The organism is bacterium (genome assembly GCA_041649255.1).
In the GTDB taxonomy this organism is placed as follows: domain Bacteria; phylum Hydrothermota; class UBA3073; order JACQXS01; family JAQTXJ01; genus JAQTXJ01.
On sequence record JBAZNK010000003.1, the window covers coordinates 1 to 57,671 of the forward strand.

Annotated in this window: 56 protein-coding genes (1 of these 56 running past the window's edge); 28 read left to right on the top strand and 28 right to left on the bottom strand. The window is 37.1% G+C overall.

The window, feature by feature from the left end; genetic code table 11:
- The 6 genes from WC614_02930 to WC614_02955 form a co-directional block, all read right to left on the bottom strand.
- Positions 1-940 (bottom strand): hypothetical protein (locus WC614_02930; GenBank protein ID MFA5031952.1); only part of this gene is annotated, 940 nt, incomplete at its 3' end.
- A 68-nt stretch (positions 941-1,008) separates the two neighbouring features.
- On the bottom strand, positions 1,009-1,161 hold the full coding sequence (locus WC614_02935; GenBank protein MFA5031953.1) for a hypothetical protein: 153 nt from the start codon (positions 1,159-1,161) through the stop codon (positions 1,009-1,011).
- 97 nt (positions 1,162-1,258) lie between these two features.
- Positions 1,259-2,947: a methyltransferase domain-containing protein gene (locus WC614_02940; GenBank protein ID MFA5031954.1), complete on the bottom strand. Its 1,689-nt coding sequence runs from the start codon at positions 2,945-2,947 to the stop codon at positions 1,259-1,261.
- Positions 2,948-2,965: 18 nt separating this feature from the next.
- On the bottom strand, positions 2,966-4,573 hold the full coding sequence (locus WC614_02945; GenBank protein ID MFA5031955.1) for a hypothetical protein: 1,608 nt from the start codon (positions 4,571-4,573) through the stop codon (positions 2,966-2,968).
- Entirely contained in the window at positions 4,574-5,089 is a 516-nt protein-coding gene (locus tag WC614_02950) for a DUF4416 family protein (protein MFA5031956.1), read from the bottom strand.
- 160 nt (positions 5,090-5,249) lie between these two features.
- Positions 5,250-6,176 (bottom strand): complex I subunit 1 family protein, encoded by a 927-nt coding sequence (locus WC614_02955; protein MFA5031957.1) that lies wholly within the window; start codon positions 6,174-6,176, stop codon positions 5,250-5,252.
- A 370-nt stretch (positions 6,177-6,546) separates the two neighbouring features.
- Here WC614_02955 and WC614_02960 point away from each other — a divergent pair, with 370 nt between their 5' ends.
- The 3 genes from WC614_02960 (at position 6,547) to WC614_02970 (ending at position 10,438) form a co-directional block, all read left to right on the top strand.
- Entirely contained in the window at positions 6,547-7,287 is a 741-nt protein-coding gene (locus tag WC614_02960) for a pseudouridine synthase (GenBank protein ID MFA5031958.1), read from the top strand.
- A gap of 11 nt (positions 7,288-7,298) precedes the next feature.
- Positions 7,299-8,831, top strand: coding sequence for a T9SS type A sorting domain-containing protein (locus WC614_02965; GenBank protein ID MFA5031959.1), 1,533 nt, complete (start codon positions 7,299-7,301; stop codon positions 8,829-8,831).
- A 110-nt stretch (positions 8,832-8,941) separates the two neighbouring features.
- Entirely contained in the window at positions 8,942-10,438 is a 1,497-nt protein-coding gene (locus WC614_02970) for a T9SS type A sorting domain-containing protein (protein ID MFA5031960.1), read from the top strand.
- Positions 10,439-10,457: 19 nt separating this feature from the next.
- On the opposite strand, the gene gcvPA is transcribed toward WC614_02970, so the two are convergent.
- Entirely contained in the window at positions 10,458-11,789 is a 1,332-nt protein-coding gene (gene gcvPA / locus WC614_02975; GenBank protein MFA5031961.1) for an aminomethyl-transferring glycine dehydrogenase subunit GcvPA, read from the bottom strand.
- A 141-nt stretch (positions 11,790-11,930) separates the two neighbouring features.
- On the opposite strand from gcvPA, the gene rplW reads away from it, so the two are divergent.
- From rplW to WC614_03000, 5 genes are all read left to right on the top strand, one after another.
- Entirely contained in the window at positions 11,931-12,224 is a 294-nt protein-coding gene (gene rplW, locus WC614_02980) for a 50S ribosomal protein L23 (protein MFA5031962.1), read from the top strand.
- A 6-nt stretch (positions 12,225-12,230) separates the two neighbouring features.
- The gene (rplB, locus tag WC614_02985) at positions 12,231-13,058 is read left to right on the top strand and encodes a 50S ribosomal protein L2 (protein ID MFA5031963.1); all 828 of its coding nucleotides are present in this window, start codon (positions 12,231-12,233) and stop codon (positions 13,056-13,058) included.
- A 1-nt stretch (position 13,059) separates the two neighbouring features.
- Positions 13,060-13,377: a 30S ribosomal protein S19 gene (gene rpsS, locus WC614_02990; protein ID MFA5031964.1), complete on the top strand. Its 318-nt coding sequence runs from the start codon at positions 13,060-13,062 to the stop codon at positions 13,375-13,377.
- 10 nt (positions 13,378-13,387) lie between these two features.
- A complete protein-coding gene (locus WC614_02995; protein ID MFA5031965.1) occupies positions 13,388-13,954 on the top strand; it encodes an uL22 family ribosomal protein in 567 nt (188 codons plus the stop codon).
- A 74-nt stretch (positions 13,955-14,028) separates the two neighbouring features.
- Complete coding sequence (locus WC614_03000) at positions 14,029-14,577, top strand: hypothetical protein (GenBank protein MFA5031966.1); 549 nt, start codon at positions 14,029-14,031, stop codon at positions 14,575-14,577.
- Positions 14,578-14,818: 241 nt separating this feature from the next.
- Here WC614_03000 and WC614_03005 read toward each other — a convergent pair whose 3' ends face one another.
- Positions 14,819-15,019: a cold-shock protein gene (locus WC614_03005; GenBank protein ID MFA5031967.1), complete on the bottom strand. Its 201-nt coding sequence runs from the start codon at positions 15,017-15,019 to the stop codon at positions 14,819-14,821.
- A 214-nt stretch (positions 15,020-15,233) separates the two neighbouring features.
- On the opposite strand from WC614_03005, the gene WC614_03010 reads away from it, so the two are divergent.
- From WC614_03010 to WC614_03020, 3 genes are read left to right on the top strand one after another with little or no spacing between them, the layout of a single operon-like run.
- Positions 15,234-16,340, top strand: coding sequence for a glycosyltransferase family 4 protein (locus WC614_03010; protein MFA5031968.1), 1,107 nt, complete (start codon positions 15,234-15,236; stop codon positions 16,338-16,340).
- Positions 16,341-16,377: 37 nt separating this feature from the next.
- Entirely contained in the window at positions 16,378-17,469 is a 1,092-nt protein-coding gene (locus tag WC614_03015) for a glycosyltransferase (GenBank protein ID MFA5031969.1), read from the top strand.
- 44 nt (positions 17,470-17,513) lie between these two features.
- Positions 17,514-19,835 carry a ComEC/Rec2 family competence protein gene (locus tag WC614_03020; protein MFA5031970.1) on the top strand — a complete coding sequence of 774 codons (2,322 nt, stop codon included), beginning with the start codon at positions 17,514-17,516 and terminating at the stop codon, positions 19,833-19,835.
- Position 19,836: 1 nt separating this feature from the next.
- On the opposite strand, the gene WC614_03025 is transcribed toward WC614_03020, so the two are convergent.
- The 5 genes from WC614_03025 to glyA all read right to left on the bottom strand — a co-directional run bounded on the left by WC614_03025 (position 19,837) and on the right by glyA (position 26,432).
- Positions 19,837-21,870 carry a hypothetical protein gene (locus WC614_03025; protein ID MFA5031971.1) on the bottom strand — a complete coding sequence of 678 codons (2,034 nt, stop codon included), beginning with the start codon at positions 21,868-21,870 and terminating at the stop codon, positions 19,837-19,839.
- Between the two features lie 63 nt (positions 21,871-21,933).
- A complete protein-coding gene (locus tag WC614_03030; GenBank protein MFA5031972.1) occupies positions 21,934-22,383 on the bottom strand; it encodes a cytidine/deoxycytidylate deaminase family protein in 450 nt (149 codons plus the stop codon).
- On the bottom strand, positions 22,383-24,404 hold the full coding sequence (locus WC614_03035) for a hypothetical protein (GenBank protein ID MFA5031973.1): 2,022 nt from the start codon (positions 24,402-24,404) through the stop codon (positions 22,383-22,385). Before WC614_03035 ends, WC614_03030 begins: the two co-directional genes overlap by 1 nt.
- Positions 24,394-25,110 carry a hypothetical protein gene (locus tag WC614_03040; protein MFA5031974.1) on the bottom strand — a complete coding sequence of 239 codons (717 nt, stop codon included), beginning with the start codon at positions 25,108-25,110 and terminating at the stop codon, positions 24,394-24,396. The genes WC614_03035 and WC614_03040 overlap by 11 nt, the downstream gene beginning before the upstream one ends.
- Positions 25,111-25,172: 62 nt before the next feature.
- The gene (glyA, locus tag WC614_03045) at positions 25,173-26,432 is read right to left on the bottom strand and encodes a serine hydroxymethyltransferase (GenBank protein MFA5031975.1); all 1,260 of its coding nucleotides are present in this window, start codon (positions 26,430-26,432) and stop codon (positions 25,173-25,175) included.
- Between the two features lie 216 nt (positions 26,433-26,648).
- Between glyA and WC614_03050 the strand changes: the two genes are divergently transcribed.
- The 4 genes from WC614_03050 (at position 26,649) to WC614_03065 (ending at position 30,895) form a co-directional block, all read left to right on the top strand.
- Positions 26,649-27,695: a T9SS type A sorting domain-containing protein gene (locus tag WC614_03050; protein MFA5031976.1), complete on the top strand. Its 1,047-nt coding sequence runs from the start codon at positions 26,649-26,651 to the stop codon at positions 27,693-27,695.
- Between the two features lie 229 nt (positions 27,696-27,924).
- Entirely contained in the window at positions 27,925-29,022 is a 1,098-nt protein-coding gene (locus WC614_03055; GenBank protein ID MFA5031977.1) for an ABC transporter substrate-binding protein, read from the top strand.
- Between the two features lie 57 nt (positions 29,023-29,079).
- On the top strand, positions 29,080-30,114 hold the full coding sequence (locus WC614_03060) for an iron ABC transporter permease (protein ID MFA5031978.1): 1,035 nt from the start codon (positions 29,080-29,082) through the stop codon (positions 30,112-30,114).
- A 1-nt stretch (position 30,115) separates the two neighbouring features.
- Entirely contained in the window at positions 30,116-30,895 is a 780-nt protein-coding gene (locus WC614_03065; protein MFA5031979.1) for an ABC transporter ATP-binding protein, read from the top strand.
- 174 nt (positions 30,896-31,069) lie between these two features.
- Here the strand turns inward: WC614_03065 and WC614_03070 are convergent, their stop codons facing one another.
- On the bottom strand, positions 31,070-33,781 hold the full coding sequence (locus WC614_03070; GenBank protein MFA5031980.1) for a kelch repeat-containing protein: 2,712 nt from the start codon (positions 33,779-33,781) through the stop codon (positions 31,070-31,072).
- 180 nt (positions 33,782-33,961) lie between these two features.
- On the opposite strand from WC614_03070, the gene WC614_03075 reads away from it, so the two are divergent.
- Positions 33,962-35,815 carry a FlgD immunoglobulin-like domain containing protein gene (locus WC614_03075; GenBank protein MFA5031981.1) on the top strand — a complete coding sequence of 618 codons (1,854 nt, stop codon included), beginning with the start codon at positions 33,962-33,964 and terminating at the stop codon, positions 35,813-35,815.
- 57 nt (positions 35,816-35,872) lie between these two features.
- Here the strand turns inward: WC614_03075 and WC614_03080 are convergent, their stop codons facing one another.
- Positions 35,873-36,934: a FlgD immunoglobulin-like domain containing protein gene (locus WC614_03080; GenBank protein ID MFA5031982.1), complete on the bottom strand. Its 1,062-nt coding sequence runs from the start codon at positions 36,932-36,934 to the stop codon at positions 35,873-35,875.
- Between the two features lie 177 nt (positions 36,935-37,111).
- Between WC614_03080 and WC614_03085 the strand changes: the two genes are divergently transcribed.
- Together WC614_03085 and WC614_03090 are read left to right on the top strand one after the other, a co-directional pair.
- Positions 37,112-37,819 (top strand): ABC transporter ATP-binding protein, encoded by a 708-nt coding sequence (locus tag WC614_03085; protein MFA5031983.1) that lies wholly within the window; start codon positions 37,112-37,114, stop codon positions 37,817-37,819.
- Positions 37,816-39,081, top strand: a complete 1,266-nt coding sequence (locus tag WC614_03090) for an ABC transporter permease (protein ID MFA5031984.1) — start codon at positions 37,816-37,818, stop codon at positions 39,079-39,081. Before WC614_03085 ends, WC614_03090 begins: the two co-directional genes overlap by 4 nt.
- A 239-nt stretch (positions 39,082-39,320) precedes the next feature.
- Here WC614_03090 and WC614_03095 read toward each other — a convergent pair whose 3' ends face one another.
- The 9 genes from WC614_03095 to WC614_03135 form a co-directional block, all read right to left on the bottom strand.
- Entirely contained in the window at positions 39,321-40,607 is a 1,287-nt protein-coding gene (locus WC614_03095) for an MFS transporter (protein ID MFA5031985.1), read from the bottom strand.
- A 97-nt stretch (positions 40,608-40,704) separates the two neighbouring features.
- Entirely contained in the window at positions 40,705-40,827 is a 123-nt protein-coding gene (locus tag WC614_03100) for a hypothetical protein (protein MFA5031986.1), read from the bottom strand.
- Positions 40,828-40,927: 100 nt separating this feature from the next.
- On the bottom strand, positions 40,928-41,326 hold the full coding sequence (locus WC614_03105) for a secondary thiamine-phosphate synthase enzyme YjbQ (GenBank protein MFA5031987.1): 399 nt from the start codon (positions 41,324-41,326) through the stop codon (positions 40,928-40,930).
- Between the two features lie 158 nt (positions 41,327-41,484).
- Positions 41,485-42,825 (bottom strand): capsule assembly Wzi family protein, encoded by a 1,341-nt coding sequence (locus tag WC614_03110; protein MFA5031988.1) that lies wholly within the window; start codon positions 42,823-42,825, stop codon positions 41,485-41,487.
- Between the two features lie 2 nt (positions 42,826-42,827).
- Positions 42,828-44,117 carry a UDP-glucose/GDP-mannose dehydrogenase family protein gene (locus WC614_03115; protein ID MFA5031989.1) on the bottom strand — a complete coding sequence of 430 codons (1,290 nt, stop codon included), beginning with the start codon at positions 44,115-44,117 and terminating at the stop codon, positions 42,828-42,830.
- A gap of 64 nt (positions 44,118-44,181) precedes the next feature.
- The gene (locus WC614_03120; protein MFA5031990.1) at positions 44,182-45,291 is read right to left on the bottom strand and encodes a putative sugar nucleotidyl transferase; all 1,110 of its coding nucleotides are present in this window, start codon (positions 45,289-45,291) and stop codon (positions 44,182-44,184) included.
- Between the two features lie 17 nt (positions 45,292-45,308).
- The gene (locus WC614_03125) at positions 45,309-45,827 is read right to left on the bottom strand and encodes a 4Fe-4S binding protein (protein ID MFA5031991.1); all 519 of its coding nucleotides are present in this window, start codon (positions 45,825-45,827) and stop codon (positions 45,309-45,311) included.
- A 264-nt stretch (positions 45,828-46,091) separates the two neighbouring features.
- Positions 46,092-48,107, bottom strand: a complete 2,016-nt coding sequence (topA, locus tag WC614_03130) for a type I DNA topoisomerase (protein ID MFA5031992.1) — start codon at positions 48,105-48,107, stop codon at positions 46,092-46,094.
- A gap of 120 nt (positions 48,108-48,227) precedes the next feature.
- A complete protein-coding gene (locus tag WC614_03135; protein MFA5031993.1) occupies positions 48,228-48,659 on the bottom strand; it encodes an MnhB domain-containing protein in 432 nt (143 codons plus the stop codon).
- A gap of 200 nt (positions 48,660-48,859) precedes the next feature.
- Here WC614_03135 and WC614_03140 point away from each other — a divergent pair, with 200 nt between their 5' ends.
- From WC614_03140 to WC614_03160, 5 genes are read left to right on the top strand one after another with little or no spacing between them, the layout of a single operon-like run.
- Positions 48,860-50,020, top strand: a complete 1,161-nt coding sequence (locus WC614_03140; GenBank protein MFA5031994.1) for a DUF6754 domain-containing protein — start codon at positions 48,860-48,862, stop codon at positions 50,018-50,020.
- Positions 50,021-50,080: 60 nt separating this feature from the next.
- Positions 50,081-50,713, top strand: coding sequence for a hypothetical protein (locus WC614_03145; protein ID MFA5031995.1), 633 nt, complete (start codon positions 50,081-50,083; stop codon positions 50,711-50,713).
- A gap of 3 nt (positions 50,714-50,716) precedes the next feature.
- Positions 50,717-51,550 (top strand): hypothetical protein, encoded by an 834-nt coding sequence (locus WC614_03150; protein MFA5031996.1) that lies wholly within the window; start codon positions 50,717-50,719, stop codon positions 51,548-51,550.
- 2 nt (positions 51,551-51,552) lie between these two features.
- Positions 51,553-52,557 carry a site-specific DNA-methyltransferase gene (locus WC614_03155; GenBank protein ID MFA5031997.1) on the top strand — a complete coding sequence of 335 codons (1,005 nt, stop codon included), beginning with the start codon at positions 51,553-51,555 and terminating at the stop codon, positions 52,555-52,557.
- A gap of 4 nt (positions 52,558-52,561) precedes the next feature.
- Positions 52,562-53,197, top strand: coding sequence for a hypothetical protein (locus WC614_03160; protein ID MFA5031998.1), 636 nt, complete (start codon positions 52,562-52,564; stop codon positions 53,195-53,197).
- Between the two features lie 185 nt (positions 53,198-53,382).
- On the opposite strand, the gene WC614_03165 is transcribed toward WC614_03160, so the two are convergent.
- The 4 genes from WC614_03165 to WC614_03180 are packed head-to-tail and all read right to left on the bottom strand — an operon-like array spanning position 53,383 to position 54,935.
- Entirely contained in the window at positions 53,383-53,934 is a 552-nt protein-coding gene (locus tag WC614_03165) for a T9SS type A sorting domain-containing protein (GenBank protein ID MFA5031999.1), read from the bottom strand.
- Between the two features lie 27 nt (positions 53,935-53,961).
- Positions 53,962-54,144: a hypothetical protein gene (locus WC614_03170; protein MFA5032000.1), complete on the bottom strand. Its 183-nt coding sequence runs from the start codon at positions 54,142-54,144 to the stop codon at positions 53,962-53,964.
- A gap of 26 nt (positions 54,145-54,170) precedes the next feature.
- Complete coding sequence (locus tag WC614_03175) at positions 54,171-54,725, bottom strand: T9SS type A sorting domain-containing protein (GenBank protein MFA5032001.1); 555 nt, start codon at positions 54,723-54,725, stop codon at positions 54,171-54,173.
- A 27-nt stretch (positions 54,726-54,752) separates the two neighbouring features.
- Positions 54,753-54,935: a redoxin family protein gene (locus WC614_03180; GenBank protein ID MFA5032002.1), complete on the bottom strand. Its 183-nt coding sequence runs from the start codon at positions 54,933-54,935 to the stop codon at positions 54,753-54,755.
- Between the two features lie 223 nt (positions 54,936-55,158).
- Between WC614_03180 and WC614_03185 the strand changes: the two genes are divergently transcribed.
- The 5 genes from WC614_03185 to WC614_03205 all read left to right on the top strand — a co-directional run.
- Positions 55,159-55,884, top strand: coding sequence for a hypothetical protein (locus WC614_03185; GenBank protein ID MFA5032003.1), 726 nt, complete (start codon positions 55,159-55,161; stop codon positions 55,882-55,884).
- A gap of 16 nt (positions 55,885-55,900) precedes the next feature.
- Positions 55,901-56,416, top strand: a complete 516-nt coding sequence (locus WC614_03190) for a ComEA family DNA-binding protein (GenBank protein MFA5032004.1) — start codon at positions 55,901-55,903, stop codon at positions 56,414-56,416.
- 1 nt (position 56,417) lies between these two features.
- A complete protein-coding gene (locus WC614_03195; GenBank protein ID MFA5032005.1) occupies positions 56,418-56,678 on the top strand; it encodes a (2Fe-2S)-binding protein in 261 nt (86 codons plus the stop codon).
- A 108-nt stretch (positions 56,679-56,786) separates the two neighbouring features.
- A complete protein-coding gene (locus WC614_03200) occupies positions 56,787-57,062 on the top strand; it encodes a hypothetical protein (GenBank protein MFA5032006.1) in 276 nt (91 codons plus the stop codon).
- 318 nt (positions 57,063-57,380) lie between these two features.
- On the top strand, positions 57,381-57,671 hold the beginning of the coding sequence (locus WC614_03205; protein ID MFA5032007.1) for a CocE/NonD family hydrolase. 1,584 nt of this gene lie beyond the right edge of the window; only the first 291 of its 1,875 coding nucleotides appear in the window; its start codon is at positions 57,381-57,383; its stop codon lies off the right edge, out of view.

Sequence of the window (57,671 nt, forward strand, 5' to 3'; positions counted from 1 at the left end):
CTTTAATGCAGGATATATTCGCAGGAAACTCATTCAAAACAATCGCCGTTCCGTCTAATTTTATTTTATATAATCTTTTCCCGGCAGCAACAAGCATATTTTTATCTTTGGCAATCCATTCTAATCCACGAATGGGAGCGCTAACCGACCATAGCTTTTCGACTTTATTGTCCTTGTATATGCAATAAACAGAACCTGCGCTGTCTTCCGTCGCTGCTACCAATAATAAAGTATCCAACGAAATAACTTCTTTGATTTCTTTTTCGTTCGCATCAAGTATGCATATTCCTTTGCCTTTTTTATCTACCTTAAATAGGTATCCGTTTTCTCCCGTGCCTGCATAAAAATAGTTGTTTACATAATTTAAAAAAGTAACGTTCTTTTCCGGTGTAATATAAAAAGTATCTATCTTTCCCGACCCGGATATTTTTAATATGTTTCCTGTTACGCCTGTTGCCGCATAAAAATTCCCGTCGTTGTCTAATACCATTTTCCATATATACTTTTCTTTAGTTTGGGAAAATATTTTGGATTTGCCCGTTTTGTCTAGTTGATAAATTATCCCATCCGGCGAAGTGCCTGCATAAATTATCCCCTTATTTTCAACAAGAGAAAACACTCCTGCCTGAGTCGTGTCCAATAAGGCTAATTCAGAGCCACTCTTGTTCGAAGTATTTATTTTATATACCTTGCCTTTTCCGCCTGTACCGACATATATGGTATTTCCCGATTTAATTATTGACCATATATAGAGTTCGGGATTTTTCCATAATTCCTTGATTGCAGGAGCAACTGATGGATTTCCGTTCTCATCAAGCATTATGTTGTTTAGCTTGCATTTTGCGAAGTCTTTTACTTCCCATAACTCGGTATTTACTGCAAGTGCATTTACTGTAAACAAAAAACACATGGCAATCCCAAATATTTTCAATACTTTCATTTGTCCTCCAGCGCTTCTAATCATTCTTCTTTTTTGAGTTGTCCTGCCTCCTGAGCAAGAGACTCCACTCAAAGTTTCTTTTTAAAATTACCCTGCCCTTTAGGACGGGGGTACGTAACTAAACCTAAAACACTCTCCCGGACTTTAGTCCTAAATAAACTATATGTCCGCATAAACTCATTATATCTTATTTTTGGGCTAAAGCCCATTATTTCTTTCATTTCTTCTCCCCGTGCTAAAGCACGGGGTAATTTAAATATCCCTGATACTAAAAATCTTTTATTTTGCAGAAGTCGGGACTATTTATATTACCGTCTTCTAATTTTTCACCAATTCTTTGTAATCCCTAACGTTTATTGCTGAAAACGCTTCTGCAAACCCTTTCTTCTCAAGCAAAGTATAACTGCGATAAAAGTTTAACGATTTACAAAAATGCACATAATCAAACACTTTCATTCCTGTCCGGTATTTCATTAGTAAGTTTTCTTTTTCTTCAAATTGTTTATCTATTACACAAAATACATTGGGCGGTAAAAGACTATAAACTTCATAACTTACTATCGTAATATTATCCGAATCTATTTCATCTAAAGCAGGTGCCAGTATTTTATTTGCAATTATATGATGGGGGTCTTTTTCGTTGATAAACGGGACAAATATAACTTTAGGATTAATCTTTTTCAAAAGACAACTTAATTCCGTTACGTTTTTTTGATTGAACTTAAAACAACAGGCGTCTTCTCCCCATAAAATCAATTCTTTTACTCCCAGTTTTTCTGCAACTATTTTTGCTTCTTTCGGGCGAACGGTCTTATCCATCGCCTCGCTTAGAGCGAGAGTGTCGCTGCCGTCCGTTATCTGGAGAATTGTAACTTTTGCTCCCGATTTTAACATTTCTAATAGTGTCCCCCCACACCCGATAATTTCATCGTCGGGATGGGGCGAAAGAACTAATGTATTCCCTTGAAAATCTATTACTTCTTCTAATGGACGGAAATTTGTTTGCAAATATTGAGGATGTTTTTTTATCCATAAATTGTATTTTGAAAATAGTTTTTTCTCACGAGACTTAAATTTTTCAATGTCTTTTGTTGTAGGAATTTTTCTTGATTTGCGACAAAGAACGATATAATCACTGCCGGATTCTGACAGCCACCTCGCAGTTCTTTCTTTGCTCCATTTTTGTAAGGTGTTGTTCAGCCGTAAAGATAAGTTTTTGAATTTGCTTAACATAAAAAATGGCCCGAACCCGTGGGATACCGTATTTACTACATCAAATTCCAGTTCTTTAAGGATATTTTTTAAACCGGCAGGAGTATATTTTCTTGCAAATAATTTTGGAGTTTTGGAATACAACCAGTGGCGTGTGTGCATAGAAACTTTAGAACCAAGAACAAGGGGCAAAACTTTTCTTGCCGTTTTCTTAAGCAATGAAAATAAAAATTTTGGGTTAGTAATATAAGATAGCCTTAACATATTTGGGACCGTAACTATAAGATGCCCACCCGGTTTTAGGATTCTATACATTTCTTGTAGTCCCCAGTAATCCCATCTTAGGTACTCTATCAAACCCATTGCAACAACTACATCAAACGTGTTATTGTCGAAATCAAGGTTTTCTATGCTGCCCTGTCGGAAAATATTTTTACATTTCAATCCCGCTTTGATGCAATTCTTTTCCGCTAAATCAAGCATTTTTTCCGAAACGTCAATACCACATACATCAAAACCTTTGAGCAAAAGGCTTACGGAAGTTACACCTGCTCCACATCCTAAGTCAAGTATTTTAGCGCCTTTTCCTAAATTTAGATTATCGATATAGTTCAATACATAATTTAATCGCTCCTGGATAATAAGAGAATGGAGATTTTTTTCCGAATAAATATTCTGCCAATTCAAAGCATGTTCTTCGAAATAATTTTTGACGAATGCTTTTTGCAGGCTTTCTGCGAGTTGAGTTGTGTCGGATGAGTCTTTATTCATTCTTTTCTCCAGAACAGCTTCCATCAATTTTCCTGAGTATATTTATTTAACGTTTAATTTTATTGTTTTTTCGCCTGCTAATACCCATTCCGTTTTTATTCTTTTTTCAAGAATTTTTGATTTCCCTTCAACGGGCTCAGTAAAAAAAGAACCTATCGATGGTGGGAGAGATTGAAGTTCTTTGCCCAAAACCTGTCCGCTTTTGTCTTTCTGGGTTAAAGTTACTACAAGCTCATTATTTGTAGGTGTTTCAATTAGCCATTTTTTAAGGTCACCCAACGAAGATATTTTGCTTATGTTTTTTGTGCTTGCGCTCCTTCCACTTTCCACGCTTAACCACAAATCTTCTTTATCAATATAAGGAGGGATTTCAATGTGTATGGATTGTTTTACGATTCCTCCTTTATATGTGGATAACGAGACAATCAAATCCAGACTATCGTTTATTTCTACCGTTGATTTATTCGTCCACAATCCATCTATTTTGGCAAATTTAATCGTGTCCGAAATAGAAAGATTTATCGCAATTTCATTTATTTCTAACTTTTGAAATGGATTATCGTGGATAACCCCGAACAAACCGGATATTTCTTTTGTAAGGATATTTATGTCGCCCACGTAGATATTTTTACTCGTGAACTTTTCATTTGGAGAAGTAATGTTTATATCAACTGTTGCCGTTACTTCGCCGACCGATTTATACCCTGCAGATACGGAATTTGCGGTTACCATTCCAAAAAGGAAAGGCAGTAACCGTTTTTCTTTTGTTATTTTATAATGAAATTTGTTGGAATTTACGGTTACGGTTGCTTCTATTAATTTTGGCATTTTGCCTATTTCACCGCTAATTCCTGTAACGTCATCGTTTGTTATTGTGCCGATTATTTTCGTTGAAACGCCCAACTTGTACGAATCGTAATTTGACGGTATTGTGGAATATATATATCCTGCAGACATTGGTAGTTCCGTTTTACCGAAATCAAAAGACGAGTGCCCGAATCCCCATACTTTGTTGCCTTTTTTGTAGGTGCAGGTGCCGATAGCGCTGTAATTGGCGTCTCCCGTTACAAGCGGGATTCCTAATGCAGAACCCGGGAAAGGAATAATGCTGTCCCGACGCTCGGAATTAGACCCATCTATTTTTACGATGCTTAAAGAAGGAAAATTATCCGTTAGTTTTTTTATAACACTGTCACAGTTGGCAGAGGACGTGAATAATAATTTTATCGGTGACAAGGTGTTTTTTTGAGTTGCAGACGAAGCATTTTGTCCCGGAATAGAAGGAGGATTTAACATATTCTCAATCGGGGTAATGCCCACAAAATACCCGTCTTCTCTTGGAAATATTACAAAACTATAAGAGAGGGCTCCTATTAATTTGATTTCATTGTTAGCGGATTTAAAATACACCGGGCTCCCGCTTACTCCACTCGGGACTCCCATTCCTGCAATTTTAGGCCCGGAAATTTTTCCAAGAAACAAATCACATTTTGGGAGATGGTTTTTTATTAAGTCTACTATTTCTACGTCAAACGTGTCTATTTGAGTGCCCTTTAAAACCGTTATGGCAAAAGCTTTCATTCCGGGTTTTACTTCGCTTACAGGCATAAACCCTGTAGTAGTTAATAAGAGCAATAATATTTTATACATTTAGTCTTCTGGACTGGTTATCTGGGATTTAAACTTTATCCTTATCGAGTCAAAAAATGCGATATTATCACGATAGTCAAAATACGTCCAGGGCAATGAATGAAACCTCTTTTTTTTGCAGACAAAAGTTAGCTCTGCATATATACCTTTGTCAAGATAGACACGGTGCGAGTAACCTTTAGTGCTTGCGAGGACGAAATTGTGCATAGTTGCATACCCGGGGTCGAGATTTACGGTTCTTGTCCCGTCTGCTCTTTTAAAAGAATCTTCCATTTTTATGGTTTCAAGTTTTATTTCGCTTAATGTGTCCTGCGAAACAAGAGAGTCAAAACTTATCCATTGTCTCTTTAATTTTTCCCCCATCTCAACGACGTAATAATCCGTAACATCAAATACCATAGTGTCGCTTTTAATGTCTATAGTGCCAAATCTTTTAGTTATCGTTTTAAATACTTCTGTTTCATTGCAATCATCCGCCGTAATAATTCCCATTACAAGTTTAGCCGGATAGTCCATTTTCTAATAAGAAGCTCTTTTCCCGCTCCGCCTGAGGCGGGGATTAGAGATTCTTATCCAATTCTTATAAATATTCATTAACCTATTTTGGATAACTTTTGTTATTCTAATGTTATTTTTTTACAAGGCAAGAAAAATATTTATAGAGGGACAGAAAAGATTATAGCCCTAATATTGCAAGAACAAAAGCAATAAGAGATATAATAAATACTTTACCCCAGAAAAACTTTATTATCTGGTCAATGCGAAGACGGGGGTTTGTATTTTTTATGAGAATGAAGGCAACGAGGACTAAAACGTATTTTAATACCGCCCATAAAATATTTAATCCTTTAAAGTGTAATCCTCCGAGAAATAGGGTGCTTAAAAATATTGGAGCGGTAAATAATAAAACTTGTTTTGCTAAAATGGTAAACGCTAAAGGAGGTCCGCCGTATTCTATGACTGCCCCGCCGGCAAGTTCGGTTTCTGCTTCTGCTACGTCAAAAGGCGCATATCCAAGTTTTGCCGTCATACAGATAAGAGCAACAAAAAATGCAAGGAACCCGGAAATGGAATGTGTAAATATTGTTCCATGCTGTACCTGATAATTTATAATTGAACCTAATTGTATGGAATCTACTTTGACTACGGGTATTAATGCAGCAATTATAAAAGGCAGCTCATAAGCTATGAGTAATTTTATTTCTCTTGAAACTCCAATTGCAGCAAGAGGATTAGCAGAGGCAGAACCTCCAAGGATTATTGCCAGAGGAGGCAAAATCAGTAAATATAAAATTACTATTAAGTCACCTACAAAAGTAACGCCGGGATTGAAATTGGTTTTCATTAATATGAAACTTACAAGCGCAGCTCCTACAACCCCTATGAGGGGAGAAGCAAGAAAAACCATTTTATTCCCTTCCGCAGGAATAAGAGTTTCTTTCCCAAGTAATTTTAAGAAGTCGGCAAAACCCTGGTACCAAGGGGGCCCCACTCTATAATGAATTCTTGCCGTTACTTTGCGGTCAATCCAGGAAACTATTAAAGATAATAGGAATATAAATACAAATCCCGGAAATATAAGCCACTCAAATAAAATTTTCATTTATGTAATTAACTAAACTCAAATACATTTGATAAAATATATAATATTGCTCTATTGTCAAGATTTTTTAATACTAACTTGCTTTAGTGCAAAGCCTCCTGCCTGCCTAACGCAAGTAAAAATCTTAAGAAACCCAAAATTCGACTAATCCAGCTGAGCCCAGAGGACTGGATGGAATCCCCTCCGGCAAAAAACTCCGGACAATCCAGCCGAGGCGGGATGTCGCTACGCTCCACAATCTTTTTCCTAATTAACATAAGGGTTTGCAAGTAAGAACTAAATTTCTAAGGGTCTTCTACTGGATAAGTTGGACTAATGTTCTTACGAGCATAAAGTCCAACTAAAAGACTTGACATAAACATATTTTCCTATGAAATATATATTGATTATGAGATTGAATAAATTTATAGCAAAGGCAGGAATTTCTTCAAGGAGAAAAGCGGATATACTTATAGAAAAAGGTAAAGTTAAAATAAACGGTAAAGTAATAACGACATTAGGCATAGACGTTGATGTAGAGAAAGACATCGTAGAAATAGAAGGAAAAGTTTTAAAAATCGAATATCCCCTTTTGGTTGCGCTGAATAAACCACCCGGGTATGTTACCACGCTTGAGGATAGACACGCCGATCTTATTATAACTGATTTGATACAGGATATTAAATTACGTCTTTTCCCGGTGGGCAGACTGGATAAAGATGCTGAGGGATTGATTTTACTGACAAATAATGGTGACATTGCATACAGGCTTACTCATCCGAAGTTTGAAATGGAAAAAGAATATCTTGTCTGGACGGATGGAAACCTTGACTGGACCGGGATAAAAACACTTGAAAAAGGAATAGAATGGGAAGGTGAAATTCTGACAGCTAAAAAAGTAGAACTCCTTGAAAACAGGAAAATTAGAATTATTCTTACGGAAGGGAAGAAAAGAGAAATAAAAAATATGATAAGGGCGTTAGGTTGTACCGTAATAAGACTGCAAAGAATAAGAATAGGGAAAATGGTTTTGGGGGATTTAGAAATGGGTAAATATAGAATTTATAAAATAAGCGAAACAGAGTTACAAAGCAAAACCCCTTATGACTATTTTTTGAACCTGATTATTTAATTGGAGGGACTATGTTAAAATTTATTATTATTAGTATTTTTACGATTACTTCTTTGTTGTCAGGGGCACAGCAGAATGAAGTTAAGCTTCTTCGATGGGAAGGACCGTCGGGCTCGAAACCCGGAACATTTAAGGAATGGAGCGTTTCTCATCCTTATAAAACGTTTTCTACTGCATTAACCAAAAAACTTTCCGTCCAACGTAAAGCAGGTAAAGTAGTAATATTAGTGGATTCTACGATTGCGTCTTCTCTTACGAGCGAATTAAATCAATTGATGACTAACTTACAATATGAGGGCTATACCGTAAGTAGTTACAACATAGCGGGGGGAACTCCGGAAAACTTGCGTTCATTTTTAAAGGGGCTTTATGATAACGATAACATTGAAGGTGCTTTATTTGTTGGGGATTTGCCTGTGGCATGGTTTCAAGTAGAAAATGATTATGGAACTTATGGTTACGCGGAATGGCCGATTGACCTCTTTTATATGGATTTGAATGGAGATTGGATAGACACTATGAAATATTATGCTGTCGGCGATAGTTTAGCGTCAGGAAAAGATAGTATTTATGATGCTCATTCGGGAGATGTTAACCCTGAAATATATGTTGGCAGGCTTACGCCGACGGGGATTGGCAACGACACTCTTTTGATAAAAAATTATTTTGCTAAAGATAATGCTTACCGTAATCATTCTATCGAATTACAACACAGGGCGTTGGTTTATGTGGAAGATGATTGGCATTACTGGGCGCCGGAATGGGCGGGAGACGTGTCATTACTTTATGATGATACCCTTGTAGTGGCTGATTCTAATGCGACTAGAGTAACTGATTATAGAATAAAATTGGATACTGTCAGGGCATGGGTTTCTGTTTTTGCGCATTCCTGGCCGGGGGGACACGTATTTTATTATAACAATCATGCTTCGTATGATTATTATTATGCTTCGGAATATACAAGTCAAGACCCTCCTGCGAATTTTTATAATCTATTTGCCTGTTCATTTGCAAGATATACGGAAAGCGGATATGGCGGCGGCAGAACTATTTTCAACCAGAGTTATGGAGTCGGCGCAATCGGTTCAACAAAGACAGGCAGTATGCTTGATTTTTACTATTTCTATTTGCCTCTTTCGCAGGGAAAAACTATGGGGGAAGCATTTAAAGATTGGTTCTATTATATAACGGCAGGAGGAGTTAGTTTTGATGATATTTGCTGGCATTACGGAATGACACTTCTTGGAGACCCTTTTCTCAAGCCGAAAGGACATAATATTGCTATAGAAGAAAAATTAAAAATCAAAAATCAAAAATCAAATATTAAAATATTTCCGAATCCGTTTGTGTTTTGCACACAGTTATCAATGGCCAGTGGTCAGTGTTCAGTAAAAGATAAAATACGGATTTATGACATAAGCGGGAAGTTAGTTGAAGAAACAAAAGACAATATAATTGGTAAAAATTTAAAATCGGGAATTTATTTCGTAAAAGTGAATGATAGCAAACCAATTAAAGTAGTAAAGATGGGAATAGTGAAGTAGATAGTTTAGGCGGTTTAGATAGTAACAGAAGAAACAGAGAACGGAAAAAGTTTTATCCGAGAATAAACGCGAATAACGAAAAATAAAATACAAAATAAAGTAGAGAAGATATGAAAAAATTGTTTATTCTATTTATGGTTTGGGTTGCTCCATTATCCGGACAGGCATATGTTAGCTATCACGGAGCGGATTCGGTACGAATATGTGAAATGAAAAGGAATGCTTATAACAGGTTATTACAAGAAAATGTGGATAATTCTAAAATACAAGCGAAAGAGATGAATTATCTTCAGCAGGCGAAAGAATGGGATGTGTCAATATTAGACAGTGCAATTGGCTCTGAAGTTAAGGGCACATCTCTTGCCCTTGATTCAAAAGATAACCCACATATCGCATATGAAAAGCATGGGACTAAAATCATATACGTTTCTTATAATCCAGACAGTTCAAAGTGGGTATCCGATTTGCCGTTAGGCGGGGAAAGACCGTCTTTAGCGTTGGATTCACTGGGGTATCCGCATATAAGCTCTTGGTATAACGGATTGAGGTATTGGGTTAAAAGCGATTCAGGGTGGAACGCAACACAGGTATATCCGGGAGCGTGGGTGGATTGGACATCCATTGCGATTGATAAAAAAGGAAGACCGCATATCGGATGGGCGGCATCCTTATCAGGGGCGGATGTGATTTTACACAGTTATTGGAATGATACGAATTGGGTAACGGAAATAATAGATACGGTGATAGGCGACTGGGGATTTGTTTCGATTGCTCTTGACGATACAAATAATCCTCATCTTGCGTATGGTTCGGATGGATGGAACACGGGACTTAGATATGCAAAAAAAACATCCAATAATTGGAAAATTGAAAGAGTAGATACTCCTTCTTGTGGAGTAAACTCTATGAAAATTAATGCGGATGGAAAACCTTGTATTGCTTACGAAGTCTATAAAATAACATACGCAGTCAGAGAAACATCCGGTTGGGTAATAGATACAATAGGAACTCTTGGTCGCGAATCATCTTTGTTTATTGATAAGAATAACAACCCGCATATAAGTTACTTAAGCCAAACAGCGAATCTCTTCTGGCTGACTTATATCTGGAAAGACAGCAATAACATTTGGCACAGTGAACAATTGGATTCATTTACTATGGGGTTTCCAAACTTATCTGCTACATCTATTGCAATAGATAATAATGGATATGCACATATTAGTTATCGTGGAACTACTGGAACAAACGAATCTAATAGAACAGCTGTATTAAAATATGCAAAAGGGAAAGGAACGGGGGTAGAAGAGAAATCAAATATTAAAAACCCTTCGACTACGCTCAGGGTAAATCAAAATCCGTTTACTAAAAGTACAGAGTTAAGAGTAGAGAGTAAAGAGTTAAGAGTAGAGAGTAAAGAGTTTAGAGAGAACAAAATAGAAATATATGATATTGCAGGGAAGTTAATTGAAACTCAATCAATAACCCAATCACCTAATAACGCAATAACCAAAATATCTATAGGCGAAAAATTGAAATCAGGAATATATTTCGTAAAGGTAAACGATTATACGCCAGTAAAAGTCGTTAAGATGAATTGTTTGAAGTAGTAATGTTGAAAAAATATAACTATTTGACGTTTTTGAGGGCTTCAACAAAATATTCTATTTCTTCTTTTGTTCTTTTTTCCGTTACCGCTATGAGGAGTTCATTCTTATGACCGGAATAGAACTTTGAAACAGGCACGCCTGCAAATATTTTCTTTTTGGCAAGCTTATTTACTATTTTATCTGCAGAAATTGGAGTGCTGACTACAAATTCATTAAAAAACGGCTTCTCGTAAACCAATTTAAATCCTTCTATTTCACATATTCTTTTTGCAAGATAATGAGCTTTGTTATAACATAGTTCGCCAACTTCTTTTAATCCCTCTGGACCCATTACGGTAAGATATACACAAGCGGCAATAGCGCATAAACCTTCGTTTGTGCATATATTAGAGGTTGCACGTTCGCGTTTTATATGCTGTTCCCTTGTTTGCAAGGTCATAACAAAACCTCTTCTTCCTGCACTATCCTGTGTTTGACCGATTATTCTTCCGGGCATACTTCTTACAAAATCCTTTTTACAGGATAAAATACCGAGTCCCGGTCCGCCAAAAGCCTGGGAAATCCCAAATGCCTGACCTTCGGCGACGGCGATGTCCGCTCCCCATTCTCCGGGAGGTGTTAGCATACCCAAAGAAATAGGTAAAGGTACACCTATAAATAATGAATTAACAGAATGGACTACGGAAGATATCTCTTTAACCGGTTCAAGTATGCCTAAGAAATTTGGACTTTGTATTACCGTGCAGGCGATATCTTTGTTTTTGGCATATATATCTTTAATTGCTTCTATATCTGTTTGACCATCTTTAAGAGGAATGATTTTTACTTTTTTCTTTCCAAAATAGGTTTCAACGCATTTTCTGTAATTTGGGTTGACGCCTTCGGATATTAAAAATGTAGTCTTGGAATTTGCATTGGATGCAACTTTACAGGCTTCTGCGACTGCCGAACCGCCGTCATACATAGAAGCGTTTGCGATGTCCATATTGAATAATTCGCATATCATTGACTGGTACTCGTAAATAGTCTGTAATGTGCCTTGCGAAGCTTCGGGCTGGTAAGGCGTATAAGCAGTATAAAATTCAGGCCTTGAAATTACATAGTCTACTAAAGAAGGTATATAATGGTCATAACTGCCTGCGCCCATAAATGAGATTCCGGTTATATTATTATTGGCAAGCCGGTGTAATAGTTTTTTTACTTCCATTTCGGATAGAGGATTGGGAATATTAAGAGGTTCTTTTAGTCTAAGATGTTCAGGAATAGGAGCAAGTAAAGCTTCAAAATTCTTAACGCCGATCTTTGCGAACATTTCGGCTCTGTCTTTATCAGTATTAGGAATAAATGGCATAATTTTTAATTTATTACAGTGGAATTTATTTAATTCTTTTAATTTGTCAATAACAAAAATAATAAATCATTAATAAAAAACTTATTGACAAGGAAGAAAATATGATATAGGAGATAAGTCTTTGATGATAATTGGAGGAAAATGAGAGATCCGAGGAAAGTAGTTATTCTGCCGTTGGTCACAGAAAAAGCGTTAAAACTTAAAGAGAAATCTAACGTATATACGTTTCAAGTTGATAAGTCTGCTAACAAAATAGAGATAAAGCATGCCGTTGAAACACTATTTAAAGTAAAAGTTCTTAATGTAAACACTCAGTGTTGCAAGGGGAAAGAAAAAAGAGTCGGCAGATATGTCGGCTATAAACCGGCTTGGAAAAAAGCAATTTGTAAACTCAAAGATGGCGATAAAATAGAAATATTTGAAGGCGTAGGATAGAAATAAATGGGTATAAATAAAAGAAGACCGTTAACACCAACTCAAAGGTATCAAGAGTATGATGATTATGCGGATGTTACCAGGACTAAACCTACCAAGTCTTTAATGGTAGCGATTAGAAAAAAAGGTGGCCGTAATTCTAATGGTAGAATTACCTGTAGGCATAGGGGTGGCGGACATCCGGATTTATATCGTATTATTGATTTCAAAAGAGACAAATTTGGTATTCCTGCCCATGTTGAAAGTATAGAATATGACCCCAACAGGTCAACCAGAATAGCTCTGCTTCGCTATAAAGATGGCGAAAAAAGATATATTCTTGCTCCATTGGGTTTAACCGTAGGAATGCAGGTGATTTCGGGATCCGGTTCTCCGCTTCGTGTTGGGAATGCGCTTCCTTTATCTGAAATTCCCGAAGGTATGGAACTTCATAATCTTGAACTTAGACCCGGATGTGGTGGTCAGCTTATTCGCAGTGCGGGAATGACGGGACAGATTTTAACTAAAGAAGGCGTTTATGCTCATATAAGAATGCCATCAACCGAAGTAAGACTTGTTTCATTAAAATGTTTTGCCACAATAGGACAATTATCTAACGTAGAACATAGTTCAATTTCCATAGGTAAAGCCGGACGAACTCGTTGGCTCGGAATACGTCCACGCGTAAGAGCCGTTCATATGAATCCTGTAGATCATCCAATGGGTGGCGGAGAAGCTAAATCCAAAGGACATATTCCACAGTCTCCTACAGGTGTCCCGGCAAAAGGTTATAAAACAAGAAAGAGAAAACTTTCAGACAAATATATTGTGAAGGGCAGAAAGAGGGGGAAATAAAATGGGACGGTCCCTAAAAAAAGGATATTGGGTAGATGCGAAACTAGTCGAGAAATTAAAAAAACTTGATAAATTGGCAGATAAGAAAATAATAAAAACATGGTCCCGTGATTCTACGGTTACTCCGGACTTTGTAGGACATACAATAGCCGTGCACGATGGACATAAACATATTCCCGTATACGTAAGCGAAAGTATGGTTGGGCATCTTCTTGGAGAATTTGCGCCTACACGTATTTTCAGGGGACATAGTGGTAAAAAAGCGCGTGCAGAAGAATCCGGTGCTCCGGCAGCTGCACCACAACCAAAGAAATCTTAAAAAATAAATTATGGAAGGCACAGCACATCAGAAATATGTAAGAGCTTCTCCTAAGAAATTAAGGAGATTTGTAGCCGAGATAAGAGGAAAAAGCGTACTTATGGCGGAAAGTATTTTAAAACTTTCTGCTTCCCCTACGGTTGATCACGTTGCTAAGGCAATCCATTCGGCAGCTTCCAATTTAAGAAATAAAATGGGTGTAGACGCACCTGAATTCGACAATATCATAATATCCGAAATTAGAATTGATAGCGCTCCTATGTGGAAAAGACTTAAATTCCGCGCAAGAGGCAAAGCGGATTTAATGATGAAAAGAAATGCGCATATTACCATAAAAGTCGTAGAAAGTCCTTATTCCATAAAAATGAGAGAAAAACAAACCGGAGTTAAGGATAAAGTAGCACCGGTAGCTGCGAAACCGAAAAAAGCATTGCCGGGCAAAGAAAAAGCTGTACCTAAAACTGCTAAATCAGAAGTGATTGTCCCTAAGAAAGAACATACAGTCAAGAAAACTGATGCTCCTTCTGCTGCTGCTCCTCAGAAAAGAAAAGTTTTCCGTACCCCAAAGGGAAAATAAGTAGTTAGTACTCTCTAAAAACATCTCAAAAAATAAAAAGCGAATATTCTTATTATTTGAATTCTTAAAATAATATGCAAGAAAACACAAAACCTTTGGTTTTTGGATATCCGTTGTGGAATAAGATTGCGTTTTTGCTTCTTGTAACACCTTTCTTGGGAATTAATATTCGGATAAATATAATTGCTGCGATAGGTTATTTCAAGTGTAATAATTTACATGAATTTTTTGTAAATATAGAGTGGGCTATTGTTCTTTTTTTGGTGTTTGATTTTTGTGTTTGCAAATTGCTTGCTAAAATAACAATAACTCCATCGGAATTAATTTACAATCCGGGTGGATTTATCTGGAAATGGCTTTTTAGAAAAAGATTAAAGTGGCAAGATTATAAATTCTATTTACATTACTGGATAGATGTTCTCCCTTCAAGTAAGCATCTATATTCTTACACAACTATTTGTGCTGTTGAAAAGAAAAGCAATAAAATGCGATTTAAGTTAAAATCAAGATATCCTGAATATATGAAGGGAATAGTAGATGCAGTGGAAAATGCTTGTTCGGAGTCTGAAAGAGTTAGAGATTACACATTCTGGGATTGGTTAGACGATAAGTTTGATAGATAGGAATGAAATGGATTCCCGCTTTCGCCCCTGTAAGCAAATAAATTAAAAAGGAAGATAGATTCCCGCACAATTTGAAATTGTGCCTACATTTCGAAAACCAAACTGCGATAATCCCTGCCTGTCTTTCGCTTCGCTCCAGATAGACATCTCTAATCCAGCATAGCTGAAAAGAGCTGTCTAAAAAATAAGCCTGCAAGTAAAAAAAACTTACAGGCTTAATTGTTTTCTATGGAAATGAACGCTACTTAATTTTTATGTTGACTGCCTTTGGGCCCTTATCAGTTTCAACAACTTCAAATTCTACTTCCTGTCCTTCTTCAAGTGCGCGAAATCCTTTTCCATCTATATCCGAGTAGTGAACAAATACGTCTCCACCACTTGCGCGCTCGATAAAACCGAAGCCTTTACGCTCATTAAACCACTTAACTTTTCCTGATTCCATATACTATACCTCCTATTATTACTGTTAATAACCTTAAATTGTTATGCTGTCAAGTATTTTTTAAGATTATCTTGGATTATAATGAAAATTAATAAAGATTTTTTATTTGAAAATAAAAATGTTCCCGAATTGTATTTCATAAATATTGATTGACATCAGAAGCCGTAACATATAAGATTTGTATCTGTTTTTAGAGCGATAAAAGATTACGGAAATGTTAAAAAAAGTGTTATTTTTTGACCACTCCGCTCAGTTCGGGGGCGCCGAAAGAAGCCTGCTGGATATGATTGCAGGACTTAAAAAAACGGATAATGTCTTTGTAACTTCAAACGAAGCAATACTGGCAAGATTTAAAAAAAAGGGCATACGATGTATTCTATTTCCTATGCCCTCCAAAATAGTTAATAAAAAACGAAATACCGGAATTAATTTAGGTGAGATTTATATTATCTTAAAACTAATATCAAGATTTATCAATTTGTTAAGGAAAGAAAATCCTGACGTAGTATATACGAATTCTCAAAAAGCGCATTTAATTGGCGGCATTTCGGGGAGAATTTTGCAAATACCGGTATGCGTACATTTCAGGGATATTTTCAACCGGAATTTATTTTCAAAAATCTGGACGGTTGGCATTTACTTAATAGCGAATAAATTAATTGTTATTTCTAATGCCGTGGCAAAACAATTTCCCGCATCCGGCAAAATAAAAATTATTTATAACGGGATAGATATAAAATTAAATTCAGAAAAGAGAAAAAAGAAAAGCTCTTGTTTTACCGTTGGTTATGCAGGACAAATTGCGCGATGGAAAGGCATAGAGTATTTTATTCAATCTGCGGGTATAATTATGCAAAGGAAAAACATAGGCGTTAAATTTATTATAGTTGGGGGACCAATCTTTGGAGACGAAGAATATCTAAAAGAATTAAAAGATTTGACCAAAGAGCTAAAATTAGAAGAAAATATTCAATTTAAAGGGGTCGTAGAAAACGCCATAAATGAAATTTCGGAATTTGATGTATTGGTTCATCCATCGGTTTTCCCCGAGCCTTTTGGCCGCGTACTTATAGAGGCCGGGGTTCTGGGAAAACCCGTTATTGCAACAAATATAGGCGCCGTGCCTGAAATTGTCATAGATGGGGAAACCGGCATCCTTGTTCCCGTTAAAAATGCATCTGCAATTGCAGAGGGGATAATTAAATTGTTTGATAATCCGCAATTTAATTGTTTGCTTGGGCAAAATGCCAATAAACGGGTTAAAGAATATTTTAACTTGACGAATACGATAATTTCTGTTCAAAATATAGTAAATGAATAGAAGCATAATAACAAAATTATAAATAGTTTTATTTAATATGAAAATAGCAATAGTTCATGATTATTTGAATCAGTATGGTGGTGCGGAAAGAGTGTTAGAGGCAGTTCATGAAATATGGCCGGACGCTCCCGTATTTACTCTTTTTTATGATTTAAAAAAAATACCATCTCGCTTTAGGAATTGGAAAATTACTCCTACTTTTGCTCAACGGTTGCCATTCTTGTCGACAAATTACGAAAAATATTTTGCGCTGTACCCAACTGCAATAGAACAGATAGACCTCAGAGATTTTGATGTGGTGCTTTCCATATCTTCTGCCTGGGCAAAAGGAGTTTTAACAACCCCTAATACGGTGCATATTTCGTATCTTTTAAATCCTATGAGATTTGCGTGGGATGAATATTTTTTACAAGTGAAAAGAACAAACGTTGTGCTTAGAATGTGGTTAAGAATATTGATGAATAACATAAGAATTTGGGATGTGGTTTCAGCTAACAGGATAGATTTCCTTATAACCATATCTGAAACTGTCAAGAAACGAGCATTAAAGTATTATAAACAGGATTCCGTTATAATATATCCTCCGTGTAATACTAGGTTTTTTGCTCCTGACCCAACTTTAAAAGTTCAGGACTATTTTCTCGTAGTAGCAAGACTTAAAACGTATAAAAGAATAGACATAGCCGTAGAAGCTTTTAGCAAATTAGGGCTTCCCTTGCTTATAATCGGAGATGGAGAGGCAAGAGGGGCGCTGGAAAAGATTGCCCGTCCGAACGTTCAATTCCTGGGAAGATTAGACGATAAGAAATTACGAAGTTATTACCAAAGAGCTCAAGCCGTTATCTTTCCTACGGTGGAAGACTTTGGAATTATTCCTCTTGAGGCGCAGTCCTGCGGGACTCCCGTTATTGCATTTAAAGGAGGAGGCGCATTGGAAACGGTAAAAGCAGGAGAAACGGGAGAATTCTTTTATCCGCAAACAACGTCTGCTTTGATGGAAGTCGTTAAAAATTTTGACCGTTCAAAATATAACCTGGATGTTTTACAAAAACATGCAGGCTCTTTTGACAAAGAAATATTTAAACAAAAATTAAAAAGTTTTGTTGAAAAAAAATTAAATCATTCATAGCCGTAACCCTACAAGGCGGCACTCAAGAATTGTAGTGTTTTGAAATGCGGAGACCTGCATTTATAGCCTTTCTTGCATTTAGTTCAGGAATTGTAACTGCTTATTTTAGTAATTTCCCGTTATCCTGCATCGCTATTTTTTTACTTATAATTTGCAGCTTTTATTTTATCTCTAATATTTTTAAATTCCCCCCAGGTTTATTAAACTTAAATTGTATTTTCATTCTCATTACTTCAGGGATGTTGTTATATGAAGTTTCTACGACTTTATTTCCGGCAAATCATATAATAAATCATGTAGATAAAACAACCCAGAGTAAGGGGGATTTTTGTGTCATTGCAAAAGTTATAAAAGACCCCGAAGTAAAAATCACTCAAACAGTAATTGAATGTGAGGTAGAAAGCGTAGGGATAGACAGTCATAGCGTACAAACTGCGGGGAAAATAATTCTTACATTAAATTATCCCGATGAAAAATTTGAATACGGGGATAGGTTGAAACTTAAAAATCCTAAATTATCAATCCCCGAATTTCCTAAGAACCCAGAAGATTTTAATTATAAAGAAGCTCTTGCAAGAAATAAGATTTACGTAACTGCGCGTACATTTGATACCGAATTTATTAATAATAGCGGGAAATTTTCTATATTAAAAATTGCATTGAGAATAAAAAAATTTATCAACAATACAATATCTGCCAATCTTACCCTTAACCAGGCGAGTTTGTTAAAAGGCTTGGTAACAGGCGAACGCGGATTGCTCCCGCCCGAAGTATATGAGCAATTTCAAAATACCGGTACGATACACATACTTGCCATTTCCGGATTTAATGTGGGACTTATTGCGCTTATTGTGTTTTTAGGACTTACCTTGTTCAGAGTCCCTCTGGCGATAAAGAGAATCGTTACAGCAGTATTTATTATAACGTATACATTTGTTGTCGGGCTGGAACCTCCTATAGTCCGCTCAACGCTAATGACAATACTGGGAATGATTGCTTTGACTGCCGAAAGAGACAGCGATATGTTGAATGTGATAGCTTTTTCCGGGTTTATTATATTGTGTTTTACCCCGCAGGCTCTATTTGATGTGAGTTTTCAATTATCGTTTATTGCAATAATATCTTTAATTTATTTGTCTTCCGAATTATATACGTTATTTTTTTATAAATTAGAATCGAACGCGGGTAAATATTTGGGCTTGTTCTTTAGCACCTCATTGGGCGCGCAATTAGGGAGTATGCCTATAATTACTTATTACTTTTATAGAATTTCAATAATATCAATTATTGCTAATCTTTTCATAATCCCGTTAAGTAGTTTGTGTATTATATTGACTTTCCTGATAAGTTTTTTTTCTTTAATACATTTTCATTTAATGACCAACATTTTTTCTTCAATTGCATGGATAACCGCTACTTTTACCCTTAAGTCCGCAGAATTATTTAGCGCTACCCCTTATGGAAACGTGTGGGTACATAAACCGAATATAGTTTTTGTAATCTGGGAGTATTTTGCAATTATAAGTATAATAAGCCTTTTTAGCTTTAATAAAAACAGAAAATTAATTATATATAACTGGTACTCATATTTATGGACGTATGAACCGGAAGTAAATTTTGTAGTTTGGAATCATCCTAAAAGTTTAAGTATGGAGTTATTTAAATTTAATAAAGGGAAAACCCTTTTTATAGGTACGATATTAATAGGAATAATTATTTTTATATGGTCAAAAATTTATGTTCAAAACAACTCCGGATTAAAATTAGTATGCTTGTCAAAAACAAATTCTACGATTATTAAAACTCGGGATAAGCGGGTTATATTAGTTGATGGCGGGATATATGCTTCTTACCTTGATCCCGGAAAGGATAAAGTTGCGCCTTATCTCCGGGCGAACGGAATATCAAAAATCGATTGTCTTGTAATGACAAATCCGGATAAAGAAAAAATTGACGGACTAAAATATGTTTTTAATAATTTTAAGATAAACAAAGTTATTGCTTCTGAAGAATGTTTACAGGGTACAAAAATATTTGAACATATCCGGATTAAAAACATTCCATATAGTTTCATAGAGAAAGAAAATGATTGGTTTAAGTATAGTTATGGAGACGTAAATTTTTTATTTTTTACGGGAGATAAAATGTGTATGCTCGTAAAAAGCAAAAAGGATAATATTGCAGTGGTATCGAGAATGGCGGATATTATTGGAGAAAGCAATGTTCAAAAAACATTGGTAACGGATAATGACGGTGCGGTATTTATAAAAACGGATGGTAAAAAAATCAAATATGAAACAATGAAAGGGTTAATTGCGGAAGAGTCATTAAAACATAAATTATTAAGATATTTAGGGATAGTGTAATTTATTCGCGTTCGAAATAATCTACTGCAACTCCGGTGGGTTGTCCTATCCATTGTTTTAGCGAACGGGTAAATAAAGTATCTCCCGAGGGATTAAATTTTATTACTGTGCAGTTGTCTGCATCTACTGCCCAGCAACTTCCATCTGTCGAATAAACTTTTATACCTGATGGATTGCCTAAATTATATTCGTCTATGACCTGTGTTCCACCTCCAAAATTAATAATTACTATACGGTGATTATAAGCGTCAGAAACCCAGACTTTTCTTCGTGTGTTATCAATGGATAGTGAAGCAGGACCATTGAATCCTGCAAATTTCTCTATCGTATTGCCATCAGCGGAGACTCTTATTATATTGTTGAATCCCGCATTAGCTACCCAGCAATCTCCGGTAGTTGAATCAATGTCTAAATAAGAGCCGCAAAAATCGTAAGTTGCAGAAGCTTTAATTAAAGTTCCATCTGTATCATACAAAAACAGTCTTCCCGGTTGAGCACCTTCAGGAAATATTAGTGAAAATTCCAGCGCCCAAAGTTTCTCGCGGGATTCATCAAAAGCAATGGCTGACACAATATGGTATTCCTTACTAAGAGTAGGCGGAGGCGGATTTGGTGGAATAGGGACAGATATTGTTTTTAACGTGTCTCCGTTAGGAGAAAGTTTTACTATTTTTTGCCACCATGCAAATGCAATCCAGCAATTACCATCTTTATCTATGCAAGGCGTAGAAGGATTAGATTCGTTTGGAAAAACCGGAGAGTGATATAAAACTTCCCATAAAGGAGTTAAATGATTTGTAAATCTGAATATCCTGTTGCTCCTTGTAGAAGCTACCCAAACGTCTCCACCGGGGGAGTTCCCTGAACGCTGGTCAACACAAAGAGTTAGAGGGTCTAAAGTAGAACATTGCTGACGGCCGATTGAATCAAGAAAAGTTCCTTTAGCGCTGATGTGAACAATAGGTCCAATTTCAGGTTGGAAACATACAAACACCGAGCCTGCTCTTATTTTAACCTGAATTTGAACGGAATCAGACCAGTCAGACCTTCTGCCGCCTTTATCTTTAGCTTTGACTTTAACGTAAAAATAGCCATAACAATGGAAAGGAATATTATAAATATGCGTATCTATAACTGTCTGTCCACTTGCGACAGGCGGAGTCCAATGAGTCGGACTTCCGTCTCCGTAATCAAACATATATAAAATAGAATCGTTATCGGGGTCGGTAGTCGTTGCAGTTGCTATAACAGGCTCGTCTACATAGCCAAAAGATACGTTTATATTAGGCGTTCCCGGGGTAGCAGGTGCATTCCCAGGAGTATTTTCTGTTGTAAAAAACCATAGGTCTCCTGTGGATATTTTGTCAAAGTTGTCTCTAGCGGATACTTTCCAGTAATAAGTAGTGGCAATGTCAAGATTAAAGGGTATTTCATAAGAAACTGTTGTAGAGGTGAAGCAGCTGGAATCTTTAATTATGGTATCCGGCGAAGTAAACGAACTACTTGTATCAAAATATACTGTATAAAAAACAGTGTCTCCATCCGGGTCTCCGCCGTCCCATGTTAACGCAAGACCGTTTGTTGAAACGTCAATCGCTGAGCTGTCGGGAAATGGATTATGGGGCTTGATAGGTGTCCTATTGCCCATCAGGGAAATTAAAAACCATCCGACATCTGACCAGTCACTCCATCTATGATAAGTTCTTGTCTGCACTTTAACACGCCAATAATATTTTGCCGTATCTGAAAATATAAGAGGACAGTTGTAGGAACTTCCGGAACTAGTTACCATAGTGTCAATTAAAAAAGAACTAAAATTAACGGATTTGCTTATCTGCAAACAATATAGTTCTTGTTTGGTAACGTATTTCCATAAGAAAGATAATTTTTTTCCCGGGTGTAATGTGTCTCCTATTGGTCTTTGTATTATTGGGCCCTTTGCTAAGGGAGGCGTAAAAGGGTTATTGCACCCTAACGTTATTATTGTAAAAAATAAAAATAGTATTATTCCGTTTTTGAACATTTTATCTTTCATTATCTTAGAAACTCTAACCAATATTAATAAAATAAATTCTATTAGTTAAAATCAGGGAAGAGTTTATTCAAGGCTAAATTTTCTGATTTTTATTTTTGCTTCTTTGAGGATATTTTGAGAAAGTTTGTCATTGTAAGGATTGGCATAAATAACTTCTTTAATCCCTGCGTTTATAATCTGTTTACTACATATAAAACAAGGGAAGTTGGTAATATAAATAGAAGCCTTGTTTATGACAACGCCCATTTTAGCAGCTTGAATTATTGCATTTTGTTCGCCGTGAAGACCTTTGCAAAGTTCGTGTCTTTCTCCCGTTGGGATTTTTAGTTTTTCTCTTATGCATTCCGTTTTATCGCAGTGTTGTATCCCGGAAGGCGCGCCGTTGTAACCTGTGGATAAAATTCTTTTGTCTTTAACGACTACTGCGCCTACCTTTCTTCTCAGGCATGTTGACCTTTCTGCAATGAGAAACGCGATGCGCATAAAATACTCATCCCAGCTTGGTCTTTCCATTATTCGCGTTCAAAATAATCTACTGCAACTCCGGCAGGTTGTCCCCATATAGATACTCGACGGGTAAATAAAGTGTCTCCTGAAGAATTAAATTTCATTACCTTAAAGCTGTCCGGATCCGTCACCCAGCAACTTCCGTCCGGCGAATAGGCTTTTATGCCCGATGGGCTACCTAAAGCATATTGGTCTATGACTTGTGTTCCGCCTCCAAAATTAATAATTACTATACGGTGATTATAAGTATCGGAAATCCATATTTTTCTTCTTACATTGTCAACAGACAATGAAGCCGGTTGATTAAATCCTGCAAACTTGTCTATTGTATTGCCATCAGCAGAGACTCTTATTACATTGTTAAATCCTGCATTAGCTACCCAACAATCTCCTGTGCTTGAATCAATGTCTAAATAAGAACCACAAAAATCGTAAGTCGCAGATGCTTTAATTAAAGTTCCACTCGTGTCATACAGGAATAATCTTCCCGGTTGGGCCCCTCCCGATATTTCCATTGCAAATTCTACTGCCCATATTCTACCGCGAGCCTCATCATAAGCAATGGAAGGTATTACATCATAAACGTGTGTTCCCAAAGGAACAAGTATAGTTTTTAATGTGTCCCCGACGGGAGAAAGTTTGACTATTTTCCCCCACCATGCAAATGCAAACCAACAATTACCATCTTTATCTACGCAGGGAGTGGATGGGTTAGATTCTTTAGGAACACTATAGACTCTGTTTAATAAAACATTATTTAAGTGATTATTAAATCTAAATACTTGCTGGTTATTTGTAGAAGCTGCCCAAACATCTCCACCCGGAGAATTTCCGAAACGCTGGTCAATAGTAATAGTTGCAGGGTCTAAAGCAGAACATTGCTGGTGTCCGACTGAATCAAGAAAAGTCCCTTTAGAGCTAATATGTACAATTGGTCCTGCATTATTCGGAAAACATACGAACATTGCCCCTTCTCTTATTTTAACCTGAACTTGAATGGAGTCGGACCAATCGGATTGTCTTCCCCCCATATCTTTTGCCTTAACTTTGATATAAAAATATCCATAACAGTTAAAAGGAACATTATAAATGTGTGTGTCTACAACTGCCTGTCCGCTTGCGACAGGTTGTGTCCAGTGAGTTGCGCTGCCATCTCCGTAATCAAACATATATAAAATAGGATCGTTTTCAGGGTCGATAGTCGTTGCAGTTGCTGTTAAAGGTTCATCTACATAATAAGGCGCTGTGCTTATATTTGGATTCCCGGGAATATCAGGAGGATTACCTCCCGAGGTATCTTCCGTTGTAAAGAACCATAGGTCTCCTACGGATACCGTATCAAAATTATCTTTTGCCGATACTTTCCAATAATAAGTGGTTGCCCGTTCAAGATTAAAAGGCAGTTGGTAGGAAATTGTTGCAGTCGTAAAGCAGCTTGAGTCTTTAATTATGGTATCCGGTGAAGTAAACGAACTGTTTGTATCAAAATATACCGTATAAAAAACAGTGTCCCCGTCCGGGTCTCCACTGTCCCAGTTTAGAGCAAGGCTATCGGTTGAAAAACCAGTTGCTGAATCGGGGGGGAATGGATTATTGGGCTTAATTGGTGGTCTATTTCCATACGTGGAGATTATAAAGCTGTCAATGTCTGACCAGTCGCTCCATCTATGATAAGTTTTTGTCTTAACTTTAACGCGCCAGTAATATTTTACTTTTTCTAAAAATAAAAAGGAGCAGTTGCAATAATTTCCTGATTCGATTGATGTAGTATCAATGAATGGCGAATTAAAATTACTGGTTTTGCTCACTTGTAGGCAATATGATTCTTGTCTTTTAACGTATTTCCAGCGGAATTGTATTTTATTTCCCGGACGGATTTTTTCTCCGTCTACTGGTTGATCTAATGTTGGTCCTTTTGCTAATGGAGGTGTGAAAGGGTTATTTAACTTGCACCCTGACAATATTAATATGAAAGACAAAAAGAGTATTAATTTGTTGCCGTTAATTTTCATTGTCTTACCAGTCATATCCAATACCTATTAAAAATACACCAATGTTAACAGGTAAAGGAGGGGTTTCATTATCTATTTTTACAGTAATTCTTGCGAGAGATATATTTGTTGAAAAATATACGTTTTTAAGCATGGAAGAAAAAAGTCCCTGGGGTTTTTCCCCCGAATCATTTTCTATAGAGTTTATATTTTTAAGAAAAGGTTTGAATATTAACGAGGCGCCTATTTCTTCAAAACTTCCTTCTTTTAGAGAAGCAATGCTTAATAATAATTTTACTCCTATTTTAGGAGTTGGCATAAAGGTTGTTTTTAACCCACCATAAATACCTGTTCTTGTCTCGTCTATTTGATCTGAATAAGCAAATGAACTCAATTGCCCATAAGCTAATCCGGCGGCATCTATTCGTATCATACCAATACAGGGAGCAATTTGGAATTTATTAATGTCAAAACGATAATATAGTGTCGGAATAGCACAATTTAATCCAATGCGCACGTCTATGGAATCCCCTTCATTATTACTTCCCTCTACATTACAGTTTGCGGAAATATAAAGATTATCTATTGAGATCCCAATTTTCTTATATTCATATTCTATTGTAGGATTTAAAACTACTGCGGTGATAGGGACACCTACTAAATCCTGAACATTTGTTATGTAGGATGTGTTGAATCCTATATTCAGCCTATTAAGCAACAACAGTAAAATCAAATTACTCATAAATTATAGGAAGCCCTTGGGCGATAGCCCGTAGGGATTCTTATCCTGAGTGTATTGGTTTGTCATTTTAATAGCGATTTATTATAAACCGGGAAACTCTTGCACAATTCTTTAACTTCTGTCCCTACTTTTTTGATTGTGTTTTCATCTCCGGGATTGGTTAATATCTTATCTATCCAGTTACATATTTTTTTAATTTCCGGTTCTTTCATTCCTCTTGTAGTAGCGGCAGGAGTACCTATTCTTATCCCGGAGGTAATAAGCGGTTTTTCCGGGTCATAAGGTATGGTATTGCGATTAACAATTATGCTTGCTTTAGTAAGCAAATCTTCAGCATCCCTGCCTGTTATTTTTTTGCTTCTCAAATCTACAAGTAGAAGATGTGTATCAGTTCCATCGGCTACAAGCCTATACCCTAATTTTTTAAATTCATTTTCAAAGGTTTTCGCATTGAGTAAAACCTGATTAATGTAACTTTTGAATTCAGTGCCTAGCGCTTCTTTAAAACAAACAGCTTTGGCGGCAATTGTATGCATATGCGGCCCGCCATGTATACCCGGGAATACCCATTTGTCAATGTTTTCTGCCCATTTGGATTTGCACATTATCATCGCAGAACGTGGCCCTCTTAATGATTTGTGAGTTGTAGTGGTAACTACGTCTGCATAAGGAATAGGCGATTGGTGTAAACCTGCGGCAACAATTCCTGCAATGTGAGCCATATCGGTTACGAGATATGCGCCTACCTTATCTGCTATTTCGCGGAATTTATCAAACTGTATTTTTCTTGAATAAGCAGAGGCGCCGCAAATTATGATTTTAGGCTTTTCGGCTTCCGCGAGTTTTAATATATTGGAATAGTTTAAAGTTTCCGTATCTTTTTCTACTTGATAATTAACACTTTTGAACCACTTCCCGGAAAAACTAACCGGATACCCATGTGACAGATGTCCACCGTGAGGTAATGCAAGCCCCATTATCGTATCGCCAAAATTGGCAAGAGAAAAGAAAGTTGCCATATTGGCAGGAACCCCTGATAATGGTTGGACGTTTACATGCTCTGCACCAAATAATTTTTTTGCTCTATCTACTGCAATTTCTTCTACTTTGTCGACAAATTCACATCCACCATAATATCTTCTGTGCGGGTAGCCTTCTGCATATTTGTTCTGAAGCAAAGAACCTTGCGCAGCTAAAACCGCCTTAGACGGGTAATTTTCCGAAGCAATTAAATTAAGAGTATTTTCTTCACGACCGGTTTCTCCCTGGATTGCATCCGCAATCTCAAGGTCATAATTTTTTAACTCCATGTTTTCTTCCATTATCCCTTTAAACTAAAATAGGGTGCGAAATTGTCAAGAAATAAAAAAGAAGTTTTTTCTATTGACAAAAGCATCAAATGTTAACATAACATGCTTGTAGATGGAAAAGTTGAAATTAGTTGTTAATTCTCTATGCAATTCAGTGTTTTTGTTATTTTGACAAAAATATAGAATTTGGTAAAAAAAGGTTGATAGATAATTGACAGGAGGGGGGAAATGAAAAAAGTTATAGTAATTGCAAGTTTGGTAGTAGGCATAAGTTCAGCAGTATTTGCTCAGATAGTAGTAGATTCTTCAGACATTGTTCAGGCAATAGGAACTACCACGATAATAAATGGTATTGATTCTGTTACGCTTAATTTGGGAACAACCGGTGGACCACAGGTATGGGATTTTACAACACAACCAATGGGCAATAATAATGCCCGGAATAGTATAGTAAAAGCTAATAGCACGCCATTCAACGATTCGTTTTCTACGTCTAATATAACATATCAAAAAATTAAATACGCAGACTCTTCTGCAGATACTTCTTATCAATATGAAAGACTGACAAAGGATTCTATGTTAACTCTTGGCGGGGGCGTTTTCCTAGATAGTGCTTCGTATTTCATTGTTCTTCATCCTGTTAGTTATAAACCACTGCCGATGACGTATAATAATAGCTGGGTAGACCACTATACATATAAGTATACGGATTATAACTTAAGATATGATTATTATGGGCACAGTACGATAGATGCTTATGGGAAAATAAAAATTCCTTACGGTGAATTTAACTGCCTGCGAATAAGTACACTCGATACTGTATTTTTATGTTTAGAGTCTCTCTCTTATTATGATACCTTAGTAACAAATACTTATTCTTTTGTTACAGAGAATTACGGGAGTGTTGCAGAAGTGGTTTTACGTGTTGATTCTACGGATAGTGTTTATAGTTTATCCCGTTTGACTTCTTTTACCGGAATAGAAGAAAGTAATTTGAAACTTCAAGGATTGGCATTATCTATTTCCCAAAATCCTTTTCTCTTGTCAACGGTTATAAAATATCAGATACCGGCAGACAGCAGGGTTTCATTAAATATTTATGACATTTCAGGCAAGATAGTCAAAACTCTTATTAACGAAGAAAAACAGCGCGGAAGTTACAGTACAAATTTTAATTCAAAAGACTATCCTGCAGGTATATACTTTGCGAAGTTTAGTGCCAAAGGTGGAACCAAGGATTACAAAGAGACGAAGAAGTTGATATTAATGAAGTAGAGCCCAGCGGAGCTGGATAAGCTGGACTAATCCCGCCAAAGCGGGACAAGTCCAGCTAAACGAAGAAGTTAATTCTGATGAAATAAAATCGGAAACTGGAGAAGGGTTCTTTATCGCCAGTCCCGCTTTGGCAGGGGCGTTTTTTAGTGTTTTTGTAGCAAATTATTTCCTGTTTCTGATTTACAAAAACTTGACAGTTGCCCTTTTTTTAACATAATCCTCTTTACTAATGAATTTAATATTTGTTGCTCTTTTATTTGTTGTAAACCTATGTCCCCAAAGAATAATATCGTTAGGTCCGGTTATTACGGAAGAAATTTATCTTCTTGAGGCAAACGATAAACTCGTTGGAAATACCATATATTGCAAAATTCCGCAGGATGCACAAAAAAAAGAAAAAATAGGAACAATAATGGAAATAAATATAGAAAAAATCGTATCCCTTAAGCCGGATGTAGTTTTAGCTATCCCATTGAATAATCCTAAACAATTGCAAAAACTTAAAGATATGGGAATAAATGTAATTAACTTCTCTTCTCCGGAAAACTTTCAACAAATATGCGAGGATTTCTTGAAATTAGGAAATATTGTAGGCAAAGAATTTGAATCAATGGAGACTATCAATCAGACAGCAGAAAAAATAGATTCTATTTGTAAAAAAGTTGAAAACTTGTCCAAACCTAAAGTTTTTATTGAAGTAGGAGCGAACCCCTTGTTTACGGCTCCCAAGCATTCTTTCATACATAATCTTATAGAACTTGGAGGTGGAATTAACATTGGTTTGGGCACAAAAAATGGCCTCTATAGCAGGGAGAAAGTTCTAAAACAAAACCCGGATATAATTATTATTATAACTATGGGAGTCGTCGGGGAAGAGGAAAAAGAGGTATGGCAAAAATACAAAACCATAAATGCAGTGAAAAATAATAAAATTTATGTGCTTGATTCATATAGGTATTGCAGTCCGACACCCGTAGTTTTTGTTGAAGCGCTGGAAGAGTTAGTTGATATTTTTCATCCTGAGGCTCGCCCACAGCGAACGGAAATCCTGAATGAAGAAACTGTTTGTAAATTAGCAGCAGACTTGGCAAATCAAGAGTGTGAAAGAATTTATGGTCCACGTCCGTTTTTGCCGGAACATTATAAAGCAACGTTTTCCGATGAAAGATGGAAATGGGGACAGATGGATCCTGCAGGAATTAAGGGCTATTCTGCGGAAGTGTCTTTTAAAAAAGACGGGACCGATAAAAAAGTTCAGGTCTTCTTTAGCACAGATAGACTTAACCGTACCCAAAGAAAGGGGATAAAGGAAAAAGTAGTTAGGTAGATGCGGGAGAGATTTTCTATTCCCGATAGATAATCATCCTGCCAAACAGAAGGCGGGATGTTACAATCAGATAATATGAAGAGCAAGCTATTTCGCTGGAGCATACTTGTAATAGTTTTAATAATAATCCTTTTAGTAGTTAGTCTGTTATCCCTCTGTATTGGTTCAACCGGTATATCATTTGACAAGATTGTGCCGTTGGTTTTAGGAGATAAAAGTTCCATAGAGCATAGCATTGTTTTTGACATACGACTACCGCGAATTATTTTGGGATTTGCAGTTGGCAGCGCATTATCGGTTGCAGGTGTTATCTTGCAGGGACTGTTTCGTAACCCACTCGTTGAGCCTTATACACTTGGTATTTCAGGGGGGGCTGCGCTGGGAATATGTCTGAATATTGTTCTGGGAATGTATAAAATAATGGGAGTTTTGTCTTTACCTTTTGTGGGATTTGCAGGAGCTCTTATCGTTATTTTATTTGTATATTTTCTCAGCATAAAAAAAGGAGTAATGAAAATCCAGGAACTTCTTTTGACCGGGGTAATGATAAGTTTTATTACGTCTTCCCTTATTATGCTTATTATGGCTGTTTCGCGAGTAGAGAATCTCCAGGAAATTATTTTCTGGATAATGGGGTCTCTTGAAGAACCCAACTGGATTCTTATAAAATCGGTATTGTTAATATCCGTTATGGGAATTGTAATCGCATCTTTTTTTGCAATAGACCTTAATGCTCTTGCTTTGGGAGAAGAATCCGCAGTGCATCTTGGCGTAAACGTGGAAAAAACGAAAAAGATACTTTTTGTTTTAGCTTCACTGCTTACGGGATTCAGCGTTTCGGTAACGGGAATAATTGGGTTCGTCGGGTTGGTTATTCCGCATTTTGTCCGTATGTTTGTCGGAGGAGACCACCGGATATTAATCATTGCGTCTGCAGTTGTCGGAGGAACGTTTCTTATATTGTGTGATGCTCTTGCAAGGACGATTATTTCTCCGTTAGAATTACCCGTAGGAGTTATTACGGGAATTATCGGCGGTATAATATTTATCTATTTTCTTAGTAAAAAACGTATTTCATTAGGTGGTAAATAATATGCTTGAAATAAAAAATCTTGTTTCAGGATATGATTCTATTCCCGTAATAAAAGATATTAGCGTAACAATAAGTGAGGGAGAAATTTGCGGGATAATCGGTCCTAATGGCTCGGGGAAAACAACTTTAATTAAAGTCATAACCAAAATCCTTCCCTCGTGGAAAGGAGAAATACTTTTTGAAAATAAAGATATACATCATATAAAAATTAATGAATTGGCAAAGAAAATAGCGGTAGTTTCGCACGGGCAGGAATATGCGTTTAATATGACGGTAGAGGATTTTGTGTTATTAGGCAGGATACCTTATCGTCAAAAATTTCAATTCTGGGAAACAAAAAAAGACGAACAAATAATCACGGAATCAATGGAATTAACGGAGACAGTTATTTTTAGAAATAAGTTTATGAACGAGTTAAGCGAGGGCGAAAAACAGCTTATATGCATTGCGCAGGCTTTAACTCAAGAGCCCAAATTGCTTATATTGGATGAGCCGACTGCTCACCTGGATATAAATCATCAGGTGAAAATTTTGAATTTAATAAGAATGTTAAATCAAAGAAATAGGCTCACCGTGATAATGGTTTTGCACGATTTAAATCTGGCAAGCGAGTACTGTAATAAATTAGTTCTTCTAAATAAGGGTTGTCTTTATAAAACAGGTTTGCCTGAAGAAGTATTAACGGGGCAGATTATAGAGGAAGTTTATAATACAAAAGTATTGGTTAAAGAAAATCCTATTTCTTCAAAGCCTTATGTTTTTGTAGTTCCAACTAACTAAGTACAATCTCGCCTGCCATTTTTTTGGGCAGACCGGATTTTCTGATTCCCTGATATTCTATTTGCTTTTTTTTCTGAGTTAACCCGTATCCGTCAATCTCAGTTATATCTGTTTTTCTTTCTGTTTTTCTTTTATCTTTAATCCTGTTTATCTGCGTCCAAAAATTCTTTTTTGCTATTTCAAGATTGTAAATTTTCCTCTATACTCTGAATCTTTACATTTGATAGAGTAAAAGTAAATGCCGCTTTTTACTCTTTTGCCGGTATTATCTATTCCGTTCCAAGATGTAGTGACTGAATTTTTCCGGTTGGAAGAAATTGCCAAATTCTTAATTAGTCTTCCGCTTAAATCATATATTCGCAGGCTAATGTCCAGTTCTCCATTATTCACCGACAACTTAAAATTAACACTTGTAGTAGCAGGATTAGGGTATATTTCTAATCTTTGAGTTTTGAGGTTTGAGTTTTGAGTTTCTTCTTTTCCCGCGCTGCAGTTCCAATCCCACTTACATGGAATCCCGTTTACTATTGACCATAACCTGTAATATCCCGATACCGTTGGTAATCCTACGACGTTTGTATGTGCACTGTCCCATGATACGCTGTGCGGCATAAGCATTATTTCCCCTCCGCCGTTCCCCTGCCAGTTTCCTCCTCCTGCGCGCACGAGCGATATAATAGGATGGTCATTAGAAGCTACGTGACAGTAATTTCCACCGTCTGCTTCGGATACTCCGCGTAATAGTGTTCCCGACATATTCATAGTAGGCGATATTTGTGTAACCGATTTGTAGTTTGTTATTGTTGATTGCCATATACTCTGATAACCAAGTCCTATATCATATTGCTCAACAGAACTTAGCACCGAGCCTCCCGTAGAGCCGCCTATTGTGTAAACGTAAGGTTTAAGATAAGGTACAAGAATTGACGAGTGATATGCTCTTCCCGTTCCAAGATTGGCAGAAACTTTCCAACCGTGTTTCCCGGTTGCCCTGTCCAACTCTGCTGCCGGGTCCCATAATTCGGATGATGCAAAATAATTCGTCCCGTCCGTTCCACCGGTAACTAATACAATACCCGAATAAAGAAGAATCGTGTTATGTCCGTATCTTGCGGTATTAAGGTTGGTTTCCGCAGTCCAGGTGTTTAAATCCGGGTCATATATTTCACAACTGTTTAATGCGGAGCCGCCTGCTCCTCTTCCCCCGACTACCAATACTTTGCCTGATTGTAGAAGCGTTGCCGTATGTAAACTTCTTCCTGTAGTCATAGATGCTGCCGGGATTGTTGTCCAATCTGTTCCATTCCAGATTTCGCAGGTGTTCGTTACTACCCCTGCGGATGTTTCTCCGCCAATTACCAGTATATTTCCATTTAACAATATTATTGCGTTGTGTCTTGCTCTTGCCGTTGTCATTGCCGTTGTTGAGCTCCATGTCCCGCTGTTAAATATTTCACAGGTATTCAGGTAAGCGCTTGTTCCTTCTCCTCCTGTTACCAAAACTCTCCCGTCTGCAAGTAACGTTGCGCTGTGGTCAAATCTTGCATCTGTCATTGCGCCTGTTGTATTCCATACTTGTGTTGTCTGGTCAAATATTTCACAGGAATTTAAAGCAACCGTATTTTTGCCTCCTGCGGTAAGGACTTCTCCCGTTGTTGATGCAAGTAAAACGGCAGTGTGATGAGTTCTGGCAGTATTGAGAGAGCCTGTTGCTGCTATTATTTCCGTTTTATAATTATACAATTCACAAGAATTGAGTGCAGTACTGCTTGTATTTTCGCCTCCGGTTATAAGCACATTTGTCGAACAGTTAGCCGTATGTTTTATAGGTAATATTGTAGTTGTGGCATATTGACGAGCCGTGCCGAGCGCCTCAAATTTTGTTTGCCAAAATCCATTAGATGGGTCATATATTTCGCATTGTGGTGGGTAGCCTGATGTTTGACTTCCCATTGCCAATATTTTTCCCGTATACAATATTGATAGCGAGAAATGGTCTCTTGCGATGTTCATAGGGTCTACTGTAGTCCATTGTTCTGTCGCCGGATCAAAGAGTCGGCAGGTTTTCAAGTCGGATCCTCCTGCTACCAAAGCTTTTCCGTTGGGTAATAATGCCAACGCTTCTATAGTTGCATCCGGTTCTTCCATAGTATCCGTCGAGCTCCATGTCTCTGACATCAGATCGTATAGTTCGCTCGGCTCGCGTTTCCCGGTCATTAATACTTTATCCCATGGGGGAGGAAGAAGAACGCCCACATGTGTTGTCCTGTTAAATTTCATAGGATCCGTGAGACTCCATAATCCCAATGTCGGGTCATATAGTTCGCACGTTTTAATGCCTATGGCATCGCCGCCGGACATAAGAACCTTTCCGTTTGGCAACAGAACCTCTACTCCGGTCGTATGTTTTACACTGGTTGCGCCGGTAGCGCTCACCGTATTAGAGCTATAATTATAGAGTTGGCAGTTCTGGCCATTATAAAGGATAAGCACCCGTCCATCTTTTAGCATTGTATAGCAATTCCAACTTGACCAGCTTGGGAGACTTACGCCTGCGCTGCGCCAATTATTGCTGTCCGGCTGGAAAAACCAGAAATTCGGTCCGGATAAATACAACATTTTGCCGTTGTAAAGCAAAATAGCCAGGTCATGACTGGAACTTACAGGGAGAACCGTCCGTATCCATTTTCCTGTTGCAGGACTGAAGGTTTGGTAATAACCGCTTTCGTTTAATCCGCCCATCATCATTACTCTTCCATCCGGAAATCCGGCACACTCGAACCCTGAGTTTCCAACAATCAGGTCATTTGTGTAGCTCCATCTGCCTCCGTAGACTGCAGTTACAGATAATAAAAAAGCAACTAACACATATTTATTTATACGCATTTCCCCTCCTAGTAATTATAGTAAAGTATTATTATATATAATCTACGTATATGAATAACATATGTCAATTTTTTTAAAAAAATCTATGAAATTTTGTAGTTCATCTACCGTGGTTTCTTTTTTATTTGACTTTTCCCATTCCCATTTTAATAATATAATATCAAAGTATAGGAGGAAAATATGTATCTAATATTATCTTTTTTTCTAACGTTTACGGGTTTAGAGAAACCGTGTAATGTAAATACGGAAAAATCAGTAATGGCTGCGGATACTATAGGCATAGACTTGAATTCCTGCTGGTCTGCGCTTGCAGGTATCGGCTGGAATATAAATGCAGGGACTTTTCAATGGGGAAACTGGGATAGTATCAAGACACTTTTGGATGAATCAAATATGCAATTTGCAAGAATAATAGGGCATATGGAATTCTGGTATCCTGATTCTAACGCCTTTACGCCGACAAGCGATGTAATGAATTCCATATATAAATTTCTTGATTATTGTGAAGAAAATAACGTAACGGTTATGTTTCATAACTGGTGGACAGGCGGGAAGTACGATAACTATACTCCCTGGCCGAATCACTATTTCTGGCTTGCAAGGTGTTGTTATCTTGACCCTACAAACTCGTTAAGTAAATGGAATTATAATAACGGGTGGACAAGTTCAGGTCCCGAAACCGACCAGCCTTATGATGCGGATAAGTTTGCATATTCAATATACAGGATAGTAGATTATATGTGGAATACAAAACATTACAGGTGTATAAAATATCTTGGACTCTGGAACGAACCAAACGGTTTATGGGCATATGCCCCGAGAGATATGGATAATAGCGGCTCTCCCGATTACAGTTACCCGACGGGATTTTATGTTTTGTATAACAAGATGAACTGGTATCTTGATTATATGGGAATAAAAGACAGCTTATTGCTGGTAGGAAATGATGTTTCGTACGCTCTTACGGATGCGATGGACGATATAGGAACAACACTTTCCGCGTGGGAAGCCGGACATAGATGTGATGATTATATACAGGCGGTCAGTTTTCACTCTTATGGAACGGTTTATGGCGCAGGCGGACCTTGTAACAAAGTAAGGAACCAGATATATAACAATAATTATGACAGCAAACTTGAACCCATAGTAATGGGGGAAATTGGAGATGACGCCGGAGACCATACTACTACGCAAGGCAAGATAAACAACTCATTTGACTGCGCAAAAAAAATAATAGCAGAAGCGAAACAGGGGGCATATGCTATCGCAAAGTGGTGGTATAACGGTGGTGACGCGGACGGTTTTTCCGGGACTCTCGGGCAAGGTGAAAGGCCGATGGTTCAGAATTTTTATCCTACCGAACTTATGAGTGCATCTATTCCGAGGATGAAAAATGACCGGTATGTAATGGGGACGTATGTGTCGTCATCGGGAGGATACCTGGATGCGGTGGATATAAGATTCTGGTGTTCAAACTTAGGAAGAAATGCCGACGCTATATGGGTGGTAAATGACAATTCAGTGCCAAGAATAGTAAGTTTTAATGTTTCGAATGTCCCTGTATCGGAGAATAAAACGTTCTACAAAAAGTATATAAATATGCAGGATACGTTGTGTCCTATAATTTCAGGAAGGACTATATATGTTAGTACGGCGAATCATTCGTTTGTAGATACGTTGCCTGCAAAAAGCATAGTAGTGTATAGTGAGTACGATAAGTTAATCGGGGTAAAGGAAGATAAAAATACCCAAAAAATCGGGCAGATAAACATTTTAAGCAATCCAAATCCATTTATGGAAACAACGGAAATAGAGTATATGCTTCCCGGTAACGGCAATGTAGATATTACTATTTATAATGTTGGCGGGGAAAAGGTAAAGACTCTTGTAAGCGAAAATAAAGCAGCCGGTAATTATGGTGTAAGGTGGGACGGTAAATCCGAATCCGGGGAACGAGTTTCTTCGGGTGTTTATTTTTGCAGGTTAAAAACGGACGGCAATACGACAACTAAAAAACTTCATCTTGTGAAGTAGAAAAAAAGAAACCCCTTACTCAAGCGAGCAAGGGGTTTCTTTTTTTAATCAAATTGTTTACTTCAGAAGAATTATTTTGTTCATTGCTTTATCCGTGGGAGTCTTTAATTCATAGAAATAAATCCCGGCGGGAACTTTTGTTCCGTTGGTATTTTTGCCATCCCATAACATATTATAATTGCCTGCTGATTGTGAATTATCAACTAATGTGCGTACAAGATTTCCGGTTATATCATAGATTTTCAGGTTTACGTTGCCGGAGTTTGAAAGAGAGTATTTTATACTTACGTTATTATAAAATGGGTTAGGATAAATACCAACTACTCTCTGCTCGGGTATAGTTTTCTCTTCTATACCGATGTTGGAATTCATCATTCGTTGCAGGTTACCTGTAGTAAAATTAGGATTTGTTTCTCCATCTGCGCTTGTTATCGTTGTTACAATACCATAATTTTCTGCCCAGAATTTATATGCGATTGTCGCCATAGTATCCATCATACCCATAGCTGAAAAAATAAGAGTGTCATATTCGAGAAGCCTTAAACAGTCAAAATTTCCATAAGGAATTTTAACCTGACCATACCCATCTATGAGGCAATGAGTTTTCATATTAACAGCTATCGTTACGGGGAAACCGCCCATAATCACTTTGAATTGCCCACTAGAATTTGCCGTCCATTGATTCCCGTATACAATCGGTAGTTTCGTGTATATAGGAGGAACAAGACGAATTAATTGCAAACCGCTTCCCAGAGTGTCAATAGTTTCCCCCATTAAATTAAAAGAATCCTGAACTAATCTGGAATATGTGCAGTTGGAATCTCCGGCTTGATAGTTTTTTGTAATCAGAATATAATTAGCGGCAGACAGAGAATCCTTAAATGGAGCATTGTTTTTAGCTGTTATAGTATTTAAGCCACTATCGTTTCCTACTGCTTGAGAAGTAAAATCCCATATCTTCGATGCACCTGCTGTTCCGACATCAACGGTAACGGAACTATTGTAATCCATACACCATTTTGTTCCTACGGCGCTGGGAATTTCCGATGAACTTATTTGTATCTGGGCGAATACTAACATCGGAGCTACTAAACCTAAAACAAAAGCTACTTTTTTCATACTGCCTCCTTTTATATGTTACAACCAAAAGTGATATAAGGATAGGGTACATCATATAGGACTTATTGTCAAGGTTTTTTAGGCAAACAAAAGCTTGCGAAGGGAAATGTTTATAAAGTTGAAATATCTTAATTTTTTACTTGATAATATTTTAATCTATTATAACATTTGAAATATATGGAACGGGCAATAGAAGTTAATAGTTTAATAAAAAGTTATGGGAAGGTAGAAGCGGTTAAGGGAATTTCTTTTGATGTCCCGACAGGAGAAATATTCGGGTTAATTGGGCCTAACGGAGCGGGCAAAACAACTTCCCTGAGAATCATTTCCACTCTTTTGCAGGTAACTTCAGGGAGTGTAAAAATCTTTGGCTATGACGTTTCTAAAGAGGCATCCGAAATTAGAAAAATGATAAGCTATTTGCCGGAGGAAGCAGGGGCGTATAAAAACCTATCAGGAAAAGGGTATCTGGAATTCATAGCAGGGTTCTATTCCGATAATACAATGATAAAAAAAGGTTTCGAAATAGCGCAATTAGGTGATAGAATAAAAGACAAGGTCAGCACTTACAGCAAGGGAATGACCCGCAAACTCCTCGTGGCAAGGGCTTTAATGATGAGTCCGAAATTAGCCATTCTGGATGAGCCAACGTCCGGGCTGGATGTCATAAATTCCAAAGGCATAAGAGAAATAATAAAAGATTTTGTTAAATCGGGAACGACTATTTTGTTGTCTTCCCATAATATGTTAGAAGTAGAATTTCTATGCGATAGAATTGCATTAATAAATAACGGTATGATAGTAGAAACCGGAACTCCGCAGGAATTAAAAACTAAACATAACGTAAACAATATTGAGGAAGTATTTTTGAAAGCCATAGTATGAAACATTTTTATAACATAGTAAAAAAAGAAGTTACGGAATTAGTAACTAAAGAGTTAGTTGTGACTCTGGCATTTATGATGGTATTTTTTGTATTTATGGGTAAAATAATGAAAAGCTCGGAAAAAGAGGCAAAGGAAATAAAAATAAGTATCCTGAATTTAGACTCCAATCCGTATTTGCAGAATATTTTAAGTATGGGCAATAAACAAGGCGTTGAAATAACTTCCATAGAAGCAAAAGATGTTCAATCCGCTATAAAGGAAGCTAAGAAAAAAAACTCAAACATACTTCTTGTAATACCTGAAGGGTTTTCCGCCAGAGTAAAAAAGATGGAAAAAGTAGAAGTAGAGATGTATTCAATAATGAAAGGGTTAAGTATGCAGGGAGCAATCTCAAGCGAGCTTGTTAAATCAATAATTGGAACTTTTAACAACAGCATATCAACGAGTTTTATCCAGAAAGAAATGCCCGATAAAAAACCTGAAGACATATTAAACCCTATACATACAAAAGACTTTGTTATACTAAAAGAAAAGATTATCCCGGGGAACGCCGGTATGCTTTTTCCTCTGGTAATGTCCCAATCTACGACAATCCCATTAATAATAATGGTGGTCATTATGTATACGGGAATGCTCGTAATGACTTCAATGGGGACGGAAAAAGAGAACAAGACGCTTGAAACTCTTTTGACTTTGCCCGTTAAAAGAGAATATATTATTGCCGGGAAAATGGTTGGCTCTGCCGTTGTAGGGTTTTTAATGACCGTTATGTATATGTTTGGATTTAAATATTATATGTCTCCTCTTACGACTTCCCCTGAAATGGCAGCTACCTTAAAAGAATTAGGCTTGCTCATTACCCCTTTCGGTTATGTGTTGTTGGGCGTTTCATTGTTCCTGGCAATTATGGCGGCGTTATCGGTGTGTATAATTCTGGGCGTGTTTACCCAGGACACCAAAAGCGCCCAGACAATGTCTTATCCTATTATGCTTGTAGCTTTGGTTCCTGTTCTTCTATTAATGTTCAAGGATATAGAAACGCTTCCAATAAGTCTTAGGATTATTGTATATGCCATACCATTTTCTCATCCGATGATAGCCTCGAAGTCTCTTATTTTTCACGATTATCGCACGGTATTGTTTGGCATAGCGTATATGATTGTTTTTGTAGTAATAGCGATGTGGATTGCGGTAAGGTTGTTTAATACGGACAAAGTATTGACCGCAAAATTTTCAGTGAAGTGGAAGAAGGGGCATTGAAAAATAACAAAAACAGAACAGAGAATTTGGAGGCAGATTCCCGCAGATAACAAAAAGATTAACAAAAAACAAATTAATTTTTTTAACAGCTTACTTTAAGAGATAGAAAAGAATTTTAAAAATAGAAGATAGAAAATTCCCTGTTTTTTCTTGTGGAAATCGTTTGGTTAGTTGGATTTTGCGACGTAGGAGCATTAGTCCAACTTATCCTGCTCTGCTGGGAATCTTGTGGTTGCAATTTATTTTTTCCCGTTAGCATACTTGCTAAAAGGAAGAGAATATATTTCGGGATGGAGTTTTTTTAGGGCGGGAATTTTACTCGCAAACAACAGAGAACCGATTAAACAAAAAACTCCGTTTATTGTTAAGGTATGAGGCGCGCCGATTTTGCTTGCCAACGTTCCTGCAAGAAGACTTCCAAAAGGAGCCGTTCCCATAAACGCCATTATGTAAAAACTCATAACCCTGCCTCTTTTGTTGTCATCTACGATAGTTTGTATAACCGTATTACAGGATGCCATCTGAACTATCATCCCGAAACCCGTTATGGACATCAGAATTAAAGATAACCATAACACTCCGGAGAAAGACATTGAAATAAGTCCTATGCTGAATATTCCCGTAGCTACCGGAATAATCCTGCCAAGCCCGGCCACGTTTTTTCTTGATGCAAGATAAAAAGCGCCGATTAAAGCGCCTGTTCCTATGGCTCCCATAAGGAAACCAAGCGTATGAGGCCCGCCATGAAGAATCTTTTTTGCAAAAATAGGCATAAGAATAGGATAAGACATTCCCGTAAAACTAACCAAACCGAGTAACAGTATGATTGATTTGATAGGCAGAGAATCTGCAACGTAAGAGAAACCTTCTTTTATTTCGTGGAAGATAAAACTCTTTTTGGTTTTTATTTTTGGGAGATTGAGTCTCATAGCTAATAGAGCAAAAATGACAGCAAGATAACTTACGGCATTAATGAGAAAACATACTCCTTCACCTGCAATGGCAATTAGTATACCCGCTACCGACGGACCGATAAGACGGGCGCTGTTGAACATTGTGGAATTTAGGGCAATGGCATTTCCCAAGTCTTCTTTCTTGTCTACAATTTCTACTATAAAAGATTGTCTCGCGGGAATGTCAAAAGCATTGATAGAACCAAGAAAAAGCCCCAGAAGTATTATATGCCATACCTGAATTGTTCCCGTTAGAACAAGAGTCGCAAGAGTCAACGCCTGTAACATTGATAGAATCTGGGTAACGATTAAGATTTTCCTGCGATTCCAGCGGTCTGCCAATACCCCGGCAAATGGCTCTATTAGAAGAATTGGAATGTTTGATGAGAAACCGACTACACCGAGCAAAAATGCCGAATTAGTAAGACGGTATACAAGCCAGCTTAAAGAAATCTGTTGCATCCACGTTCCGATAAGTGATATCCCCTGCCCTCCGAAAAAGAGGCGGTAATTCCTGTATTGGAATGCGCGGAAAATGAATTTTATGTTTTTTTCTTTTTTAATTGTTTCCATTTATTGAATGGGGCAGTTGCCCCCTTCCTACCCGGATATATTTGCACGAATTAAATTCGTGCCTACAATGGCTGCTGTCCTTTGCGATTTCGCTTTTTTAAATTGTTACCATTCCTACCATTACGGATATATTTGCACGAATTGTCACCGCCAAGGCGGGATCCCGCCAAAACGTGAAATTCGTGCCTACAATTTTTGTTCTTTGTTTAATTTGTTTCATTTGTTGAATGGGGCAACTGCCCCATTCCTATCCATTGCGTTATTTGTAACATTTTAAGATTAAAACAATAAAGGTTATAAAAATATGATACAGGATTTTTTCAATATATGTGGACGGTTACCTTTCTTGATGAGCGTGGGCCATCAAATTCACAAAACATAATATCCTGCCATGTGCCAAGTAATAATTGATTGTTTTTTATGGGAATAGTTATGGATGGCCCTACAATTGAAGATTTTATATGAGCGGCGGCATTGCCGTCTATGTTGTCGTGTAAGTAATTTGCGCTCTCCGGGATGGCTTTATTTAGAGCATTTAAGAAATCAATTTTAATATTAGGGTCGGCATTTTCATTTAGAATTACTCCTGCTGTTGCGTGTGGAATAAATATAATACAAAAGCCGTCCTTTATTCCCGACTCCCGGACAATATTTTTTACCTCGTGAGTTATGTCTATAAGTTCCTGATGAGAGGATGTTTTTATCGTGAATTCGCTCATTTTATATACTCGGACTATCGCCCAAAAAAAGAACTTTTCTTATTAATAATATTTTCTATCATTATGAGGGCGAATGTCCATTCACTCCTACAAAACAACAAAACAAATTTTCAATCCACCTTTCCTCCAAAAAGAGGGCGGACAAGTGGCGGAAAATGTCATAGAACAGCTTTTGAAATATTGTGTAAAAAGACAGAAAATACGGGAGTATTGTTGCCTTCAGATATAATATAACCTGCTTTACAGGACACAGTAAAAGTTTTATGGATTTGCATTCCGAGTTCTATTTTATTTGCATATTTGAGAGTTCCCGTTAACCAGTAATCAGATGGGAAATGATTTGGTAGAACCGGGTAAGGTTCATTTATTGTTCCTTCCCCCTTGCGGAATAGAGTATAATCCAAAAGAAAATCTACACTTTTGGAAAAATGGTGATTGATTCCCAAAAACGTTTCGTCAAAATCGGGTCCGGAAGGATGTCCTATCCCATAACCGAGATATGTATATTGTTGCCATGGATGTAGATGGTCATAAGTCCATCTCGTTACGTTGGTATATTCTGCAAGAAAATAATTTTTGCCTACAGCCCACTGTACTCCGGTATTTATTCCGATTTTAGGACGGTCGCCAACCTCTGTCTCTGAATATGGAGTATCGTCTATTAAAAACTCGCCGTAAATTCCTATTTGGTTTAGTAGTAATTTAAAATCCATACTCCATAATATGTTAACTTCCGAAGGACGATTCCATTGATATGGATAATAAATAAAAACAGGATTGAAATAGTATAAATCCGGAAGTTTGTTTTTACCTCCGAATAAAGCTATCTCAGAAATCCCGATATAAAGAGGATTATTAATTTTATACTCTAATCTGTGTCCCGTAAGATATCTGTTACACCCTAATAATGAATCAAGAAGCGTTCCTAAAAACGAAAACTTAAACTTAGAATTAGAGTAATTTAATTTAACCATATCAAAAGGAGGTGCGTTCCCAGACAGAATTAAATTGTTTCTTGGAGAAGGTCCCCATTTTATGGGTTCGCGTCCAAGGGTTATAGAAGTCCCGAACCCTGAAAGTTTAATATATCCTTTCAAGTATTCACAGCCTACAAAATCTTGCCATAGGTTTGTCGGATATTCATTGCTGGCATTAAACTTTGCCATAGGTTCTACAAAAACCGTCAAAAATGAAGTGTGGACGCCTTTTCCTATTAATGTGGCTTCTCTTGTGGAAGAATCCGATATTATTCCGGCGGAATATTCAAACCTTTCGTAATTATCCAGTTCTCTTTCTAATTTTTCTTTAAGCCATAATTCGGGAGTAGTTGCGGAGCTTACATTGTTAAGAAAATGAGATAACTCAGCCCTGCCAAGTGGAACGGTGCCGGTAAAAACGGTAGGCTTTTCTTTCGTTCGGATTAATAACTCATCAATACCTGCGTTCGTCCAGTCTTCATGCCAGAGTGTTGAAAAAAGCCAGAGTATCAGAACTGTCATATTTACTGTTTTATTCCGATTCCTTTATATTTGAACCCCAATTTTTCTATTTTGTCTTTCTCAAATATATTTCTCCCGTCTATTATAATCGGTGAACGAAGTAAATCTTTTATTTTTTTCAAATCCATATTTTTGAACTCATCCCATTCCGTAACGATACATAGACAATCGGAATCTTTTGCAACATCGTAAGCGTCTTTGCAATAAGTAATATCTTTCAGAATTTCTTTTGCTTCTTCCATTGCTTCCGGGTCATAGGCTCTTATTTTTGCGCCGCTTTCCTGTAGGGCATTTATTATATCAATAGAAGGAGCGTATCTCATATCTTCAGTCCCCGGTTTAAATGCTAATCCTAATATTCCTATGGTTTTGTCTTTTAAGTTCCAGAGAGCATTTTCAATTTTATCTACAAACCCGATTTTCATTCCTTCGTTTATTTTTTCTACTTCTTCAAGCAGTCCGAATTCGTATCCTAATTTTGATGCAATTCTTCTGAAAGCTTTTAAGTCTTTCGGAAAGCAAAATCCTCCGAATCCGATACCTGCATTTAAGAAGTCCTTTCCGATTCTCTTATCCAGACCGATACCTTCAGCTACTTTTCTAATATCTGCGCCTGAAAGTTCGCAAACGGTAGAAACTGCATTTATGAATGAAATTTTCATTGCAAGGAAAGAATTGGATGCGTGTTTTATCAGCTCTGCCGACTCAATGTTGGTTATAACTAACGGCGCGTTTATTGGTTTATACAGTTCAATAAAAAGATTTTTTGCCCGTTCGCTTTCCACGCCAATTACGATTCTATCCGGGTGCAGTGAATCATAAATCGCCATTCCTTCTCTTAGAAATTCAGGATTTGATGCGATGTCAAACTCTACTTTGCCCTTAAGTTTCATTTCCATTAATTGTTTTACGCGCATACCTGTCTGAACCGGGACGGTGCTTTTTTCTACTATGATTTTATAACTTTTCATAGAACTTGCTATCTGGGTAACGACTTCTTCGATTATGGATAAGTCCGCATCGCCGGATGTTTTTGGAGGCGTTCCTACGCATATAAATATAATGTCGGCTTCCTGTATACCTTCGGCAATAGATGTTGTAAATTTAATTTTGTTTTTATTTTTATCGAGTAATTCTTTAAGTCCTTCTTCATATATCGGGATTATGCCTTTTTTTAGTCCTTCTATTTTTTTCGAGTCGGAATCAATGCCGGTTACTTCATATCCTATTTCTGCAAAACATACTGCGCTTACCAGTCCTACGTGTCCCGTTCCTATGATTGCTAATTTCACTTTTCCCCCTTTTTATTTTCTTTGTTTTTAGGTTTGCGCAACCTAAAGGTTGCGGCTACCACTTTTATTGTCTTTCTTTTTTTGTTTGTTCAAATGCGTTTTTTATTTTTAATTCGTATTCCGGAGTTAAGGAAACCCCTCTTCTTAACATAACTTTTTTTGATACCCCTATTGCTTTATCGAGTTCATATTCGTCGAGTTTGTCCTTTGTTCCCCAACTAAAAGACGGTACGTATTTAGGAAATAACCCACCGCTATAAATATTGGCAAAACATCCAATTACGCATCCCGTAGTTAATAAAGTGCCGATTCCGGTTTTGGTATGGTCGCCTATGAAAGAGCCAAGTTTTAATGTTCCGGTATCGACAGTTGAATTAAATGTGTTTATTTTTATTGTGCCGTAAGTATTTTTTAAGTCCGAAGTGGTAGTAAGCGCACCGAGATTTACCCATTCGCTTATATAAGAATGTCCAACAAAACCTTCGTGATGCTTATTTGAGAAATCGGAGAAGACGCTTTCTTCTACCTCGCCTCCTATTTTGCAGGTATTACCGATCGTAACTGCCGGTCTTATTTTTGCTCCGTCTATTAAACTATTTTCTCCTATGTAACAGGGTCCATCTACAAGAGAAGTTGCTCTTATTCGTGCGCCTGCACTTACATAAATGGGACCGTTATCAGTGTTTAAATATGCTCCCTGCTCAACTATTCCGCTTTTTTCAACTGTGTATGGTTGTGACTTTCCGAGTAATTCATAATCTTTTATAAGCGTTTCTTTATTTAGTGAAATTAATTCCCATGGATGTTCTACAACCTGTGCGTCTATTTCTATTGTTTCTATTTTGTTCTTAAGATTGTCAATAATGTCCGGCAAGTTTTGATTGGTAATTTCTATTTTTTTAGTTCGGAATCCTGCCACTCTGTTCTTTACTACAAATATTGCTTCTTTATCAGGAAGTGGTTTGTGTAGAATTGTATTGCCGTTTATAAAAAGTTCTGCTTGCGGTGAAGTTGAGTTATCTTTTTCAAGAGTAAGTATAGAAGCTTGTTTGTAAATTTTTTGTATTCTTTCCTTAAATATGAACATACCGCATCTCAGGTCAAAAGATGGTTTAAGCCATACAAGCGGCAAAAAGTTTTGCCACTTCGGAGTTTCGTATATACAAATATTCATAATTTTATATTTTCTGTCTACCTACTTCCTATTGTTTTAATATTTCTAACGTTCATTATTAAATCTTTTGGAACTTCAATAGTTATAACTGCGGTGCGGTCTTGTTTTTTTGTATATAGAACACGAAGTACTTTTGCATCACAAATTTTATGTCCATCCCGGGATAAGCCGTCAACAATTTCGCCAACCTGTGGAACAGGAGTAAACTCATAAGGTATCATTACGGTACCGGAGGTTTCGGAATAATTTTTTTGAACTACAAATATAGCAAGTCCCGGGCAGGAGGATACGCATATTCCGCACCCATTGCATTTATCAAAATCTACTTTTGGTAGATTATTTATATTTCCGTCTATTTTTATTGCGCCTTTTGGACAAGCATCCATACAAGGATTACAGGGAATTTGCTCGAAACATTCTAAAATTACGAATGGACCTTTTTCAATTCTTGATTCTGAGGGCAAGATGGAATTCAATTCTTTTTCTGTCGCTATGCCGGTAACTTTCATCATCGGGGCGGGATGTTCCATAATCATATTATATCAAGCAGGGTAAAGGCGTCCTGCCTCCCCACTTAAAATCAAAAATCAAATCTAAAAAATCTCCCGCTTTGCGGGATAAGAATCCCTAATGGCTATCGCCAAAGGGCTTCTAAAAAAATTAAAAATCAAATATTAAATATTTAAAATTTATATTAAAATGTAAAATTGAAAAAATATTTAGATATGATATTCTTGAGAGTTTTTTTGAATTTTGATTTGTCATTTTGATATTTGCATTTTGATTTTTGATATTATTTACTAAATATTGTCGGGTGTTTCGTTGAATTCCGTATTACATTCGGGACAAATGATTTTACGTCTTTTTTCTATAAGAATGGGGTATCCGCATTTTTCGCATTTCTGGTTAACGGGTTTATAGAATAAAACGAAATCACATTTTGGGTAGTTGCTGCATCCGTAAAATATTCTACCCTTTTTGCTTCTTCGTTCGATTATTTCGCCATCACATTTAATGCATTTTGTCCCGGTCTTTGATAAAATAGGCCTTGCATTTTTGCATTCCGGGAATCCTGAACAAGCAATGAATTTACCAAATTTTCCCCAGCGAGTCATCATTTGTTTGCCGCATAGTGTGCATTTTTCATCTAAAAGCTGGCTGATTTCTTTTTTTACTTCCTTCTTGTTAGCGTTAAAATCATCTACAAGTTTTTTAAAAGGCGTATAAAATTCTTTTAATACACTAAGTCTGTCTATTTCTTTTTCTTCTATTTTGTCTAATTTTAATTCGAGCCCGCTTGTAAATTCTATGTTGAATATGTCGGGGAATCGCGAGATTAAAATTTTATTTAAGGTTTCGCCTAATTCGGTAGGAACTAATTCGGCCTTTTGTTTGCACACGTATCGCTTATCAAGTATTTTTGATATGATAGGTTCATAGGTGGATGGTCTGCCGATGCCTTTAGATTCGAGCTCTTTAACCATTGTTCCTTCGGTGTATCTGGAAGGCGGGTTGGTAAATTTTTGTTCCTTGATTAGTTCTTCAAGATTTAATGTGCTTCCTTTCTTTAGTTCGGGAAGAGGTATTTCTTTTTTTATTTTTGCAGGCCAGACTTTTATATATCCGTCAAATTTTAACTTATCGGATTCAGTATACAATTTATATTTGCCGGCAGAAATATCTATGGAACTGTGTTCATATATTGCGTTTGTCATCTGGGAAGCGACAAATCTCTGCCATATTAGATTATAAAGTTTATATTGCTGAACGGTTAAACTGTCTTTTATGCTATCAGGACTTAGCCCAACTCCTGTAGGTCTGATTGCTTCGTGCGCTCCCGACTTTTCTGCCGCAAATATCTTGAATTTAGGAGATAAATAGTTTTTCCCGAATTCGGATTCTATGTATTTCCTTGCGTCAACCAGGGCATGTTCCGCAACTCTTAAAGAATCCGTTCTCATATATGTAATAAGACCGGTTCTTCCTTTTTTTAGTTCAATGCCTTCAAATAGTTGCTGGGCAGTTCTCATCGTAGTTTTTGTCGTGAAACCGAGTCTGGTTGAAGCATCGCCCTGTAGTGTGCTTGTGATATAAGGGGGTAAAGGTTTATTTTGTCTTTCTTCGGTTTTAAATTTTTCTACTATAAACGGAGAACTTTTCAGTTCGGATTCTACTTTTTCTGCTTCATCTTTGTTGTGAATTTCAGTATCTTCTAAAGTGGCAAAGAATTTTTTATCTTTATCAAAGAAACATTTTACAGTCCAGAATTCCTCGGGTTTGAATTTTCTTATGGCATCTTCTTTTTCGCATATAAGTCTAAGCGCAACCGTTTGAACCCTACCGGCAGAGAGTACGTTTCTATGGAATATTTGCCAGAGAATAGGGGAAACTTCGTATCCTACAAGCCTGTCGAGAATACGACGCGCTTGTTGGGCTTCTACTTTTGCGTCATCTATTTCGCCTGAATTTTTTAATGCTTCCCTGACGGCTTTTTCCGTTATTTCAAAGAATAATGCTCTTTTGACAGGTTTTTGTATAATATTTTTTAGATGGTATGCAATTGCTTCACCTTCACGGTCAGGGTCGGTTGCCAAGTATACAGTCTTAGCTTTTTTGGATGCTTTTACAAGTTCGGAAGCAAGTTTCTTGTTTAGAACAACATATTCCGGGGCAAAATCTTTTGCTACGTTTATGCTTAGTGTACTGCGGGGAAGGTCTACGAGATGCCCCATTGAAGACAGAACATGGTAATCCTCACCAAGAAATCCCTGGATAGTTCTTGCTTTTGTTGGAGATTCGACGATTATCAGTTCCACAAAACTGATTTTACATAGATTTGAAAATATTGCAAGTAAAAAATTTGTATGGGGTTAAAAAAAGTTACGAAATTCGGCGAAGATGTTATATAATCAAACAGGTTGGGGAGTTCAATTTTTTTAGTCTTCGGAGAGCAACAGGAAGGAGATAAACATTGTGAATAACCCGCAGGCGACTTTTAATCCGATTGCTATGTTGCAAAAGGGTATAATACCGGAACTGAACAAAGCGAAAGGTTCTCCTTTGCCGAGGAAATTCCTGAAAAATATACCACCTGTAAACCCCAGCATGGCAATGCTTGCAAACATTATTCCGCCAAAACCTTCGAATATGGAAAGCATGGTTTTTCTTATACGGGCGTATCCTTGTTTGCCGCCGTAAGCGAGTAGATACGAAATAAAACTACCTGCAATTATAACTCCGCCGGGAAATCCACCACCGGGAGTCAGATGTCCGTGTAAAATGATATATATTCCATACATCATAAGCAGCCCGGATAAAATACGGATACCCGTTTTAACTATAATTGTCATACCTTCTTGCTCTCTCATCGTATCGGATAGTAATCAATGTCTATTATTTGTCAATTAAAATTTTGGAAGAGTAATGATGAGAGAGGTGTAGAAGTTATAATCTTGTTTTCACTTACGATGAAAATAAACATTTTATTAAATGACCGAAACATATCTTTAAATCAAACAGGATTAAAAAACATTTGACAAACGGTCTTATTTTTTTATAACATAACATAATGATGTTGGCATTGTTTATCTTTCTCCGGATTTCATCTCCCATCTCAACAAATGTCGGGCAGGCCTCCGAAATAAAAGTTTCGGATATTCCTAATGATAAGGGAGAAGCTATATCCGTAGAATGGAAACTTCCCTCTACGGATTCTTCGGTTGTTTATTATAATATCCTTCGTGCGGATAATCGGGACGGCAAGTATGATTCTGTCGGGACAGTCTTAAAAGGAAGCAACAAATTTGAAGACAAAAGCGTAAAAGATGGCAAACCTTATTGGTACAAAATATGTGCTGTTTCCCTGGATTCCGCTTTTAGCGGTTTTATAGGAATCGAACCTTCCGATTCTGTAACCTCTTCTGCGCAGTGGTTTAACCATAAACGCTGGAATGTTTTGATATTGGGATTGATTATTTGCGGGCTTGCGCTCCTTTATATATGGCTTGCTAAAAAAGGTGTACCTTTATTCATTCGCAACATTCCCGGGCTTGAAGCTGTTGACGAAGCCGTCGGAAGAGCTACCGAAATGGGAAGGCCCATCCTTTATATTACGGGACTTGGTGATATGTCGGATATTTCTACCATCGCTTCACTGTCAATTCTTGAAAGGGTTGCGAAAAGAGCTGCTATGCATGGCACGGCACTTATAGTTCCTACTTATGACCCTGTTGTTATGAGCGCAGCGCAGGAAGTCGTCAAACAAGCTCACGAAGAAGTTGGCCGTCCGGATACTTATGATGAAAGTAAAATATTTTATTTAACCGCAGACCAGTTTGGTTATGCTGCCGGAGTTGATGGTATTATGTTAAGAGATAGACCGGGCGCAGTCTTTATGCAGGGGTACTTTTTTGCAGAAGCTCTTATAATGGCAGAAACCGGTAACTCCATAGGTGCAATACAAATTGCAGGAACGCCCGCAACTTCACAATTGCCTTTCTTTGTTGCGGCCTGCGATTACACCTTAATCGGAGAAGAAATGTTTGCTGCTTCCGCTTACTTATCAAGAGAACCGCTTATGCTTGGAAGTATAAAAGGCGAAGATTATGCAAAAATAATCGTTATAATAATTATTGTTACCGGGGTGTTGTTTGCTACCATTGCCGGTCTCTTTAATGCACAGAATAATACTTTTTTAAATAATTTTATTAACTGGTTTACGCCAATCTAATCTAATGCAGCAAAACTTGGTAATTTTGAGTAATCCCGCCAAGGCGGGAAACTCTAACTAATGAGAAGAGAAATACCTTTAGCTATAACCTTTATAACGGGACTCCTTATTATTATAGGATTCTTTGTCCCTCATAAACCTGTTGGCGAAATACAAACCATATTCCTTGAATGGTATTCCATTATCGTTGGATTTACTATGATTGTCGGGCTTATTACGTTGTCAACCGTCCATACGAGAAATATTCGCAGACGTTCTCCGGGATTCGGATACTCGATAGCACTTATTCTCTCTATAATCATTACTTTAATCGTGTGCTTTTATTCTGGATTTAAATACAAAGGGTTGTTTGAATTAGGAACTCCGTTTATGTGGTATTACAATAGTGTGTTTATCCCTTTATCGGCAACTATGTTTGCACTGCTGGCTTTCTTTATCGCATCGGCTTCTTACAGGGCTTTCAGGGCAAGAAACATTGAAGCGACTTTGTTGCTTCTTGCGGGTGTGCTTGTGATGATTGGAAGAATACCGATGGGAGAGCTTATGTGGGATAAGTTTCCCGGTATCGCAGAATGGATTATGAATATCCCGCAAATGTCTGCAAAACGTGGAATGCTGATTGGCATTGCTCTCGGGATGATAGTTACTTCCCTGCGGCAGGTGCTGGGAATAGAACGTAGTTATTTAAGATAAAAAATGAAAAAATCTTTTTCCGAAAGACTAACGAGTATAAATAGACACCATATATATTTAGCCATTGCGTTATGTATTATCATACCTTTCCTTACGCGTAAAATTTTGCCCATAAAAGTCAGTCCGCCGGTTAAATCCGCATATGAAGCAATTGATAAATTGCCGGCAGGCTCGGCAGTTATGATTTCTGTTGATTACGAAGCAGGTTCTCAACCCGAATTGCAACCTATGCTTATTGCTATCTTGCATCATATGTTCCAGAAAAACCTGAAAGTAATTATGATTTGTCACTGGCCACTCGGGTTCCCACTCGGTCAGGATGCGCTTATTACTACTGCAAACAAATACGGTAAAAAATACGGCATTGACTATGTAAATCTGGGTTACAGACCCGGTGTTTCATCCGTAATGCTTGGCATAGGAAGAGAAATAAGAACTTTCTTTAAATCCGATTACGCAGGAACACCTGTAGACTCATTACAGTTAATGAAAACCGTTCATAATTATAATGATATCGGAATATTGGTAGGTTTGGAGGCCGGTGCTACCGGTGACTTATGGGTTAGAATTGCAAACGCTCAATTTGGGGAAAAAGTTATTCTTGGATGCACCGCTGTAACTGCACCGGATTGTTATCCATACCTTCAGGCAAAACAAATTGAAGGCATTATCGGTGGCTTGAAAGGCGCTGCGGAATACGAAGATCTCGTTGACCTCAAAGGAGATGCAATTACAGGAATGACTGCCCAGTCCGTTGCGCACCTTGCAATAATATTCTTTATAATTGTAGGAAATGTCGGGTACTTTTTGTCTATACGAAGAAGAAAAAGCAATTGAATATGAAAATAAAGACTCAGTCTAAAGCTGTCCGTAACAGAACAATGGAATTGTCTAAAAAAGAAATACTAACTTATAAAAAAGATTTGCTAAAAATAAACAAGAAAGTTGTTGTTAAACAAATATTAAACAAAACTATAGCGCAGAATATTTTCCAAACAATGGATTTTCTCCCATCGGCTTTTGTTGATTTGCTCTTTATTGACCCGCCGTATAATCTTACAAAAACTTTTAATGAAAATTGTTTCAAGGAAATGTCCATAAATGATTATTCTAAGTGGATGGACGGTTGGCTAAAGAAAATGATAAGGTTTCTTAAGCCGGATGCTTCAATATATATTTGTGGAGACTGGCGTTCTTCTTCTGCGGTTCAATTGGTTTGCGAAAAATATTTTATAATAAGAAACAGGATTACTTTTGAAAGGGAAAAGGGGAGAGGTGCAAAACAAAACTGGAAAAATAATTCCGAAGATATCTGGTTTTGCACTCTGTCTGATGATTATTATTTTAATCCCGAAGCAGTGAAATTAAAAAGAAAAGTGTTGGCGCCTTATCGTGAAAACGGGATTGCCAAAGACTGGACGCAAGACGATGAAAATAAATACAGGTGGACTTCCCCATCGAATGTGTGGACGGATATTACGATTCCTTTCTGGTCAATGTCCGAAAATACACCACACCCAACACAGAAACCGGAAAAACTGCTTGCGAAAATTATTCTTGCAAGTTCTAAACAGGGAGACGTTATTCTTGACCCGTTTGCAGGGGTGGGAACTACCGGAGTGGTTGCAAAAAAATTAAAAAGAAATTTTGTAATGATAGAAGTGGATGAAACGTATTGTCTCTACGCGCAAAAAAGGTTGGCAATGGCGGAAAATGATTCGACTATACAGGGCTATTCTGACGGCATCTTCTGGGAAAGAAATGCATTAAGCGAAATTAAAAAGACTTCTTTATCATTTCATAAAAAGAGAGAAGTGGGGAATAGGTTTAGGATTTTAGGATAATAATATGACAATGGAAATTTTAGGGATATGGGTAGCGGCGTTTCTTACTTTATGTATATTCTCATTTCTTTATAAGGACAATCCTTTTTACAAACTTGCCGAGCATATTTATGTCGGGTCGTCTGCTGCTTATATGCTTGTGAATTGCTACTTCTTTACCATCAAACCAATGTTGATAGAAAAATTTGTTGCAAGCAATACGATGGGGAAATGGGCATTATTAATACCGGTTTTTCTTGGGGTAATTATGTTGTTGCGACTTGTCCCGCGTATCTCTTGGATATCAAGATGGGCAATTGCGTTTACCATTGGAATTGGCGCAGGTATAGGAATAACGACGGGTATTCACGGCTTTATTTTGCCACAGGCGAAAGCTACATTCTTGCCGTTGATAGTAAAAGGAAATGTTTTTACGAGCATAGACAATATAATTTTAATTGTAGGAGTTTTAACTTCTTTGTTCTTCTTTTATTTTTCAAAAGAGCATACGGGTAAATTCAAAGCGCCGATGTTAATAGGAAGGTATTTTATTATGGTAGCGCTTGGCGCATCTTTCGGATATACCGTAATGGCAAGACTTTCCCTGCTTATAGGAAGAATATATTTCCTTCTCCACAACTGGCTGCATCTAGTAAAATAATTCCACAGTTTTTTTACTTTGATTCCCACTTTTACTCTGGTATGCTGAAATAGTTTATATTCACGGTTTGTTGTTGTGCTTGCATTTTAGTGGGGAACAGGCGTGCCTGTTCCCTACTCCCGAAGTTAAAAGAACAGGGGCGATTTTTTATATCGCCCCTGTTCTTTGTACAAAACAAATAAACTTTATTTCAAAACTACTAATTTTTGTGTCAAGCTAACATCCCCGGAAGTTAATTTGCAGAAGTACATTCCTACCGGTACTTCTCTTCCGTTGTTATCTTTTCTGTCCCATTTTATAGTAGAATTAGGAGTTATAGAGAAAGATTTTACTACTCTTCCGCTTAAATCTTGAATCTGTAAGCTTCCATTTGTTTCTATTCCCTGGGCACCAATTACTGTGGCAACTTTGAAGGGATTGGGAGAAAATACTAATTTAGGAGTTTGTGTTTTATTCGAATTTTCTTCTACTCCGATTACGCACGCATCTATCCAACCCTTGATTGTAGTTTCGTTAAATCCGAACATAGAATTTTGTACCTTACCGTCTGGTTTAATGACATAATTGAGCGGAATAGAGCTACTTGAAGAATAGAGACTGTATGAAGAACCTGTTGCATCTCTAAGAAAAAGAGCACTGCTAACTCTTGCATAAGTTTTTATAGTGCTTATGGCTTCATAACCTATTGCAAGAACTCTTAATTTTGTTGTTCCGTATTGATTTTGTATCGCTGCCAACCTTGGCAGTTCTGCTACGCAGGATGGTCAACCAGAGCCCCACCAATTAATCAAAACTACTTTACCTGCAAACTCAGTGAGTGAATGGTTGACGCCGGCTGTATCCGGAAGAGTAAAATTTGGAGCAGTAGCTCCCGGGCCCGGGGCTGTAAAACCTGAAGATGCCATAAACAAGAATCCTATTGCTACCAAACTAAATACTTTTTTCATCATTCCTCCTTTTTTACTTTTCGAATTTATTCCAATACTACTAATTTTTGTGTCAAGCTAACATCCCCGGAAGTTAATTTGCAGAAATACATTCCTACCGGCACTTCTCTTCCGTTGTTATCTTTCCTGTCCCATTTTATCGTAGAATTAGGAGTTATAGAGAAAGATTTTACTACTCTTCCGCTTAAATCTTGAATCTGTAAGCTTCCGTTTGTTTCTATTCCCCGGGCGCTAATTACTGTGGATACTTTGAATGGATTTGGAGAAAAAGCTAATTTTGGAGTTTGTGTTTTATTCGTATTTTCTTCTACTCCGATTACACAAGCGTTTATCCAGCCTTTGATTGTTGATTCACTAAATCCTGCCATCCCATTTTGCACTTTACCATCCGGCTTAATGACATAATTAATTGGGATGCCGTTATTTATATTATAAGCAACAGTTGTAGCACCTGAAGCATCCCTAAGAAAAAGAGCGCTATTCCCTTTCGCATAAGATTTTACTGTACTCAAGGCTTCCTTATAATTAACTGCAATTACCCTTAATTTTGATAAACCATATTGATTTTGTATTGCTGCCAACCTTGGCAGTTCTGATACACAGGATGGTCAACTAGAAGCCCAGAAATTAAGAAAGACCACTTTGCCGGCAAATTCGGAAAGTGAATGATTAACACCAGCCGTATCCGGAAGTGTGAATGCAGGAGCTGTTGTTCCCGGACCGGGCCAGGAAAAACCTGAAGATGCCACAAGTAAGCATCCTACTGCTACTAAAATAAACGCTTTCTTCATCGCCCCTCCTTTTTTTGTCCCGTTTTTAATATTAATAAATATTTCGTATATCTACACTAGTGTAGTCAAATTTTATTTTTAGCAAGTAAAAAATTAAAAATTTTTAGTTTTGCTCTTTTAGAGGAGGTTTTTAGCTTTTCTGTCTTCCAATTTTCATATTTTCAACTTAATTCATAAAATATCAATAATTTTTTTGTTGCAAAAAGTAAATATAAATATAAAAATGTTAATTATAAATATGGATATCAGATTTTTAAAAACTATTGCTAAAGACGGGTTCTATAATATGGCAATGGATGAAGCTTTATTTGTTGTCGGAATCCCGACTTTAAGATTTTACACTTTTGTCCCTCCTGCAGTTACGATTGGCAGGTTCCAGAAATTCAATCTTTCCGAGTTTCCTCCAAATATGGATGTTGTTCGTAGATTAACCGGCGGCAGGGCGATAATTCATAAAGGAGATTTGACTTATTCAGTGGTAGCCCCGTTAGATTCCGTTCTTGGAAAAACTGCTCCCGAAGTTTATAAAAAAATAGGCGAAATGTTTCAGGTTGGTTTAAATATGCTTAATATACCTGCAGAACTCGTGAAGTCAAAATTGAATCCCGATTATGTAAATAAAGTAAGTTGTTTCAGCGCCTCTGCAAGATACGAACTTCAACTTGAAGGCAAGAAAATACTCGGCAGCGCGCAAAAAGTAGAGAACGAAAAAATACTCCAACAGGGCAGTCTTTTTGTTGACAGCGAAAACGAAAACTTTAACCAGTTAGGGGTGAAGCAAATTATGGGAAAAGAAATTGAGACAGAGAAGATTGTATTTGCCGTAAGAGAAGCATTTATTAAATCAGGAATAAATATAATAGATGGCGAATTAACGGATAAAGAAAAAGAATTAATAGATAATTTATTGCCGAAATATCATAATGTAGATTGTAACTCAAGCTTCTAGCTTGAATGCTGAAGTAATGAAAAACTTTTTAGATAATTTATTCACACCACAGGAAAGAAGCGTAATCATTTTTCTTGTTGTATGCATCGTTATTGGGGTTTCCGTGTATGTGTATAAATTAAAAAACCCGGTATTTGCGCCGGAACTTAAGGCTTCATATTTGAAATCGGTGGTGCTTACGGATAGTGTTGTCGTAAAAACTGCGCAATTCACAGGAGTTACGAACGAATCTAAACACAAAACATCACCTCAAAATGAACCTAAAACATTCAATACAACTGAAGCTAAGGTAACAAATTTATCCACCCCCCAACAAAAACAAACCTATGATGAAGGTAAAAGGGTAAACATAAATACTGCTTCAATGGAGGAGTTGATATCCTTGCCGGGGGTCGGTTCCGTTTATGCGCAAAGAATTATAGAGTACAGAGAAAAAAAGGGCAAGTTCAAAAACATTGAGGAAATAATAAATATATATGGGATTGGTCAGAAACGATTTGACAAATTAAAAGATAAAATTACAGTAGAATAATATGGCAAAAATTATTTGTAGATGTGAAGACTTAACCGAGGAAGAAATCACGGATTTAATCAAACGGGGAGTCGTTACCCTTGACGAAATAAAACGCCTCTCAAGAGCCGGGATGGGACATTGCCAGGGGCGAACCTGTTCAAAACTTATAGCGCAGTTGATTTCAAAACATACCGGCAAGCCTGTTAGTGAAATAAAATATCCTCTAAAAAGACCACCAGTAAAACCTGTTCCTTTCGGAATTCTGGCAAAAAATAAATAATTTGTGGCTTATTTAATTATAAGTTTCTATTGTGCGAAAAACTAATAATGAATATATTTATAACAACTTTTTAAATCTTTTTTGGGGAATTAAATTAAAGGGGGAAAAATGAAACAAGATAAATGGACAAAGTTTTTACTTTTATGGATAGCATTTATGCTTACAGTTATAGCATTTAAGCCTTTATTGGAGATACCTGTTGCACAAGCTAAAGAATCTGTATCGCAACCCGAATCACCCGTAATTGAATTAAAAGAACCTGTTATAGTGGAGTTTAGAAAACCAATAGAAGTTAGAGTAGTGGATATAAAAAGTGTTTGGCCTGCGGAAGTAAAAATAAAAGATGAAGTTAAAGTAGATGGCGAACTAAAACTTAAAAATTAAAATAGGATGTTAAGTTGTTCATACGAAAAAATACAGGAATGATGTAATTTTCATTTTTGGTACTATATTCCCTATAAGTTATAAATAATTGTGAAATTAAGATAAAAGCAATTATCCTATTTGTCTTATTAATAATGATTTGTATCAATTTTAATCCTTGCTGTGTATCATCCCTGATACAATTTAAGGGAAAAGAAATAGTGTGCAGATATTTTGTTTATTAGTCATATAGATATGTTTGGGGGGAATTGCTGAATAATGACATAGATTTTGCTATACTATAAAACGAATAGTCATTATTATAATAAAGGGGGAGAAATGAATATTTTAATTTTATTTGTATGTTTGTCCGTACATTACGACAGTCTTAAAATACCGATGCGGGACGGGAAATGGCTTGCGGCAGACTTATACAGCAACGATTCCACGATTGCCAAACCCGTTATCCTTATACAAACACCTTATGACAAAAATACTTACCGCGCTGCGGTTGGACAGGGAACTCCATTCCCTTACGACAGCGCGCATTATAACTATGTTATCCTTGACTGGCGTGGGTTTCATGGTTCCGACAGCGCAACTTCTTCAGGTTATGACAGAGGGCTGGAC

Bases quoted from the DNA above. Each gene is read 5' to 3' on its own strand.
- WC614_02935 (MFA5031953.1), bottom strand. From the start codon at position 1,161: ATGAAAGAAATAATGGGCTTTAGCCCAAAAATAAGATATAATGAGTTT.
- WC614_02940 (MFA5031954.1), bottom strand. From the start codon at position 2,947: ATGGAAGCTGTTCTGGAGAAAAGAATGAATAAAGACTCATCCGACACA.
- WC614_02945 (MFA5031955.1), bottom strand. From the start codon at position 4,573: ATGTATAAAATATTATTGCTCTTATTAACTACTACAGGGTTTATGCCT.
- WC614_02950 (MFA5031956.1), bottom strand. From the start codon at position 5,089: ATGGACTATCCGGCTAAACTTGTAATGGGAATTATTACGGCGGATGAT.
- WC614_02955 (MFA5031957.1), bottom strand. From the start codon at position 6,176: ATGAAAATTTTATTTGAGTGGCTTATATTTCCGGGATTTGTATTTATA.
- WC614_02960 (MFA5031958.1), top strand. From the start codon at position 6,547: ATGAAATATATATTGATTATGAGATTGAATAAATTTATAGCAAAGGCA.
- WC614_02965 (MFA5031959.1), top strand. From the start codon at position 7,299: ATGTTAAAATTTATTATTATTAGTATTTTTACGATTACTTCTTTGTTG.
- WC614_02970 (MFA5031960.1), top strand. From the start codon at position 8,942: ATGAAAAAATTGTTTATTCTATTTATGGTTTGGGTTGCTCCATTATCC.
- gcvPA (MFA5031961.1), bottom strand. From the start codon at position 11,789: ATGCCATTTATTCCTAATACTGATAAAGACAGAGCCGAAATGTTCGCA.
- rplW (MFA5031962.1), top strand. From the start codon at position 11,931: ATGAGAGATCCGAGGAAAGTAGTTATTCTGCCGTTGGTCACAGAAAAA.
- rplB (MFA5031963.1), top strand. From the start codon at position 12,231: ATGGGTATAAATAAAAGAAGACCGTTAACACCAACTCAAAGGTATCAA.
- rpsS (MFA5031964.1), top strand. From the start codon at position 13,060: ATGGGACGGTCCCTAAAAAAAGGATATTGGGTAGATGCGAAACTAGTC.
- WC614_02995 (MFA5031965.1), top strand. From the start codon at position 13,388: ATGGAAGGCACAGCACATCAGAAATATGTAAGAGCTTCTCCTAAGAAA.
- WC614_03000 (MFA5031966.1), top strand. From the start codon at position 14,029: ATGCAAGAAAACACAAAACCTTTGGTTTTTGGATATCCGTTGTGGAAT.
- WC614_03005 (MFA5031967.1), bottom strand. From the start codon at position 15,019: ATGGAATCAGGAAAAGTTAAGTGGTTTAATGAGCGTAAAGGCTTCGGT.
- WC614_03010 (MFA5031968.1), top strand. From the start codon at position 15,234: ATGTTAAAAAAAGTGTTATTTTTTGACCACTCCGCTCAGTTCGGGGGC.
- WC614_03015 (MFA5031969.1), top strand. From the start codon at position 16,378: ATGAAAATAGCAATAGTTCATGATTATTTGAATCAGTATGGTGGTGCG.
- WC614_03020 (MFA5031970.1), top strand. From the start codon at position 17,514: ATGCGGAGACCTGCATTTATAGCCTTTCTTGCATTTAGTTCAGGAATT.
- WC614_03025 (MFA5031971.1), bottom strand. From the start codon at position 21,870: ATGAAAGATAAAATGTTCAAAAACGGAATAATACTATTTTTATTTTTT.
- WC614_03030 (MFA5031972.1), bottom strand. From the start codon at position 22,383: ATGGAAAGACCAAGCTGGGATGAGTATTTTATGCGCATCGCGTTTCTC.
- WC614_03035 (MFA5031973.1), bottom strand. From the start codon at position 24,404: ATGACTGGTAAGACAATGAAAATTAACGGCAACAAATTAATACTCTTT.
- WC614_03040 (MFA5031974.1), bottom strand. From the start codon at position 25,110: ATGAGTAATTTGATTTTACTGTTGTTGCTTAATAGGCTGAATATAGGA.
- glyA (MFA5031975.1), bottom strand. From the start codon at position 26,432: ATGGAAGAAAACATGGAGTTAAAAAATTATGACCTTGAGATTGCGGAT.
- WC614_03050 (MFA5031976.1), top strand. From the start codon at position 26,649: ATGAAAAAAGTTATAGTAATTGCAAGTTTGGTAGTAGGCATAAGTTCA.
- WC614_03055 (MFA5031977.1), top strand. From the start codon at position 27,925: ATGAATTTAATATTTGTTGCTCTTTTATTTGTTGTAAACCTATGTCCC.
- WC614_03060 (MFA5031978.1), top strand. From the start codon at position 29,080: ATGTTACAATCAGATAATATGAAGAGCAAGCTATTTCGCTGGAGCATA.
- WC614_03065 (MFA5031979.1), top strand. From the start codon at position 30,116: ATGCTTGAAATAAAAAATCTTGTTTCAGGATATGATTCTATTCCCGTA.
- WC614_03070 (MFA5031980.1), bottom strand. From the start codon at position 33,781: ATGCGTATAAATAAATATGTGTTAGTTGCTTTTTTATTATCTGTAACT.
- WC614_03075 (MFA5031981.1), top strand. From the start codon at position 33,962: ATGTATCTAATATTATCTTTTTTTCTAACGTTTACGGGTTTAGAGAAA.
- WC614_03080 (MFA5031982.1), bottom strand. From the start codon at position 36,934: ATGAAAAAAGTAGCTTTTGTTTTAGGTTTAGTAGCTCCGATGTTAGTA.
- WC614_03085 (MFA5031983.1), top strand. From the start codon at position 37,112: ATGGAACGGGCAATAGAAGTTAATAGTTTAATAAAAAGTTATGGGAAG.
- WC614_03090 (MFA5031984.1), top strand. From the start codon at position 37,816: ATGAAACATTTTTATAACATAGTAAAAAAAGAAGTTACGGAATTAGTA.
- WC614_03095 (MFA5031985.1), bottom strand. From the start codon at position 40,607: ATGGAAACAATTAAAAAAGAAAAAAACATAAAATTCATTTTCCGCGCA.
- WC614_03100 (MFA5031986.1), bottom strand. From the start codon at position 40,827: ATGAAACAAATTAAACAAAGAACAAAAATTGTAGGCACGAATTTCACG.
- WC614_03105 (MFA5031987.1), bottom strand. From the start codon at position 41,326: ATGAGCGAATTCACGATAAAAACATCCTCTCATCAGGAACTTATAGAC.
- WC614_03110 (MFA5031988.1), bottom strand. From the start codon at position 42,825: ATGACAGTTCTGATACTCTGGCTTTTTTCAACACTCTGGCATGAAGAC.
- WC614_03120 (MFA5031990.1), bottom strand. From the start codon at position 45,291: ATGAATATTTGTATATACGAAACTCCGAAGTGGCAAAACTTTTTGCCG.
- WC614_03125 (MFA5031991.1), bottom strand. From the start codon at position 45,827: ATGATTATGGAACATCCCGCCCCGATGATGAAAGTTACCGGCATAGCG.
- WC614_03135 (MFA5031993.1), bottom strand. From the start codon at position 48,659: ATGAGAGAGCAAGAAGGTATGACAATTATAGTTAAAACGGGTATCCGT.
- WC614_03140 (MFA5031994.1), top strand. From the start codon at position 48,860: ATGATGTTGGCATTGTTTATCTTTCTCCGGATTTCATCTCCCATCTCA.
- WC614_03145 (MFA5031995.1), top strand. From the start codon at position 50,081: ATGAGAAGAGAAATACCTTTAGCTATAACCTTTATAACGGGACTCCTT.
- WC614_03150 (MFA5031996.1), top strand. From the start codon at position 50,717: ATGAAAAAATCTTTTTCCGAAAGACTAACGAGTATAAATAGACACCAT.
- WC614_03155 (MFA5031997.1), top strand. From the start codon at position 51,553: ATGAAAATAAAGACTCAGTCTAAAGCTGTCCGTAACAGAACAATGGAA.
- WC614_03160 (MFA5031998.1), top strand. From the start codon at position 52,562: ATGACAATGGAAATTTTAGGGATATGGGTAGCGGCGTTTCTTACTTTA.
- WC614_03170 (MFA5032000.1), bottom strand. From the start codon at position 54,144: ATGAAAAAAGTATTTAGTTTGGTAGCAATAGGATTCTTGTTTATGGCA.
- WC614_03180 (MFA5032002.1), bottom strand. From the start codon at position 54,935: ATGAAGAAAGCGTTTATTTTAGTAGCAGTAGGATGCTTACTTGTGGCA.
- WC614_03185 (MFA5032003.1), top strand. From the start codon at position 55,159: ATGTTAATTATAAATATGGATATCAGATTTTTAAAAACTATTGCTAAA.
- WC614_03190 (MFA5032004.1), top strand. From the start codon at position 55,901: ATGAAAAACTTTTTAGATAATTTATTCACACCACAGGAAAGAAGCGTA.
- WC614_03195 (MFA5032005.1), top strand. From the start codon at position 56,418: ATGGCAAAAATTATTTGTAGATGTGAAGACTTAACCGAGGAAGAAATC.
- WC614_03200 (MFA5032006.1), top strand. From the start codon at position 56,787: ATGAAACAAGATAAATGGACAAAGTTTTTACTTTTATGGATAGCATTT.